Below are 57,671 nucleotides of genomic sequence, written 5' to 3' on the forward strand. Positions count from 1 at the left end.
GGTGGTAAAGCACAATTCGGTGGTCAGCGTTTCGGTGAGATGGAAGTATGGGCACTCGAAGCTTACGGTGCAGCATACACACTTCAAGAAATGCTTACTGTGAAGTCGGATGACGTTGAAGGTCGTACCCGTATCTATAAGAACATTGTAGATGGTAACCATTACATGGACCCAGGTATGCCTGAATCGTTCAACGTATTGACCAAAGAGATCCGTTCTTTAGGTATCAACATTGAACTGAAAAATGGTGACTAATTAGCTCCATTGAATCTCCCTTGCGAAGCAGTGCTTCTCACCTCTTTAATCAAGAGGGGCAAGGGGGATTTCTCAGTTAAAAAACAATATTTGTGACCCAGTTGTGAAGTGAAAATCTCCACAACACACGGAGAAAAAAATTGAAAGACTTGCTCGATATCATGCGCAAAAAGACGGATTCAGACGGTCATGCTCCTGTAGAGTTTGATCGCATCCGTATTGGTCTTGCGTCACCAGAAATGATTAAGTCGTGGTCTCATGGTGAAGTTAAAAAGCCTGAAACCATTAACTACCGTACGTTCAAACCTGAACGTGATGGTTTATTCTGTGCCAAAATCTTTGGTCCAGTAAAAGATTACGAATGCTTGTGTGGTAAATACAAGCGTATGAAATACAAGGGCGTCATTTGTGAAAAATGTGGCGTTGAAGTAACAACTGCAAAAGTACGTCGTGAGCGTATGGGTCATATTGACCTTGCTTCTCCAGTTGCGCATATTTGGTTCTTAAAATCACTTCCTAGCCGTATTGGTCTGCTTTTAGACATGACTTTACGTGATATCGAACGTGTATTGTATTTCGAATCATACGTTGTAACTGACCCAGGTATGACTCCACTTGAGAAATACCAACTTCTAAACGATGAAGAATACTTCACTGCTTTAGAAGAACACGGTGATGAATTCACTGCGAAAATGGGTGCAGAAGCAGTTCAAGATTTGTTGAAAGACATCGATCTTGAAGCTGAAATTTCACGTCTTCGTGAAGAGATTCCAAATACAACTTCAGAAACGAAGCTTAAAAAAGCTTCTAAACGTCTGAAATTGATGGAAGCGTTCAAAGAGTCGAACAACAAACCAGAATGGATGGTGATGAATGTACTTCCAGTACTTCCACCTGATCTTCGTCCGTTGGTTCCTCTAGAAGGTGGTCGTTTTGCGACTTCTGACTTGAACGATCTTTACCGTCGTGTAATCAACCGTAACAACCGTTTAAAACGTCTTTTAGACCTTGCAGCACCAGACATTATCGTACGTAACGAAAAACGTATGTTACAAGAGTCTGTAGATGCATTGCTTGATAACGGTCGTCGTGGTCGCGCAATTACCGGTTCGAACAAACGTCCTCTTAAATCTTTGGCAGACATGATCAAAGGTAAACAAGGTCGTTTCCGTCAAAACTTATTGGGTAAACGTGTCGATTACTCTGGTCGTTCGGTAATTACTGTAGGTCCAACTTTACGTCTGCACCAATGTGGTCTTCCGAAAAAAATGGCGCTTGAATTATTCAAACCATTCATTTTCGCGAAACTACAAGCGTCTGGCCAAGCGACAACCATTAAAGCTGCGAAGAAAATGGTTGAGCGTGAAACTCCAGAAGTTTGGGACGTACTTGCTCACGTAATTCGTCAACATCCAGTGATGTTGAACCGTGCGCCTACACTTCACCGTTTGGGTCTTCAAGCATTTGAACCAACCCTGATTGAAGGTAAAGCAATCCGTCTTCATCCGTTAGTTTGTGCGGCATTTAACGCCGACTTCGACGGTGACCAAATGGCGGTACACGTACCATTAACACTTGAAGCTCAGTTAGAAGCTCGTGCGTTAATGATGTCAACAAACAACATTCTTTCTCCTGCGAACGGTGAGCCAATCATCGTACCTTCTCAGGACGTTGTCTTAGGCTTGTACTACATCACTCGTGATGCGATCAATGCCAAAGGTGAAGGCATGGTGTTTGCGGATACTGACGAAGTAAACCGTGCACTTGCAACAGGTCAAGTTGATTTACACGCTCGCGTAAAAGCACGTGTACACCAAACTGTCATTGACGAAAATGGTAACCGTGAACAACAAACCATTGTTGTAGACACAACTCCAGGTCGTTGTTTACTTTGGGAAGTTGTACCTGAAGGTATGGATTTCCAACAAATCAACGTTGAGATGACTAAAAAGAACATCTCTAAATTGATCAACTCTTGCTACCGTAAATTAGGTCTAAAAGATACTGTTATCTTCGCTGACCAATTGATGTACTTGGGCTTCCGTCAAGCGACTCACTCAGGTGTGTCTGTTGGTATGGAAGACATGTTGATTCCGCCACAAAAACAAGCAATTATCGAAAAAGCTGAAGTTGAAGTTCGCGAAATTGAACAACAATTCGAGCAAGGTTTCGTAACTGCCGGCGAACGTTATAACAAAGTTGTCGATATTTGGGCACGTACAAACGACCAAGTAGCGAAAGCGATGATGGACAACTTGTCTTTCACAACTGTTAAAAACAAACAGGGTGAAGACGAGAAACAAAAATCATTCAACTCGATCTATATGATGTCTGACTCAGGTGCCCGTGGTTCGGCAGCTCAGATTCGTCAGTTAGCGGGTATGCGTGGTTTGATGGCGAAACCAGATGGTTCGATCATTGAAACACCAATTAAAGCGAACTTCCGTGAAGGTTTGACCGTACTTCAGTACTTCATTTCAACACACGGTGCACGTAAAGGTTTGGCCGATACTGCATTGAAAACTGCGAACTCAGGTTACTTGACTCGTCGTTTGGTTGACGTTGCACAAGACTTGGTAATTACTGAGCCAGATTGTGGTACTTTCGACGGTCTTGTAATGACTCCGTTCATTCAAGGTGGCGATGTCATCGAGAACTTAGGTACTCGAGTATTGGGTCGTGTACTTGCTGAAGATGCGAAGAAACCAGGTTCGGATGATGTGATTCTTCCACGTAATACTTTAATCGACGAAAAACTTGCAAACTACTTAGAAGAGCAAGGTGTCGATGAAGTGAAAGTACGTTCAGTTGTAAACTGTGAATCTACTTTCGGTGTATGTGCGAAATGTTACGGTCGTGACCTTGCTCGCGGTCACTTGGTGAATCCAGGTGAATCTGTGGGTGTAATGGCTGCTCAATCAATTGGCGAGCCAGGTACACAGTTAACAATGCGTACGTTCCACGTAGGTGGTGCTGCGAGCCGAACTTCTGCTGCTAACAGCGTACAAGTTCGTAACAAAGGTACAGTACGTTTCCACAATGTGAAAACAGTACAACACGCTAAAGGTCACTTGGTATCAACTTCACGTTCAGGTGAAATCGGTATCGCAGATGACATCGGTCGTGAACGCGAACGTTACAAAATTCCATACGGTGCTTCAATCATCATTAAAGATGGCGAAGCTGTGGAAGCTGGCGGTATCGTAGCGACTTGGGATCCGCATACACATCCACTTGTTACCGAAGTTGCAGGTAAAGTGCGTTTCAGCCAAATCGCTGATGGCGTAACTGTGACATCGAAAACTGATGATGCAACAGGTATGACGACTATTGAGGTACTTCCAGTAACTTCACGTCCAGCATCTGGTAAAGATATGCGTCCAGCTGTTGTATTGGATACAACAGATGGCGGCGAACAGTTCTACTTCCTACCACAAAACACGATTCTGACTGTGCGCGATGGCGAAACAATTGGTGTCGGTGATGTTATTGGTCGTGTGCCACAAGAATCTTCACGTACTCGTGATATTACCGGTGGTCTTCCACGCGTAGCTGACTTGTTCGAAGCACGTAAACCGAAAGAACACGCGATCCTTGCTGAAATTTCAGGTATCGTAAGCTTCGGTAAAGAGACCAAAGGTAAGAACCGTCTTGTGATTACTCCGGATGATGGCTCTGAAATTTACGAAGAGCTAATTCCGAAATGGCGTACGATTAACGTGTTCGAAGGCGAACATGTAAACCGTGGTGAAACCATTTCTGATGGTCCGCAAAATCCACACGACATCTTACGTTTGAAAGGCGAAGTTGCACTGACAAATTACATCGTGAACGAAGTTCAGGACGTATACCGTCTGCAAGGTGTAAAAATCAACGACAAGCACATTGAAGTGATCGTACGTCAAATGCTTCGTAAAGTTGAAATCACTGACGGTGGTGATACAAGCTTCATCAAAGGCGAGCAAGTGGAATACATCCGCGTTGTTCAAGAAAACCAAGCTGTGGCAGCTCAGAACAAGTTCCCAGCGAAGTTTGAACGTCAATTGATGGGTATTACCAAAGCGTCGCTTTCTACTGACTCGTTCATTTCTGCTGCATCGTTCCAGGAAACAACTCGTGTGTTAACTGAAGCTGCTGTAACAGGTAAAGAAGATGAATTACGTGGTCTGAAAGAAAACGTGGTTGTAGGCCGTCTGATCCCAGCGGGTACAGGTTTGGCATACCACTTAGAACGTCGTCGTCAAGAGTCTGAAGCTGCAGAGCTTGAGCTTCACAATGACTTCTCTGATGTAGATCAAGCGTTAAGCCAAGCATTTAGCGATGAATTTAACGGTCTTTAATTAGCCCTTAAATCATTCCAAAAAAGCCACCTTCGGGTGGCTTTTTTTATGTGGATGAATTGAAAATTAAAGCTTTCCTAATATTGAAATATTTCCTATAGTAAAAATAGAACATAACAAATCTCTTGATTTTTAAACTTAAACATAACGGGGTCTTTTGATGAAATTCACACAGCAATTATTCGCAGTTTCTGCATTATTCAGCTCATTGACAGCGATTGCTGCACCTATGCCCAATTCGATTGTGGTAGAAGATAAAGCTGTAGTTCCAGTACTAAAAACAGAAGTGATTCGCCGTGTTGCAGGTCAAGAACCTGTACGCCAAGTAACTGCAACAGTGTTAGAAATGACCAATAAAGGTCAGGATATCGTGGCACGTGAAATTGAACTTTCAGACCATCAAAGTGATTTTTCTGAAAAGAAATTATCGATTCCAGTACTTCAACGTGGTGGCGTCATCGTCCCGACCTCTAAAATTGAAACCAAGACTACGGTGAAGCAGGACGGTCAGATTATTCGTCAAAACACCAATATTGATGCAGAAGGTGTAGAGTTTAAGAAAGGGCAAGACCCGATTAAACGCACGCTAAAACTAGATCAGGCAACAGATCCAGAAAGCAAAGCCAAACTCTCTCATGCTGTGCTGACTGAAAATGGTGAAACCACAAAAGATTTGATGATTTTGGATGAAAACCCTGAGTGATTCGTGAGCGATTAGGCATGGTTTTTACAAAATGCAGCATTTATGCTCCAAGCCGTAACAAGCTATATTTAATTGTTTCATACAATGGTTTTAGAATCATAGGTATTGAAGAAGACAAGGAACATCACAATGAAAAAAGTAATGAGCGTATGCGCAGTCGCGATGATGTCGACCCTAATGCTTGCTGGTTGTGAAAGCATGTCGCCAAATGAACAACGTATTGGTGCTGCAGCTTTAGGTGGTGCTATAGGTGGTGGTGTGGGTAATAATGTCGGTGGTGGTGTAGGTGCAGCCGTTGGTGGTGGTGCTGGTGCAGCTGTCGGTAGTAAAACTCAAAACGGTTCAAACCGAAATGCCACATATAGTGGTGTAGGTGGTGCGATTGGTTCTGCAGTCGGTAAAAGTATCTTTGGTGGTAACACCGGTGCTGCGATTGGTGGTGCAATCGGTGGTGGTGCAGGTGCTGCAATTGAGCAAAATCGCTAATCCAATCCGATAAATTTGAATGAAAAGGCGCTTAAAGATAAGCGCCTTTTTTATTTGCGTGGACGGGGTTGCTTGCGACGAATGTATAGGGTTTTTTGAACTTCAGCGATACGTAAGCCTGCTTCATCAAAAATATTTAAGCTATAGTTCCGTAGTACAGGTGCGTGGTTATCTGCTAAGTTTTTAATATGATTGATTTCATTTGGGTCGAGCTGGATGTCAGCGTATACCGTTCCACGCCCGGGGGATAAAAATTGGATATTTGCAGCTTTGTCCCACACGATATAACGTGAGCCAAGGTGATGCATCAAAATCAACATATAAAATGGGTCAACCATTGAATAAAGACTACCGCCAAAATGTACACCGACGATATTTTGATTTTTACGAGTTAATGGCATTTTGACGCGAATGTGATAATTGGCGAGATCAATTTTATCAATCGAAATGCCAGCACCTTTATAAGGGGCATAATGATTGAGTAAGAATTTAGAGACAATAGGCATTGTCATTATTTTCTGGATTATGCTCATACTGGGTCAATTTTTTTTTATGCTGAACTTTGCATACTAAATGAGTTTCCAAACTGTGGCATTGATCACATTGCCCATGTTCACAAATAAAACGTCAATTCGATGGAATCGATAAAAGGACAAGAAGAATGCAACCACTAAATACGCAATGGGTGAATACCACAGATCAACAACGGCTCTATGTGAAGACATGGGGTGATGAAACAAAGCCAGCATTGGTTTTGGTTCATGGTTATCCTGATAATCAGGAAGTATGGGAACCGGTTATTGAACATCTTGGTTCTAAATTTTATATTGTGAGCTATGACGTGCGAGGTGCAGGGCAGTCATCTGTGCCCCGTAAAGTACGAGATTATCGTTTGGAGCAATTATCACTTGATTTGGATAGTGTAACGCAAGCGGTATTAGGCGAACGTAGTTTTCATTTGGCCGCGCATGATTGGGGCTCTATCCAATCTTGGGAATCGGTGACTGAGCCAAAATTTCGCTCACGTATTTTGTCTTATTCAACTATTTCTGGGCCATGTTTGGATCATGCGGCATTTTTGCTCAGAAATAGCTTCAAGCATCAGCAGAAAAAATTACTCAAATTATTAAGTAAGTCATGGTACATCGGGGTATTCCAATTACCATTTTTGGCACCGACCGCGTGGCATTTTTTGAATGCTGAACGTTGGGGAAAAATTGTGAATGATTTAGAACGTACTCAAGAATTGCCTTTGAATCATAATATTCAGCATGATGGTAAACACGGTATTGCGCTTTACCGTGCTAATTTTATTCCCCGCTTAACTCAGCCTAGACAACGTCATGCGGTCTGTCCTGTACAAGCGATTGTGTTGAAACATGATAATTTTGTCAGTCCAGATTACATTAAAGAATTACCTAATTGGGTTGAAGATTTATCTGTAGTTGAAGTCAATGCCAATCATTGGGCCGTGCTGAGCCAACCCGAAAAAATTGCAAGTTACATCGCTCAATTTGCGCAATCACAGCAGCTTTAAGTAAATCGTTCAACAGTGGCAGTTTCATCGATAGGGGGCTAAATAGCGAGCAAATTCTGATAAAATACGGTTTTTTGTCAGACTCCCTTTTTTCTTATGTTTGCTATTCTTGCCGCAATTACAGTCATGTTTGGACTGTCGCTGGCACGCGTGCCTGTTGTATTTGCGCTGATCATTGGTGCAGTAACAGGTGGCTTGTTAGCTGGTCTTGGTATTCATGGCACCATCGAAGCGTTTAATAGTGGCTTAGGCAACGGTGCTCAAATCGCACTTGCTTATGGCGTGTTGGGGGCATTTGCTTTGGCACTTGCGCGTTCAGGTTTGCCAGATTTACTGGCTTATCAACTCATTACTAAACTCAAAGGTAACAGTAATGTGAAAGCCCAGAATCGCGTGAAATACGTAATTTTCGCTACTATCGCTTTAGCCGCCGTATGTTCACAAAACGTGATTCCAGTGCACATTGCGTTTATTCCAGTATTAATTCCACCATTACTCAGCGTATTTAATCATTTAAAACTTGACCGTCGTTTGATTGCTTGTGTTCTGACTTTTGGTCTTGTGGCGACTTATATGCTGGTACCTTTTGGTTTTGGTGCTATTTTCCTTAATGATATTTTAGGTCAAAACATCAATACCTTTGGTAAGCCATACGGTTTCAACATCAGCTATGATCAAATTCCAACTGCTATGGCAATTCCAGTATTTGGGATGTTTGTTGGCTTATTAATTGCTGTTTTTTATAGCTACCGTAAACCACGAGAGTATGCTGACGTTCAGGTTAAGGAATCACAGCACACCATCTCCTCTGATGTAAAAGCAGATGAAAATGGTAAACCACAAGTCGCTAAATTTACTTTGATTATGGCTGCGGTTGCAGTGGTTGCTACGCTTTCTGTTCAAGTCATATCTGAGTCGATGATTTTGGCCGGTCTCGTTGGTGTTGCGATCTTAAGCTGTGCAGGTATTTTTAAGTGGAAAGAAGCCGACGATGTCATTATCAGTGGTATGCGCATGATGGCACTGGTGGGTTTCATTATGATTTCTGCGCAAGGCTTTGCATCTGTGATTGAGGCTACGAATCAAGTACCAACACTGGTACAAGCTTCAGTTGAATGGATTGGAAACAGCCAAGGTTTAGCGGCATTTTGGATGTTATTAATTGGGTTATTAATTACCTTAGGTATTGGTTCTTCATTCTCAACAATCCCAATTTTGGCCATTATTTATGTACCACTTTGTATTCAATTTGGTTTTAGCCCAGCGGCAACGATTGCAATTATTGGTACAGCAGCAGCTTTAGGAGATGCAGGTTCTCCGGCATCAGACTCAACTTTAGGGCCAACATCAGGTCTTAATATGGATGGTCAGCATGACCACATGAAAGACAGTGTGGTCCCGACCTTCATTCACTACAATATTCCATTAATGATCTTTGGTTGGATTGCCGCAATGGTACTCTAAAAAATTTTCAAAGATAAATAAAAAGGCGATTATATAATCGCCTTTTTTTTTATTTAATCCTGAGGATTTTGGTTGGATTAAAATAATTCATTTTATTAATTCTGATTAAAAAGGTTGGTATATTATGAATAATAAATTAATTATAACGGTGAAAATATAAAACCAAGCATTGCACTATGATTAAAATAAATATATATAATTAATAATGACTTATATAATAATGTAAAAATTTATAAAATAATAATGTTGCATAATTTTAATACTAATGTTTAATATTAATTATTCATTCTAGAAGGTTGCTTTAAAATGTTAAAACAAGCTGCTCTTATTGCATTATTGGGTATGTCTGCTTCAGCGATGGCTGGTCAATGGCAGGTTAAAGTTGGTGCTTCTGTAATTGCTCCAACTGCAGATACTGATATTGCTAATGGTGCTTTAAATGTAAAAGCGGATCATGAGTTTGCATTTACACCGTCTGTAGAATATTTCTTTAATGACAACATTTCAGCTGAATTACTATTAGCTACACCAATTAGTCATGATGTGGATGTAACAGCTGCGGGTTCAAAAGTTGCTGGTGTTAAATTGAAACATCTTCCACCAACAATTACTGCGAAATATAACTTTAAAAATTCAACTGGCTTTACACCTTACATTGGTGTGGGTGGTACAGCATTTGTTGCTTGGGATGAAGATGGTTCAGGTGTGCTAGAAGGCACAAAGGTTAAAGTGAAAGAGTCTTATGGTTTTGCAGGTCAAGTCGGTTTTAACTACCAGCCAGCTGATGCTAAAAACTGGGGCGTATTCTTTGATGCACGCTATGCTCAGATTAGCCCAGAAGTGGAAATTACAGGTGTACCTAAATTTGATTTAGATATCGATCCTATGGTGTATACAATTGGTTATAGCTACAAATTCTAAGCTGTAACTGATCTTAAAACCCTGCCATTAGGCAGGGTTTTTTATGCAGCATATTCCATTCATCAGTTGATCGAATTGAACAAATAGGCAATAGAAAATTTAGGTAGAAGTGTTAGAGTCGAGATAAATCAGCAAGTTGGATGAAGAGAAAAGACGATGAAAAAAATTATTCAGGGTATGCTGGTCTTGGGCAGTGCTTATTTTATTTCGACAAGTTATGCCGCAAGTTTTGATTGTAAAAAGGCGAAAACCATTACCGAACATGCGGTTTGTGATAACCGGAGTATTAATGATGCCGATGTCAAAATGGCCACGACCTATACGATTATTCGTCATTTAGTTCCCATGGGGACACGTGGTGCAATTCAAGATCAACAAATAAAATGGCTACAACTACGCGATCAGTGCCGTGACAATGTCAGTTGTTTAAGTGATGTATATAAAATGCGGCAGCAAAAACTGGATCTCTACATGGACCGCGTTTATAAACAAGGACCTTTTTAAACCTTAAAATTTAGTGCGATAGAATAAAAATTTTCCATTCACACTATTGAAAAATAGTGAAGTCCCTCCATTCATATAGGCAATTGATAATTTTACTCAGTATGAACGGAGAGACTGATGAGCGAACAACAATCTCAAAAACACAGCTTCCAAGCGGAAGTGGCTCAGTTACTGCATTTAGTAACACATTCTTTATATTCAAATCCTGAAATTTTCCTTCGTGAGTTAGTATCAAACGCATCTGATGCCTGTGATAAATTACGTTTTGAAGGGATTAACCATCCTGAATATTATGAAAATGATCCAGATTTACATGTGCGTATTCATTTAAATAAAGAGCAGAAGACAATTACCATTTCGGATAATGGTATTGGTATGACACAACAAGAAGCGATTGATCATTTGGGTACGATTGCTAAGTCTGGCACTAAAGATTTTATGTCGAAGCTTACGGGTGATCAAAAGTCAGATGCACAATTGATTGGTCAATTTGGTGTGGGCTTCTATTCAGGTTTTATTGTTGCTGAAAAAATTACAGTGGAATCACGTCGTGCTGGGGTAAATGCCGCTGAAGGGGTACGTTGGGTTAGTAATGGTACAGGTGAGTTTGATGTAGAGCCAATTGATAAGGCTTCACGTGGAACCGACATCATTTTGCATTTACGCGAGGATGCTTTAGATTATTTAGATCGTTACAAAGTTAAGCAGATTATTAATAAATACTCTGATCATATTAGTTTGCCAATTGAGATGCAGAAAGAAGTTTGGCAACAAGAGGAAGCTGCCGAAGGCGAAGAAGCAAAACCTGGTCAATATGTACTGACGGATGAGTGGGAAGCGATTAACTCAGCAAGTGCATTATGGACGCGTAATAAAAATGAGATCAGTGAAGAACAATATACTGAGTTTTATAAAAACCTGAGCCATGATTTTGAAGCCCCGCTTGCATGGACACACAACCGTGTAGAGGGAAGTACGGAATATACACAGTTACTTTATATTCCATCTCGCGCACCAAGCAATATTTTCACACGTGAAGCTAAAGCAGGAATTAAGCTCTATGTGAAACGTGTATTTATCATGGATGATGCGGATAATTTGATTCCAAATTATTTACGTTTTGTTCAAGGTGTGGTGGATAGCGCAGACTTACCACTTAATGTAAGCCGTGAATTATTACAAGAAAGTCGCGACGTGAAAACGATTCGTGAAGGTAACGCCCGCCGTATTTTAACGGTGCTAGATGGTTTGGCGAAATCTGAAGATGTTGCTGATCAAGAGAAGTTTGCAAAATTCTACGCTGAGTTTGGTTCAGTCTTAAAAGAAGGCTTAGGCGAAGACATGGCGAATCGTGAGCGTATTCTAAAATTATTACGCTTTGCTTCGTCAAATAATGATGAAGTGAAAACATCATTTGCAGACTATAAAGCCAATATGAAAGAAGGCCAAAAGGCAATTTACTATGTGACTGCTGATAGTTTAAATGCTGCGAAAAACTCACCACAACTTGAATTGTTCAAGAAAAAAGGTATCGAAGTGCTGCTCATGACTGAACGAGTGGATGAGTGGGCGATGGAATTTGTTTTTGAGTTTGATGGAACACCATTACAGAATGTATCAAAAGGTGCAGTTGATTTGGGTGATCTACAAGATGCTGAAGAGAAGAAAGCACTTGAGGAAGCTGCTGAGCAGTTTAAACCTGTTGTTGAAAAACTGTCGGATGCGTTAAAAGATAAGACCTCTGAAGTGCGTGTAACAACACGTTTAGTGGACTCTCCTGCGTGTTTGGTGGTGGCTGAGGGTGAGTTATCACCGCAACTGGTCCGTATGCTAAAACAAGCAGGACAAGCGGTTCCCGAGTCAAAACCAGTCTTGGAAATCAATCCATCCCATCCGTTGGTACAAAAATTAGAAGGTTCAGCGCAATTTGATGATTTGGCGAATGTGATCTTCGATCAAGCGTTGATTGCTGAAGGCGGTTTACCCGAAGATCCTGCCCAATACATCAAACGGATTAACAGCTTATTGCTGAAGTAACGGTAGATATGAAATGAACCTCCTTCGGGAGGTTTTTTATTTGGTTTTTCGATAGAGCACATGAATAAAAACGTCCATGTTTTAATCTTTAAAATAAATTAAAAATAAATAATTAATCTATAATAACGATCATTAAGTGTTGGGAATCTTAAGATGAAAATTTTAGTGATCGCTGCAATGGGCTCGCTGCTCTCTATGGGTCTCATGCAATCTGCTCAGGCAGATAGCGCTAAGCAAAAAATGGTGCGTAATGACCGTGTGCAGGTTTCAAAGCAGATCGCACAATACGATATCAATCCTTTTGTAGATAGTCGCCGTGTGATGCGAAATGATCGTGTTCAGTATAGTTTTCCTAAAGTGAAAAAAGTCGCTGAAAAACAGCCAAGTATTGTACGTAATGATCGTGTACGTGTGATTAAGAAAAATTGAAGCTGAGTTATTTAAAAAAAGCCCATCCTGTTGAGATGGGCTTTTTATTCGCTGTGAAATAGCGGGTTCTAGAACAAGGCTTCAAGGCGCACTAAGGCGCCCACAAAGTGGCTTTTATCGTCACGATGGTTGTTGAGGTAGTTGAGATCACCTTGGATATAAAACCATTCGCGCAGAAAGGGCTGTCGCCATGATACATAGGGTCCCCAACTGTTTAAACGCAGTTGATCGTTATTGTAAAAACCACCTGTATATAGGCCGTAGTTGAATCGGTTACCTTTAAAAAATTGGTGTTGGCGGTAACTGAAGTTATCCCATTTCAGATCATCATCCTGTGCATCTGCATAGGTCAGGTTGAATTGGTTTGAGATAAAGGGTTGGCCTGGACGAGCATGGGTTAATTCTAAATTGGTTCTTAGATAATTTTCACTATCGATACCATAACGATAAATTTGTTCGGCTAAAAAACTGTAATCATTGTCGAGTTGCCATTTTTTAGCTGCTTTTAAGCGGACATATAGGTCATCACCAGAACGTAAACCTAGATCAACGTCAGTTTCGAAGGGCAGTCGATCTGAAATTTCTGACCAACGTAACGCGAGCGAACTGTTATCTTCACGGGTTTGCTTATTGTCATAATGTTTATCGTTTCGTCCATCCGGATTTTCATTGGTAATCGCGGCATTATTTTCAAGCTCATTATCCAAAGAGTCATCACCAAACACGACGCTTAACTTTTTCTCCAAGGTCGGGAGTTTAATTTTTCCTCGTATACGTGGCTTAATTTCGTAACCGTCATGTTTATCCCAGCTGTTATCTAAAATGACCCGTAGGGTTGCATTGGCAGGCTTTTCTGGCTCACTTTTCCCAAACCAATGGTCCATTTTGACTGCAGTGCGATCTGCCCATTGACGAACTTTTTTTTGTTGCTTATCGGTCCAGCTATTACTTTCCGTTTGTTCTGTTGTCGGAACAATGGGGTGATCTGATTGTTCAGGTAAGAAGGTCGGTGTTGCATCAATCCAACGTGGAATTTGATCTAAAAAATCATAGGTCTTTGGCGTGATATACGGTGAATTTTGGTCAGTTACAGGCACATCCTGCGAATGTTCACCCTCAGTTTCATTGACGACAGCATCAGTTTCATTGGCCCAAGCAACTTGATACATCAAGCTCATTGATGCGGAAAAAAGCAAAGTCCGAATAAAGTACTGTTGTTTTTTATGCATATGTTTTGGCTCTATTTAATTATCATCTGAGTATCCTGCATCTGTAGTTTTGTTATTTTTGTCGGATAAATGCAAGCCAAACTACAAAATAAATGCAATTATTCTTCGGTCATTTGCTTAAGTGCTTGATAAAGCGAAATCACATCAATGGGTTGAGGCAATTGTTGGATCACATTTTGGATGCTCTGCCAATTTAAACCTTGTTGTCGATGGAGGATCAAATAGGGAAGGGCTTGTTCGGTACGCAAGAGTGCCATGCGTTTTTGACCGTGGATTAACCGTATTTTTTGACGTTCTTGTAATAATAACAACGGGGTATGTAGTGTCTGTTCAGGTTCATCAAAATGAATGAATTTTTGCGTATGAATTAACTGTGCCGGGATAAATGGATAATAGTCGTTTTGCGACCAAATCATTTCAGCATGCTGAGACTGTTGATAGAGCTGATCAGGTGCAGCACAGAGTTGCTCTAGATTGTCCCATGATAAGACTTTAATCGCAGCAAGTTCATGTTGATGTTGTTGGCAAAACAGCTGAGAGAGTCGAATGGCTTCCATTTGCGTTTGTGCACCAAACAACAAGAGATATTTGATGAAGCGACCTTCGGTATTGATTTGCTCTGCTAAATACAGTGGCTGGTTTTTCCAATCTGTACCATCTGTCGTATGTAATAGAACATCAAGTTGTGTTGTGAGTTCAGGCTGATCTATAAACTGCAATTCATACAAGGCCAATTGCGCATCGATGTTTTGCAGCGTTTGAACGCGAGCGGTGTATTGAGCGATTTGAACCTGTTCAGGAAGTTCAACGCCTGCCATTGTCGAGTTGAGATATTCCTCCGATGGCGCATGTGTTGGCTGCTCAATTAGAACAAGAGGAATGGTATCAGGTGCAGAAAGCTCTGGTTTATTTGTATTTGAGTTATCAAGCAACGTATCCGCTTCATTGATTTGCTTATCGCAATGATCTAGATCGACAGAACCGTCTTTATTTATCGCTTCAATTGGCAGTAGGTCGTCCACACTTGCGGCAACACAGCTTGGCGCTGTAATGATTTCATCCTTTAGGCGTAAGGTATGTAGACTTAGATCGGTATCACTGATTAAACATTTATATAGCTGTTGTTGTTCAATTAACCAATCATAGCATTCGTTAAAATTGCCCCATTCACTGAGTAAAGCCGTGCGCTGTTTGGCTGGAATCATCCACACTTGCCAACCTAATTCATGGTCATGCAGCAAGGCCCAACCCATCTCTGGATATTGATATAAAGCATTTTCAAGTGCAGCATCATGGTTAAAATAGCCACGAAATAACAATGAATATGGCGTTTGTTTGGAAAATTCAGTGGCAGCCATTTGTGGCTTAGTTAATGCACGATAACTTAATATTTGCTTTTGAAAAATCGGTTCATCGCATAAGGCAAAAATTTCATGAATCCGACGTTTAGAAAGCGCAGTTTCATAAAAACTCAAAGCACGATGTTCAAGTTGATGGGTCAGTACATGGATTTCTTTTATTAATTGTACTTTGTCTTGTAAATTCATTTGTCCACTTCCTAAAGGACTTTTTGTGCTTTTTCTAAATATTTAGCCAATACAATATTGGTTGCAAGTTCTACTAATTTATATTCAGCCGAATTCGGGTTTCGATATGTATTGGCCAATTCAATCAGGTGCTCAATATCTATGACCTGCGGTGAAATTTTTCCTTGTATCAGTGCCTGAAGTTCTTGCATAGGACAATGTAAATTTAAAAATAAAGAAGTCGATTAGTTCATTTGATTATAGAGATTTCATTAAAAAAAACATGGAAATAAATGTCAGCTTCTACAAATTAAGCGTTAAATATGACAATTAATGCGCATTTTGTTTAAAAATAATACCAAATCATTAGCTTAAAGATAGGTTTTGCAAAAGATATAGCGGTATGGTTTGATCAATTTTTTTGAAGTCATCATCAGCGATCGAGCGCTTTTAGATGTTCATTTTTAATGTTAAGTAAAGAATAAAGCCCAAAGTAAAGGCACATAAAATAAAAAACCGATGGTGGGAGCCATCGGTTTTTTATGGAAAAATCAGCTAAAAATTATGCTTTTTTTTCTGTGTTTGTTACAACTTTAGTTGTATCTGCAGCAGGTGCTTTGTTATCTGCATTGGCAGTTTCAGCAGTCACAGCTTTTTTTACTGGAAAATCTGGTACATAAACGATTTGTGCAGAAACAGTTGCAGAAAGCGCCATCACAGCAACAGCCATAGCATATTTGATTGCGTTCATTTGTGTATTCCTATCAATCATTAGTAACTCAAAAATTGAGTCAGGGAGAAAATTAATCACTTGAATTTATGTGAAAATAATATCAAAAAATAATCAATTAAAAATGATCGATTCGGCAACACAAGATAAATGGTAGGATTTAATATTTATATAAAACAGTCTATTAGAGTTATTGCTCTAGAGTTTTTAGTGGCTGAGTGACAGCGGCGTATCACTCAGATATAGATGAAAAATCTATGAATGTTTGGCACATTTCTTTTCATAGACTTTGCCTGCGATACCACCAATAATGGCACCACTAATCGTACCAAAAACAGGCAAAATACTGCCTGCAACAGCGCCGATCGCAGCACCTTTGACGGTCGGAGAAAAACGTGAGAGAAAGCTATTCTCCCCTGTTTGCGACTCGTTGGCGGTTGTTTGAGGGGTTGTATTGGTAGATAGTTCGGTTTCAGCAGAAGTTGCTTGAGGTTCAATAGTCATGACATTACTCCCGAGCATGATCGTTAGAAGAATGAAGCTTTTAGCCTAATCGGTAGTGGCCTTGGCTTAAACAGAAAGCATGTAATAAATGATGGTCAGTTTGTAATCCCTCGAAGTGGAATTCACTCCTGTGTAAGACATGTAATATTTTGCTGTTTTGATGTTTAAAAAATAACCAAAATAAGTGACTTAATCATATGATGAAGATTCAAAATCATAACAATGAGGATAAATACAATGTCTGTTGCTAAAGTCGTTGAAGTAAATGCAAGTAGCACAAAAAGTTTTGAAGATGCAATTCAAACGGGAATTAATAAAGTCACTGAAACTGTGAAAAACGTTCAGGGTGCATGGATTAATGAACAAAAAGTCGTGGTGAAAGACAATAAAATTGCAGAATATCGAGTGAACTTAAAAATCAGCTTCTTGGTGGAATAAGTTTCATTTTATTGATGTTAAAAACTGATCATAAAAAATCCCCGAAGTTCGGGGATTTTTGTTTGAACACGCTGAATTATTTTTCAGGCGTTTCACAGCTTTCATCATTACATACAGGTGTAGGAGCAAGTTCAGGAAGTTCCGCAGCTTTGTCCATCACTTGTTTAAACACGTCTTTCGGTTGAGCGCCAGCTAAAGCAATGCGTTGCTCAAATACAAAGAACGGTACACCCGTAACTTTAAGTTGATCGCGTGCTACTTCTTCGTCGTATTTGACGAAATCAGCAAATTCATCTGAGTCTAATAAGTCATCGACTTCAACAGGGTTTAGACCAATACGAGATGCAACGTCTTCTAAGGTTTCACGTTCACCAATGGCCAAGCCTTGCGTCATATAGCTATAGAAGAAAGCTTCTTTGGCTTCACTACCGAGACCTTTGCTTTGTGCAAGATGAATCAAGCGGTGCGCGTTGAAAGTATTGCCTGAATTGGCTTTTTGCCAGTTAAATTCAATACCTTCAGCTTTTGCCATTTCGGCAATATTGCGCTGCATTTCCTCTACTTCTTCAATACTACGGCCATATTTTTGAGCCAGACGTTCAGTATTGGAAATTTCTAGGCGAGCGGGCGCATCTGCATCAAGTTGATAGCTATGCCAAAACACTTCAAGTTCTACACCCGATTCTTCGGCAGCAGCTTCAAGGCGTTTTTTCGCAATATAACAAAATGGGCAAACCACGTCTGACCAGATATCTACACGCATGGGAAATCTCTTTTCTATATTCTGGGAAAATGATGGGGGCAAATCCTAAAATTTAAAGCCAAGCAATGCAATCCATTTTTGTTTCGATGGCGCAATGTCGAATTTTTTTGATGTTGATACAAGGCTTGACCGAAGATTTGTCGGACTATTAATCCGTGATTAAACGTTTACCCAAACAAATCACTTCAACCTCTTCATAGCCCAATTGTTCATAAAAATTTTGTACGTCAATGTTGTCTTGGCGAATCAGTAATTGAAGTTTTGGACAGCCTAAAGCAATTAAGCGTTTTTCTAATTGCTGAATGAGGGCAGTAGCGACACCATTTCGCTGAAAATGTGGATGTACGGCGAGATAATTGACCCAGCCTCGATGTCCATCATAGCCACCCATCACAGTTGCGATCAATTGATCATCTTTGACAGCCAATAAAAATAATTGATCACGTTGCGCTAGTTTTCGAAAAATATCAATTTCAGGGTTATTCCATGGACGGGTCAGATCACACAGTTCCCAAAGTGCAATCACATCATCTAAATCAGATTCGAGATAGGGGCGGATAATAAACATAATTTTTGTTTTAGCATGTATTTTGACCAATCTAGATTAGTCGAGTTTTGCAGACTTGATAAGTCATATTGAAAAATAAAAGCCATAAAAAAACGCTCCGAAGAGCGTTTTTTTATTCACTGTCAATTAAGCAGTTTTAACTTCTGGTTGAGCAGCTAACATGTGGCCGTTCTCTTCGAAGTTGATGTGCCAAGACAATGCTTCACGTAGAAGGTGAGGTGTTTGACCACCTTTCGCACATGCACGGTCGAAGTAATCATTTAGCGCATCACGGTACATAGGGTGAGCACAGTTGTCGATTACTGCACGAGCACGTTCACGTGGAGCAAGACCACGTAAGTCAGCAAGACCTTGTTCAGTAACTAAGATGTCAACGTCGTGTTCAGCATGGTCAATGTGAGAAGCAAATGGAACAACAGAAGAAATGTCGCCGCCTTTTGCAATTGATTTAGTCACGAAGATCGCCAAGTGTGCATTACGTGCGAAGTCACCTGAACCACCGATACCGTTCATCATTTTTGTACCGCAAACGTGAGTTGAGTTCACGTTACCGTAGATATCAAACTCAAGCGCAGTGTTGATACCGATGATACCTAAACGACGTACAAGTTCTGGATGGTTAGAAATTTCTTGTGGACGTAATACAAGTTTGTCTTTGTATTGTTCAAGGTTATTAAATACTTTTTCGCCATATTTAGCAGAAAGCGTAATAGAAGAACCTGAAGCAAATTTCATTTTGCCTGCGTCGATCAATTCAAATGTACAGTCTTGAAGTACTTCAGAGTACATGATCAAGTCTTCAAAGTTCGAATCTTTAAGACCAGTCAATACTGCGTTTGCAATTGAACCGATACCTGCTTGTAATGGACCAAGGTTTTTCGGTAAACGACCTTCTTCTACTTCTTTTTCAAAGAAAGCGATAAGGTGGTTTGCAATACCTTGAGTTTCATCATCAGGTGCAGTCACTGTAGATGGAGAGTCATGCAATTCGTTGTTAAATACGATACCTACGATTTTTGAAGGATCGATGTTGATTGCATGTGTACCAATACGTTCGTCAACTTGAGTCAATGGAATCGCTTGACGTGTTGGACGATATGTTGGGATATAAATATCGTGTAAGCCTTCGAATGCTGGGCTTAAGTTGGTGTTGATTTCAACAATCACTTTTTCAGCAAAAATTGCGAAGCTTGCAGAGTTACCTACAGACGTTGTAGGAATGATGCCACCATCTTCAGTGATCGCAACAGCTTCAATAATTGCCACATCAGGCTTTTTAAGCTGAAGGTTACGCATTTGTTCAACTGTTTCAGACAAATGCTGATCGATGAACATCACTTCGCCTTTATTGATGGCTTTACGTAATGTATTGTCTACTTGGAACGGTAAACGACGAGCAAGAACACCTGCTTCAGTCAATTTTTTGTCCAAATCGTTACCCAAGCTCGCGCCAGTAATTAGGGTAATTTTAAGAGGATTAGCATGAGCCTGTTGAACCAACGCTAAAGGTACAGCTTTCGCTTCACCTGCGCGTGTGAAACCACTCATACCTACCGTCATACCATCCTGAATGAATTCAGCAGCTTTTTCTGCGCTGATAACTTTGTCGTGAAGGGCAGCTAAACGGATGCGATCTAAAGACATCATATACTCTCGTGAAATTCTCAAAACTGATACGGATTGTACCGATCAAAAAAGCCATTTTGCATACCTGTTAGGCTAAGGTCTAATTTTTTGAAAAAATGTGGGTATAAGATTTTATTATGATTTTTAAACCACTGAATAATAAGGTTAAAAATATCAATGGTTAAAGCTTAAACAAAACTGTTCGTTGCTTTTTTGAACGCTTGTTAAAAGCGTTCAGTTAAACTTTGCTTAATTTTTTCCAATGGGCTGTTGTTTAATATTTCATCATTTTCGAGTTTTTGCAGTGGTAAAGAAATGATCGCTTCGAGTCCACCTTCTGCTCGATTGTGAATTGAAAGTTGACCTTCGTGAATATCCACAATACGTTTTACAATGGCTAAACCGAGTCCACTGCCTTGAATGGTACGTGCATCATTACCACGTACAAAAGGTTGCATCAGGTCTTCAATTTGGTCTTCAGGAATCCCTTCGCCATTATCGGCAACGCGAATTTGAATATGGTCACCTTCATATTCGGTAGACAGTTCAATCGGCTCGGCACCATAGCGTTTTGAGTTATTGATTAAGTTGCCTATTAATCGTTTTAAGGACAGGCTACGTGCTTGAATAATCGGTAAGTCTTGAGGTTCAAAGCGAATATCTAAAGGTTTAAATTGAATCACTAATTCCTGCAATAGCGCATTTAAATCAGTATCTTGCGGAACTTCATCTGAACCATCTCGCATATACGAAATGAACTGATTCAGAATCGCATCCATATCTTCAACATCGTAAATCAGACCTTCTTTTAGGAAGTCATCATCAGGCATCATTTCTGCGCTGAGTCGAATACGGGTCAGCGGAGTACGCAAATCGTGGGAAATACCGGCCAACATGATACGACGATCACGTTCAGTTTGTTCCAGCGTGTAGACCATGTGGTTAAAGGCTTGGTTTACTTCACGGATTTCTTGTGGCCCATGGTTGGTTTCTAAATAAGGTGCAGTGCCGTGTTTACTATAGTTGTTTGCCGCATCTTGTAAACGTTTTAGTGGACGGTTGAGCTGACGAACCAAGGTTAAGATAATGATGCCAGCAATCAGCGGAATACCCAATAACCAACCTAAAATCAGCTCTGCGCTATAGTTGGCATAGGTTTTTAAAGGCTCGCGAACCCAGTTTCCATTCATTTCTGGAGTTTGAATCCAGATGCGTGGGTCAGGTTTAAATTGGAAATACACGGTCGCATTATCAATGCGCATTTCTTTGGCCAGTTTCTTTTCAATTTGATTGGTAAAGAACTCTGCAATCACTTTGTCTTTGACATTGGGGAATTCTTTCGGATCGGTCACATATTCGATCCCGACACGGTTGCGCATCCAGTCGTCGACATCTACTTCGGCATTGTTATGAAAAATCCGTAAATCAGGATTGTTAATGATTTCAAGTTCGACCGCGAGGTAACGAGCATGTTGTTGAATTTCGGGTAAATAGAGTGTGCGCCAAAAGAACCATAAGGACATAAACAGGCTAAAAAACACCACAAATAAGACCAATACGGTGGTCCGCATGGCTGCAGAGCGGGGTTTGATTTTATCGAGGAAGCGTTCCCAAGGTGTCCGTTTTTTTTCGGAGTAGGTAACGTAGTCGGTAAATTCCTGTGGGTCGATGGGTTCGAGTTTCACGCAGAATCCTTTAAGCAAATTTTTTGAAAGGCAGTTTTTATTCTTTGCGATGGAATCTTACTGCTGGAACGTTCTTCGGGAGGAGTTCGTTATGTTACTTTTTAAAAAAGTAACCAAAATTTTTGCCATTCGCTGAACTCGCGCACATTACTTTTATTCATTCAATTTCAAGTGGCTCAGACAGCAGCGAATGGTATTTCCGGACATGAGGTACGGTGACTCGATTCTCAGGTCTTATTTTATGGCTTATTCAGCACCATCTGGAACAAAGACATAACCCACACCCCAAACAGTTTGGATATAACGTGCACGTGCCGGGTTTTCTTCAACCAAACGACGCAGGCGAGAAACTTGAACGTCAATTGAACGCTCCATAGCACCCCATTCACGACCACGAGCAAGATTCATTAACTTGTCGCGTGTCAGTGGTTCACGAGGGTGTTGAACTAATGCTTTGAGTACGGCAAATTCACCCGTTGTTAATGTGACGACTTGACCTTCACGGGTTAATGTACGAGTAGACAGGTCGAGTGACCACGGACCAAAAGACACCACTTCCATTTGTTGGCTTGGTGCGCCCGGAACTTCACGCACTTGGCGACGTAGGACTGCACGAATACGAGCTAATAGCTCATTCGGGTTAAATGGTTTTGGTAAATAGTCATCTGCACCGGCTTCAAGTCCTGCAATACGGTCTGAATCGCTACCACGAGCGGTCAGCATAATGATCGGGGTATCGATGCTAGATTGGCGCAGACGGCGGCAAATACTCAAGCCATCTTCAACAGGCAACATAAAGTCGAGCACAATCAGGGAAAAGAGTTCCCGCTGCAACAGACGATCCATCTGAGTCGCATCATGTGCGGTTTTGACCACAAAACCTTTATCTTCTAGGAAGCGTTGTAAGAGGGTGCGTAGACGCACATCATCATCGACAACCAGAATGCGTTCGACTCGGTCGGTTTCGGCTTGTACGGCATCTGTTTTTTCAGCAGGTACAACTAAACTCATGACGTGCTCCTTATTCTTTATTGTCATCGTAAACAAAAAGTCGATTTCACTTGAGTATACGATTCATTTATATAAATTTACTATGCTCTAAAGCAACAAATATTGCAGTTAAAATCAAGACATAGATACCAAATGTATACATGTTGTTCGAATCAGTTTGCTTGTCTAAGTCTCGCTAATTTGCTGTTTCATAGTCAGTTTCGTAAAAAAATGTGTATTTGAGATGAATTGGCATTAAAAACCACGAATAAATTTATAAAAACAATTGTGGATTTTATGGTCTTGGTCTTTATAATCATGGCTTTTAGAACTTATCCTTGCAGGGATCTAATACGATGACTGACTTAGTTCAGCAGTTGGCAAAAGAAATTGCCGTACGTCCAAATCAAATTGAAGCTGCCATCAAGCTCATTGATGAAGGTGCCAGTGTTCCATTTATCGCACGTTACCGTAAAGAAGTGACGCAAGGTCTGGACGATACTCAATTACGTCAGCTCGATACACGTCTGACTTACCTGCGTGATTTATTTGAGCGCCGTGAAAAGGTAATCGAATCTCTAAAAGAACAAAACAAGTTATCTGATGACTTACTTGCTCGCGTGAATGCAGCAGAAACTAAAAATGCTTTAGAAGAGATTTACGCGCCGTATCGTCCAAAACGTACCAGTAAATCATTTAAAGCAAAAGAAGCGGGTTTAGGCCCAATCGCTGAAAAAATCTTTAATGAAGCGGTAGACCCAACCGAAGCTTTAGTTGGTTTTAGTCATGAAGATTATGCTGATGTTGAAAGCCAATTAGATGCGATTCAACACATTTTAATTGATGACTGGGCACAAAATATTGCATTAACTACTGAGCTAAAAGCGACATTTGCGAAAACTGCAGTGTTGAAAAGTTTAGTTGCAAGCGATGAGAAAAAAGAAGTCGGTAAAAAATTCCGTGATTACTTTGATTTCTCTGAAAGCTTAAATAAAGTCCCTTCACACCGTTTATTGGCGATGCTCCGTGGCCGTCAAGAAAATGTCTTGGGCTTAAAAGTCGATGGTGAAGATGATGCACCATTGGCTCGTATTGATACTGAATACAATTTAGAAACAGCACAACCACAAGCACGTGCAGATTTCTTAAAACAAACTGCAAAATTATTCTGGCTCGGTAAAGTTCGTCCTGCGATTGAACATTCATTATTGACTGAAAAACGTTTGGCTGCTGAAGCTGAAGCGATGGATGTCTTTGCTGAAAACCTACGTCATTTATTACTTTCTGCTCCTGCAGGCGCACGTTGCACATTGGGTGTAGACCCTGGCATCCGTACGGGTGTGAAATTGGCTGTTGTCAATGCATCAGGTGATGTTCTTGCACACAGCACGATTTACCCATTTGCTCCGAAAGAAGACAAAGCTGGTTCAGTTGCTGAACTTGCGCGCCTTTGCCGCGAATTCAATGTTGAATTAATTGCGATTGGTAATGGTACTGCAAGCCGTGAAACTGAAGCTGTTGTGGCTGAAATGATGGCAGCAAATACAGACTTGAACTTGATTCGTGTGTCAGTATCTGAAGCAGGTGCGTCGGTTTACTCAGCATCTGAATTGGCGTCAAATGAATTGCCAGATTTAGATGTATCGATCCGCGGTGCTGTATCGATTGCACGTCGTTTACAAGATCCATTGGCTGAACTTGTGAAGATTGATCCTAAATCGATTGGTGTGGGTCAATACCAACATGATGTGAACCAAACCGGTTTGGCAAAAACGCTAGAAGCGGTTGTGGAAGACTGTGTGAACTCAGTAGGTGTTGATGTCAACACAGCATCATCTGCTATTTTGGGTTATATCGCGGGTCTAAATAAATCGATTGCACAGCAAATCGTTGAATTCCGCAAAGAAAATGGTCGTTTTGATAACCGTCAAAGTTTGAAGAAAGTACCTCGTTTAGGCGAACGTACCTTTGAACAAGCAGCAGGTTTCTTACGTATTCAAGATGGTTCTGAGCCACTTGATGCTTCTGCTGTTCACCCTGAATCTTATGGTTTAGTAGAAAAAATTGTGGCAGCGAAAGCAACCACAGTCAAAGATATTATTGGTAATACTGAAATTATTCGCCAAGTAAACGCCGAAGAATTTGTGAATGATCAATTTGGTTTGCCAACGATTCAGGACGTTTTATCTGAACTTGAGAAACCAGGTCGTGACCCGCGTCCAGAGTTCCGTACGGCGAAGTTCCGTGAAGACATCACTGAAGTGGCTCAGTTGACTGAAGGTTTACAGCTTGAAGGTGTGGTTACAAATGTGACGAACTTCGGTGCATTCGTGGATGTGGGTGTACACCAAGACGGTTTAGTGCATATTTCTGAACTTGCAAATGAATTTGTTGCAGATCCGCACAAAGTCGTGAAGCCAGGTCAAATTGTTCAAGTTCGTGTCTTGAATGTCGATGTTGAGCGTAACCGTGTTAACTTGTCTATGCGTGCAGAAGGTGCTGCTGCAGCGAAACCACAACGTCAACCACGTCGTGACAATGTACAGCAAGAACAACGAGGTGAGCGTAAGCCACATGCGAAACGTCCACAGCATGCCCGTCCGCAAGGCGACCGCCCACAAGGTCATAAAAAACCTCAAGCAGCGAAACCACAAGAAAATAAAATTGGTGGTTTAGGTGCGTTGTTATTACAAGCAGGGATTAAAGGTTCGAAGTAATCTTTAACTGTTAAAAAAACCTCCCATATGGGAGGTTTTTTTATATAAGATTAAAACAATCAAAGCTTAAATAAACTTAGAAGATCATGATGTTACGTAGTTATTATCAGGGTTCAGTTCAACAATTCATACATACAAATGAACAAGAAATTATGGGGGCTTTGGCACTACAGCATGAATTTGCATTGGAAGATTTACAAAAGAACGCTTGGTTAAAACAAATTGAGATTTTAAAACAACAGTTGGATTTTTTAGATGAGGGAGAAATCTTTTTTGAATTCTCTATTCCACGGATGGGTAAGCGCGTAGATAACATTCTTTTGATACGTAATTTAATTTTTGTTATTGAATTTAAAGTAGGTGAAAAGAGTTACCCACAATATGCTAAGACTCAGGTCATAGATTATTGTTTGGATTTGTTGAATTTTCATGAAGGTAGTCATCAGCAAAAGGTCATACCACTTTTAATTTCAACCCAAGCTCAAAGTTGTGAACAGTCATGGTCAGCGGTATCCACTTATCAAGATACTTTATGCTGTAACACCCATAATTTACGGATTGTAATCGAACAAGCGCTTTATCAATTTGCAGGTCTTACGCAACTTAATATCAAACAGTGGGTTGAGTCTCGATATAAACCAACACCCACAATTATTGAAGCAGCTCAGGCGTTATATCAAGGTCATACAGTGGATGAAATTTCTAGAAGTGATGCCGGTGCAAAAAATTTAGCGATCACTTCGAAAAAAATCGAACAAATTATTGAAGATGCAAAATTAACAAATAAAAAAACGATTTGTTTTTTAACGGGTGTACCTGGTGCAGGAAAGACATTGGCCGGTCTTAATATTGCGAACCAGCGTTTAAAAACAAATGAACAAGAACATTCTGTATTTTTATCTGGGAATGGTCCTTTAGTTGATGTTTTACGTGAAGCATTGGTTCGAAATACCGTGGAACTTGCTAAGCAACAAACAGAAAAAAAGACGCGATCTGAGGCAGAACGTGAAGCCAAAGCCTTTGTACAAAATATTCATCATTTTAGAGATCATTATTTGAAATCAAATGAGGTGCCAATCGAAAAAGTCGTTATTTTTGATGAAGCTCAAAGGGCCTGGCAAAAGGATCAGGTTTCAAACTTTATGAAACAGAAAAAAGGTATTGATAATTTTTCGATGTCTGAACCAGAGTTTATCATTAGTGTTATGGATCGCCACGCTGATTGGTGTGTCGTTGTTTGCCTGATTGGTGGTGGGCAGGAGATTAACACTGGAGAAGCAGGTGTTTCTGAATGGCTATCAGCATTAGAACATAAATACCCGAAATGGAAGATCTACTTTTCTAACAAAATTTTGCAGGATAAAGTCTATTTAACTGATCCTAAACAACAATTCTGGGTTCAAAAAAATGGAAAAAATGAGGAAGATTTACATCTTGCTGTTTCTGTCCGGTCATTTCGCAGCGAACAAGTTTCACATTTGATTCAACATGTATTAGATGGTGATGCAAAGTCCGCGAAAGAAACTTACCATATGATGTCCCAAGATTATCCTATTCTGCTTTGTCGTGATTTTAATGTTGCTAAACAGTGGTTAAAAAGAAAGGCTAAGGGTTCAGAGCGCTTTGGGGTTATTGCTAGTTCGGGTGCCAGACGTTTAAAAGCCGAAGGTATTGATGTAAAGAATAAAATAACACCTGCAGATTGGTTTTTGAATTCAAATACAGATGTACGTTCTGCGTATTATTTGGAAGATATTGCAACTGAGTTTGATGTGCAAGGCTTGGAAATAGATTACAGTTGCGTGGCATGGGATATTAATTTTTATTTTGATCAAGATTGGCAATTTCAAGCCTTTAAAGGTAGTCGATGGCAAAATATAAGGCAAACTGAAAAGCAGAAATACCTGTTAAATGCATATCGAGTGCTACTGACTCGGGCGCGACAAGGTATGGTGTTGTATATACCATCTGTAGATGACAGTGACTGGACTCGTCCCAAGAAATATTATGATTCGACGTATAATTTTTTGAAGCAATGTGGTTTCAATACGCTATAAAAAAACCTCCCATTTGGGAGGTTTTTTTATTTCTTTTAAGGCCTATCAAAGATAAATGAGCTGAATCTTAAACTTCGCAATAAAGTGTAAAAATCACACAAATTACGTATCAAAACACACTATAGAATCGTTCGATTGTCAGACAATATATAAGTCACGCCATAAAGTGGTCACAAACTTTAGGCTTTACATACTTACATCTAATTATTTGATATTTATTATAAACGGTAAAATGATGACATCTAAAATTGAACGATATCGATTTCATATTCACGACTTTTTATCTGGAACAGTGGTATTTCTCGTGGCTTTACCACTATGTCTCGGCATTGCATTGGCTTCTGGCGCACCGATTCTCTCTGGTATTATTGCCGGCATTGTCGGTGGTATTTTAGTTGGGGCACTGAGTGGCTCACATATCAGTGTTGCAGGGCCTGCAGCAGGTTTAACAGCAGTCATTTTGGTACAGCTTGAACTACTCGGCGGCAACTATGCCGCCTTTTTATTGTGTATTGTTTTTGCCGGTATTTTACAGATTGGATTTGGCATATTTCAGCTCGGTTTCTTTGCCAACTTTATTCCGAACAATGTCATATTGGGTTTGTTGGCAGCTATCGGGCTGATTTTGATTGGGAGTCAAATACCTTATTTGTTTGGCTTGAACCAATTTTCATGGTCTGTGCTGTGGCAGTCACAGCCGCTCGATTTGCAATGGGATATTGGTGCCGTTCTGATCGGTATCGGTAGCCTTGTGCTGATGTTGCTATGGGAGCAGAGCCCTTGCAAAAAGTGGGTTTTGCCTTCGGCCTTGGTTGCTGTCATTCTTGCTGCACTGTGTAATGCTGTGTTGGTGCTTAGTGGGTCACCTTTGGCAGTTCATCCATCGAACCTCATCCAACTTCCAAATCTTTGGGATCAGCCACAAAATGTGATGATTTTTCCAGATTGGACCGCTTTAAATAATCCTCTGATTTACACAGGGGCTATCACTTTGGCGGTTGTGGCGTCATTAGAAACTTTATTGAATTTGGAAGCAGCAGATAAATTAGATCCGCATAAGCGTTCGTCACCCCCCAACCGAGAGCTATGGGCGCAAGGTATCGGTAATGTTGTTTCGGGCGCTATAGGCGGGATGCCGCTGACGTCAGTAATTGTTCGTAGTTCGGTCAATGCCAGTGCTGGAGCTAAAAGTAAATGTTCTGCCATCTTTCATGGCGTGTTGCTCCTGTTTGCCGTGCTGTGTTTAGTGCCTTTGATGAACATGATTCCGCTTTCAGCATTAGCTGCAATTTTAATCCTCACAGGTTTTAAACTGACGCATCCTAAATTGTTTAAACAGTTGTATTTAAAAGGTTGGAAACAATTTATTCCTTTTATCATTACCTTGTTGGCGATTTTACTCACAGACTTATTGCTCGGAATCTTGATTGGTTTAGCCAGTAGTGCGGCCTTTATTTTATACGCCAATTTTAATAAGGGACTGAAGGTGTATAAAGAGCATCATTTACATGGGGTTATTACACGGATTGAATTGCCTTCACAAGTCAGTTTTCTCAACCGTTCGGCATTAATTTCGGCATTGGAGCATATCCATCGCGGCGAACAAGTGGTGATTGATGCCACACATGTGAGTGATATGGATGCTGATATTTTCCAACTCATTCAAGAGTACCAGCAGGAAAAGGCAGCACAGCGTAAAGTGCAAGTGCAGTTGATTGGTTTCAAGGCACACTATGCCGATGCGCAGGAGGCGGCATTAGATATAGATATTAGTACTGCAGCTTTACAGCAACGTTTGACGCCAGAGGCTGTGCTCGCTTTGCTTAAAGCAGGCAATGAACGTTTTGTACAAAATGAGCGTTTGCAACGAGATATCTATCGTCAACTGCGGGTGACCGCAGAAGAAGGGCAGCATCCGATTGCGGCAGTGTTAGGTTGTATGGATTCTCGTGCGCCGACTGAAATGATCTTTGATGTTGGAATTGGTGATTTATTTAGTTTGCGCATAGCGGGGAATGTCGCGGGGCAAAAAGTTTTGGGTTCATTAGAATTTGCCTGCGAAGCCAACGGCGCCAAAGTGATCGTAGTGCTTGGTCATACGGACTGTGGTGCGGTTAGCAGTGCTTGTCAGTTGCATTTAGCTGGTCAATCGATTCAGAGCCTGACGCGTATGCCACATATTCAATATGTGCTGGGGCCACTCAATGAGTCTGTATCGCGTGTTGCCGAATTGATGCAACCACAAACGCTGAGTCCGGCATTTTTAGAGCAAGTGACGCAAATGAATGTGCATTACAACATCCGCTATATTTTGCAAAATAGTGAAGTGCTACAGCAATTGGTGCAAGAAGGTAAAGTGGCGATTGTTGGTGCAGTGTATGATGTAAGAACTGGACGGGTTAATTTCTTCGGATAAATAAAATCCGATGACATAAAAAAGGATCATCATGAACACATGATGATCCTTTTTATTGAACTAAAATACATTAGCGAATCATCGGTACAATCCAACTGGTAATGATCAGCAAAATACCGAAGTGTCCCAATTTACGGGTGACATATACCAATTTTGACGGCTTTTGTTCCAATTGTTTCGCATAGTCTTCAATACTAATGCCTTGTTTTGCATTACTGGTAAATAAAAACACCGCCAAATCGATACAAATTAAAATCGTACCAACATCTGCCACCACTTCCATTAAATCGTATTGGCCGCTGATCAAGGCGGTTGACACTTGATAAACAAGGAAAAGTGCAAAAGCGATGCAGGCATACTGCAAAACAGTTAAAAATATCCGCATAAATCTATACTAAATAAGCTCAAAATTTTGAAATAGGATTATAGCGTCCCTCGCAAGAGATTACTGTAACGCTCAGAGTGCTTGCATGACTGCTGGGAAATGTTGCTTTTCAACCAACTCCAAAAACTCATCGCCCATACGCTGACTTTCAGCCACACATTGATTCCACATTTTAATGCGTTGTTGGTTGTCTAAGCCTTTGAGGGTAAAGTCTTTACGGTCAGGCAGTCGGCCAAGCGGCAAGCTTGCAAGGTATTCTTGTGAAGGTGACAGTAACAGGGTACGCGCCTGATTTTCAGGATTGGCTTGGCGTTTAAATAATTTATCAAACCAACCTGGGGTGATGCTATCCGTGAAATGTGGATACAGCACGATGCCCTGACTTTGGAAGGGTAGGTCAATATGATAGTCAATCAGGCCGCCATCGCGGTAACTGCCTTGTGGCGCATCAGGGATATCACGTATCGCGGCCATGACACCGGGAATAGATGCAGAAGCCATAAGCCACGGCATGACACTGTCTTGAGTCAATGCATGGTAATGCGTGGTAAAGCCATCATCCGCCACGGTAAATTGATGACCTGACACAGGCTGACTAATTACACGCTGCATGAAATAACGACTGTGTTTACGTGCGAGCGCTGTCGTGCCCACGATCCCTGCGACAGAGGCTAACAGAGGCAGGGCTTTATCACTTTGGAAAATATGCTGAGCTTTGACTGAAAGCACAGTGAGGTGATAATCCGGGTGATTAACCAGTGCCGCTTCTTGACCTTGAATCAAATCGATCAGCATGCCACGACACACATCGCTGACTTCTTGACGGCTCATCTTTTTATGAAAGCTCAGATTGGTATACAGCTCAGAGAGGCGTTTCGTCCCTTCAATGGCTCCCCAAGCAGCAATACTGGCAAAGCGCCAACTGCCAATCGATGAACCAATTAAAGTACGCTTTTGTTGCGCGCGTGGCAAAAAGTCAGCAAAAATCGCCTGATCTAAACCTTGAATACCAATGCCTTTCGGACCACCCGCAGCACCGGGCAGGATATCCACTTGAGCAGCGTTTAAACCCTCTTGTTCAATCAGTTGGCGGGCTAAATGGCCAGCACGGATATTGAGCGCAGGCGGTCTTTTTTGCAAAATTTGAGTCATGGTAGTCGCTTAAAATACAGTCGTAGAATTATTCTAGTGCGTTTTTGCACAGACCCAATGGCTGAAACTTCCGACAAATGACTTCTCAGTCATATCAGGGCGTCTCTCAGGAATGCTGTAATAGTTGTTCGTTATGCCGATGCAATTGAAACAAACTGAGGCAGACGATTGCCCATGTCGCCATTGGAAAGACCGCCCAAGCAAATAGGTTAATGATAAAAATCACGGCCCCAGCTAATAACCAATAATTTAACCCCGCCATCAGCTTTTGCTGTGGCAAACAAAGTAGGAATAAACAGGGAAGTGCATTAAAGAGAATGATCCACCAAAATGTAGCGCTATGCTGCATCCGATACAGGGTGGTGTTGGCTGTCGGTTGCCAGTTTAGGAAAGGCATGTGCATATTTAATTGAACTAGCACATCGAGCAGGGTCGAAAAACTATACAGCAAGGCCGTTGCACATGCTCGGAGTGGATTTCGACTATACAGTACCCCTAAATAACTGTATGACATGGCGTTCAGCCTTATTCAAATTTTTGAATTTTTTTGTTTTTATGGCTTTAAGCCTTTTATTGTCAAAAGGCTTAAAGGAGCTATGGATACATCAAGATCATTTAAACACAGATTATTTAAACACACGCCAAATGGAAAGTAAGCTTGAAAGTGCAATTAATACGATGGAAACATACCATGGCGCAATTATCGCGATGGAGAGGAAGATGGCCATAATACTGCCAAAAACCCAACTACGTTTTTGCTGATGTTCCATTTGCAAGCGCATGCTTTGCAGTTCATTCAGTTGTTTGGCATGCCAAGCCGACTGATTTTTTAAACCATTCAGACTGTCGATCATCAGCGTTGGTAAATCTTGCGCACCTAAAAGTAAGTCTGGAATTTTTTGTCCGAGTTCTTTTAAGTTTTTCTGCGGATTCATTTGCGCTTTAATCCAATCGGTGAGGATTGGTTTTGCCAAACTCCAAATATCCAATTCAGGATAGAGATCAGTTCCTAAACCTTCCACATGCACTAAAGTTTTTAGTAAAAGCATCAGTTGTGGCGGAATCTCTAAATGGAAACGACGCGCAATATCCATCACTTGAATCAGGATGCCGGCGAAGTCCAATTCATGCATTGGTTTAGAGACCATTGGGCCCACAGTGCGACGCATTTCACGTGCTAAGGCATCTTGATCTGTACCCGGTGGAATCCAACCCGCTTGATGCACGATTTGAATCAGCTGCATAAAATCGCTGTTCATAACCGCAAGCAGCATGCGTGCTACGGTCATTTGGTCGTGCTTTGAAAGCTCACCCATAATCGCGCAGTCCAGTGCAATAAAGCGTGGATTGCTTGGATTGATGGTTTCGACGAAGACATTCCCCGGATGCATGTCTGCATGAAAGAAGTTGTCGCGGAACACTTGGGTAAAGAAAATGGTGAGCCCTTTTTCGGCTAAATCTTTACGATCCATGCGCAAGCGATCAAAGGTCGCAATATCAGAAATCGGCACACCGGTAATACGTTCTTCGACCATGACATCACGGCTGTCCATATAGACCTCAGGCACGTACATCATGCTTGAACCGGTGAAGTAATGACGCATACGACGTGTGTTATCCGCTTCTAAAGTCAAATCCAATTCATTGAGAATAATTTGACGGTAGTCCTGAATAATTTCGGACAGATGCAGGGCACGAGCGGCTTCTAGGCGTTTTTCAAGGAACTGACCAAGCCACTCTAATATTTCAAAATCATGCAGAATTTGATTGCGAATATTCGGGCGAGTCACTTTCACCACGACTTCGCGACCATCATGCAGGGCAGCAGTATGCACTTGTGCAATAGATGCTGCGGCTAATGGTTGCTCGTCAAAGCGTGCAAATAAGGTATTAACATCGGCTTTAAGTGATTCCTGAATGCGCATTTTGGCAACGTCATTCGAAAAAGGTTTTACACGGTCTTGTAGAAGCACCAATTGCTGTAAAACTTCAGGTGGAATCAAATCACGACGGGTAGACAGTAATTGCCCCATTTTAATGGCCAGCGGGCCCATCTCTTCTAAAGCTTGTTTGAGCTTGAGCGGATTTTTTCGCTCGCGGCTTGACCATGCCGCAGGGTGCATGCGAATGAGAGAAAGAATATGACGGGCTTTTTCCGGTAATTCTTCCGCAGGAAACAACGTGTCGAGTCTATAGTGCGCAGCAATGCGCCAAAGGTCGAGTAAACGTGAAACGTGCGGAATCATATATGCAATTACCTAGTCTTAAGTGTTGTCTTGTAATGAGTCAATTTGGCTGTGCAGCTGCTGAATTTTTGCTTCTGCACGGTCCAGATTTTGATTCAAAATTCGGGTGTCTTGATTCAGGTCATCCATTTGCCAGCGTGGGGCAAGCAAGCCTGAATCTTCTTTTAACGCGTCTTCAGCAAAGAACAAATGGCTTTGTAAAGTACGTTTGAGATGTTTGGGTGCAAGTTGTAACTTAGCAATTTCATGCGCAAGGCTTGGACCAATCCAAGGGCTTAGATGCGAAGCTAAATCAGGCTCAGCTTGCTGCATAATGCGCTGGATATCCTGCAATAAGTGATAATCACCTTGCAATGGAATATTGCCGACATCTTCAGCCAACAGCAGTTTGAGGAGCTCGACGACCGTTTTGATATGTAAGGTCGCCGTTGCTTCAGTTATGTTTGACTGCTGCTCGAAAGGGCGTTGCTCAAAGATGGATGCAGTTTCAGTATGTCCTGTTGGCGTCGGTTCTAAGCGAACTTTATGATCATCAAAAAACACATCCACCGACAGCTGTGGTGAGTCGATCACCACACGAAGCATTTTGCCTTGCAATTCATTCAGTTGGATGCGAGTAATAGCATCCAAATCAATGACATGATGAATTAAGCGTTCAACTGCACCAAGTGCGAGAATCGACCACATAGTTCAGCCTGCAGTATTAAAGTTTGAAACCACGGTGTACAGCCACGATACCACCCGTTAAGTTGTGGTAATCACAGTTTTGGAAGCCCGCATTTTCCATCATACCTTTAAGCGTACGTTGGTCTGGGTGCATACGAATTGATTCTGCAAGGTATTTATAACTTTCAGAGTCATTTGCTACGATTTTTCCCATAATTGGTAATGCAGTGAATGAGTACAAATCATACAGTTTTGAGAATGGTTCAAATACCGGTTTAGAGAATTCTAAAATCAGTAAACGACCACCTGGCTTAAGAACGCGGTACATTGCAGCAAGAGCAGCATCTTTGTCAGTCACATTACGTAGACCAAATGAAATGGTTAATAGGTCAAAACTGTTGTCTGCAAAAGGTTCTAAAGTTTCAGCATTGGCCAAAACGAAATCGACATTGGTACAACCAGCATCAATGAGGCGGTCACGACCGACATTGAGCATCGATTCGTTAATGTCTGAAAGCACCACATGACCTGTCGGACCAACTTCACGACTGAACACTTTGGCAAGGTCGCCTGTACCGCCTGCAATATCCAGTACGTGCTGACCGCGACGAACACCTGACATGTTAATGGCAAAACGTTTCCATAGACGGTGAATACCAAATGACATTAAATCATTCATGATGTCGTATTTTGCAGCCACTGAGTGGAAAACTTCCGCGACTTTTTGCGCTTTGTCTTCGCTGCTCACGGTCTGATAACCAAAGTGTGTGGTTGGCCCAACATTACCTGTGTTCGCGCCACGTGGCAGATTATATTTGGGTACTGAACCTGTCACAGGTGTGTCGGTCAGACGTTGTTCTAAAGATTGTTGCTGACCTTGCGCTGTCCCTTGTGGTAAAGGTTCAGTTAAGAATGGACTCGCTTTGTCTGTATTTTGTGCCGACTCAGGTGTAGGGGCAGGCGTTTGATTCTCGTTAGACATTAGAGTCACTCCTAACTTATAAATAGGGTTAATGTTGCTTTGTAAGCATGATGACAGATTCTCTGTTGTTATACAGCAGTCATTTGCATTTGTTGTGAATAATATACAGAAAAAATAAGGGGCTGCTGTAATTGCTTTGCAAAACCCCTATAAAAAATCTGAATTCAGCCTTGAACGCCCTGTTTGTTTTATATCAAATGTGGGCTGAATGGGGATGATAATTTTGTTAGGTCGCAGGCTGAAACGGGTTCGGGTCTCCAGCATGTACACGGTCAATGATTTGACGTTCTACAGTGGTAAATTCACGCACAAATTTTTCTGCTGACTTAAGTGGTTTCATTGCGAGAAAGCCATCTTGCATAAAGTCATACATCACTTCGAAGTTATATTTTATTGCTGCACCTTTGCACATCTTAAAGGCGGTATAGACCATAAATGAGCGCATATATTTATCTAAATTACGACCTAAATCGTCCAATAGTTGCAGCTGTAACATACGGTCCTTGCCCTGATCGAGCTTAAGATAAGTCTGGCGCATCATTTCATCGGTTAAGGGCAGATTGGATGGATAATCTTCTAATAATTGCATGGCCACTTGTTCATCAAGCTGTACGGCTAAAATGGCAAGTTGAACGCCCGAAGTACCAGTCTTTATGGCATTGTCTGGAATCAATTTTTCAGCTTTGTGTGCATAGCGCGTGAGACGAGCAATTTGTGCTGCTAATGCATCAAAATCAGGACCGCCATATAAACGATTAATAAAATATTCAGACATCAGCACATTGTGTTTTTCAGCAAATTGTACGGCATGTGTGCGTTGCATACGTTGTTTTTGCCACTGCTGGACATCTTGTAAACGCTGTAAAATTTCTGGCTTTTTGTGGTAGTTCAACTGGTAATACAGTTCAAGTAAATCATCTAATACTGCAAGTTTGGACATTGAGTGTCTCAATTATTTTTTAGATGTTTGAATCTTAGTGGGTGTTGGAGCTTAGGGCTATGACAAAGTGACGAAATTACAGGTCAATCTGAGTCAGTTTGTTGCAGAAACGGTCATATTTTCCATTTCAGCATATACATGAAAGCATTGTTGTGGGGTGAAGGGCATGGTTATACTCAAAACAGAATAAAACCAAGGGTCCGCCATGAGCTTAAAAGAAACAGAATTTCAATTGATGGATGAAGAACAACTCTCGGTTGAGCTGATTGAAGCGCAGTATCAACTGAAAAATACCAGCCGTCAGCCCAATGCCAAAAGCATGTTGATTTTAGTGAGTGGAATCGAGCTTGCGGGTAAGGGAGAGGCTGTCAAACAGCTCCGCGAATGGGTCGATCCACGCTACTTAAGGGTGAAAGCGGATGCCCCGATCATGTTTAATCAAAAACAAACCTTTTGGCAGTCTTATGCACGGTTTATTCCTGCCGAAGGGCAAATTATGGTGATGTTTGGAAACTGGTACAGTGATTTGCTCAGTACCGCTATGCATGTGTCGAAGCCTTTGGATGAAACCTTATTTGATGAATATGTCGAGAACATGCGAGCCTATGAACAAGACCTAAAAAATAATCATGTCGATGTGATTAAAGTCTGGTTCGATTTATCGTGGAAATCCTTACAAAAACGTTTGGATGAAATGGACCCGAGTGAAGCGCGTTGGCATAAATTGCATGGTTTAGATTGGCGCAATAAAAAGCAATATGACAACCTACAACGTTTACGTCAGCGTTTTAGCCATGACTGGGTCATCATCGACTGTGAAGATGAGCAAGTCCGTGATCAACAATTTGCACAGCATATTTTACGGACCTTAAAACATTGTCCAACACATGAAACCACGGCGGTGGGGCGCTGGAAACAAGCCAAAACCCCACAGGCGTTATTGGAACCCAGCACTGCCGTCGCTGATGAAGCTGATTATAAAAAAGAATTAAAAAAATTAAGCCGCAAGGTGGCTGAAGCTTTACGTTTTGATTCACGCAATGTGGTGATCGTGTTTGAAGGGATGGATGCCGCAGGGAAAGGCGGGGCAATTAAACGCATCGTCAAAAAGTTGGACCCACGCGAATATGAAATTCATACCATTGCAGCACCCGAAAAATATGAGCTGCGCCGTCCGTATTTATGGCGCTTTTGGAATAAAATTCTCCCTGAAGAAAAGATCACGATTTTTGACCGCAGTTGGTATGGTCGCGTTTTGGTAGAGCGGATTGAAGGCTTTGCCAATACGGTTGAATGGCAGAGGGCCTATGATGAAATCAACCGTTTTGAAAAGGATCTATATGACAGTCAAACGGTTGTCATCAAGTTCTGGTTAGCCATTGGAAAGGATGAGCAAGCTGCACGGTTTAAAGCTCGAGAAGTAACCGCGCATAAGCGTTTTAAAATTACTCCAGATGACTGGCGGAATCGCGACCGTTGGGATGATTATCTCAAAGCTGCGGCAGATATGTTGCAACGTACGGATACAGAATATGCGCCGTGGCATGTGATCGCGACCAATGACAAACATAGTGCGCGCTTACAGGTATTAGAGACGATCTTAGCGCAATTGAAAGCAGATTGAATGCATGAAAAAAGCCACGATATTCGTGGCTTTTTTCATTTTCAAAACTCGCTCATTTTCAGATCTACTTAATCTTTAGATCTATGGTTTAGATCACTTTGATTCTTAAATCTTATAGATTTGCTAGACATCGCTCCGTTAAACATTGTTCGGCGTTGGGACAGGTTGGTTCGGAAATTTCTGTTGAATACGCTTCGCCAATTGGTAGCTTTCTTCTACATGGGTTTCAGCGACTTTTTTCATCACAATATAACCCAAACTGGCTGCTACCAATTGTCCACCTAATGGAATAAATTTAGTCACTTGTTTGGTAATATATTTTGCTGCAATGTTATTTAGCGATTTTTTCATCGCGGTTCGTGCAACCACTAAACCAGAAAATTCGACACCACGTTTACGCAGTTCTGTCCAATGAATTTGTTTGGTTTTCGGATCATACACACTAATTTGATCTGGCGCTAAACCAAAACGCGCATTAATTTCTGGAATGAGCTGTGACAAAATTCCGACGTCAATCACCACATCCAAAAATGGCACAGGAATAATAGCTGCACCTGCTGAAAAATAAGCACGTTTTTTGACGAGCTCTAAGCATTCAGCGCGAATAATGTCCAGATTTAAGTTAGGGTCGATGGAATCAGGAATGTTATCAATTTTCATAAGCAGATACCCTTGATACTGGATTGGTTTTTTTCTCATAAAGTATCATTAAGATACTTGTTTAAAAGCATTTTTTGCAATCTATTCTCTTGTCAAAGTCGCATAGACAGCCCAAGATGTATAGTAAATAATCATTGTTGTTTTGTAGTAGTTGGTCACTCAGGCTGTAAAGGTAATCCATGGCAATACATGTAATTCAAAGTCAACGAATCGAAGTTTTGGTGGATTGTCTAATCGAAAAATTGAAATCGAATCAATCGACCAATGCTTTGTCCGTCTTGCAAGAACGACATATCGTGGTGCCCGATCAAGCCATTGCTGCATGGTTAGAAAAACAAATTGCTGAAAAAATCAGTATTAGTGCCAATATTAAGCATCATCGTAAAATTTTAGGGTTGCAGTGGAAAGCCTACGATTGGGCCTTGCCGAATAAACAAGACCGAGAGCGGATTAAAGGTATCAACATGCCGCCGTTGATTATGCAATGGCGTATTTATAATGCTTTAGCGGTTTTTATTGCAGCTGATCAGTTTGATGCAGCACAGATTCCGACAGATGTTCAGCCCTTAGTTCAGCGTATTTTTGACAGCACAGCACAGCTCTCAGATCGAAAAAAACGTGAGCAAAAGCGGCAAGAAATGTTGTACTGGATCGCTGCTCAAGTCACTCGGCTTTTTACCAACTACATGGCCTTTCGTGGCAGTTGTATTCATACCCCAGATGAAGGTGTTGAGCACTGGGTTTGTCCACATTGCGATACTGACTGGCTAAAAGCGTGGAGTTATAACCAGCCGTTAAATATTATGCAACTTACAGGTCTGAAACCTGAACAAGCTGATGAATATCTACCGACTCAGGCTCGACAACTGGAGCATTGGCAGCGTTGGCTGTGGCATCAAGTATTCCAAAAAGACTTTAATGACCGTCAGGAAATAGACAATAAATTTTGGTTTGCCTTGGCGCATGCTGAGCAAAATCGGCAGCAGCAATTTGATTTGGATGCTGAGGATGATGATGAGCGTCACCAAACCTATAACGGTTTGCCTGAACAGATTTTCGTCTTTACGACCTTAGAATTACCCCCTGCACAACTGAAATTTTTATATCGCTTGGCAGCGTATACCGAAGTGCATCTGTTGTATTTCAACCCATCGCGTGAGTATTGGGCAGACATGGTCGATCCCGTATGGAAAGATCGTTATAACTTGAAATTACAACAGCGTTATATTGAGCGAAATCCCAATGTCAGCACGGCACAAATTCAGGCCTATCTGAGTACGACCAATGCCGAATTTCGTGAATCTCAGCATTCATTACTGACGCGTTTAGGTAAACGTGCGCGGGATAACTTTGCATTATTGGTGAATATGTCTGGTGGCGAAGGTTGGGAAGATATTTTTCCAGACACCGAGCCGACAACGCTGCTCGCTCAAATTCAATATGACATCATGACCCTAGAAGAACCCAAGCAGCATCAATATGCACTCGCGGGTTCAGATGAATCGATTCAATTTCATGTCTGTCATTCTAGCCTGCGTCAATTAGAGGTTTTACGTGAGCAGTTGGTACATTGGTTGGCCGAGGGCACGGAACAGGAGCCACGCCATCCGAGTGATATCTTGGTCTTGGTGCCAAATTTAAAAGAGCTTGAACCGCATATTCGGACGGTCTTTTCGACGACTCGTGGCATGGGACGCAGTGCGGTGGATTTACCTTATATCCCAGTCAAAATTGCAGGGGTGGTCAGCCAAGATATTCAAAATGCATGGCAAGCTTTCGTTGGACGCATTGAAATTAGCCAAGGTCGTTTTACCGCAGAAGATTTTCATGATTGGCTGAATTTGAATGCGGTGCAAGAACTGTATCAGCTCGACCATGTGCAAATGGAACGTATGATGGAACTGCTGATTCAAGCTGGTTTCCGTCGTGGTTTAGACGAACAGCACATGTTGGCTTATTTGTCCGAGCAAGACCGAGATTATCGTTATACCTTTAAATTTGCATTAGACCGTTTAGCTTTAGGAATTGCGATACCACAACATGCCGTATTTGAGGACACCTTAAGTTTTGCAGGGGTGTCGAGTAGTGATTTTGAGTTGGTTCAAACTTTAATTCAGATCTACCGAGATATCAGTGCGCGTCGAGATTGGCTCAATCCGAATCTCAGCACACAGACTGTCAAAGTGTGGTTGCAACAATTAGATGCAGATTTAAAGCCTTTTGTGGAAGCCTGTGGTCGAGCATTTGAAACCATTCGCAGTGTGATGCGTGCGATGACGCAACGTCTGCATAATGCCCAAAGTGATAAAGTTGAGTCGCTCCCAAACAGCTTTAATTTGCCATTATCTTTGCTGCTCAAAGAAATACAACAAGGCATCGATAGCTCTGCCGATCAGATCGAACCGACAGGATCAGTGACCTTTGCGGACATGGGGAAAATCCGCCAAGTCCCATTTTCATTGGTGGTGTTAATGAACATGGATAGCGGCAAATTTCCGCGTCGTGATCAGCAAGTGCCTTTTGATTTGATGGATGTGTTTAAACCGGTTTTGGGTGATCGCTCTCGTTTGGAAGATGATAAAGGTGCATTTTTAGATGCCTTGTTATTTGCCCGACAGTCCTTGTGGATTTTCTATAATGGCTTTGATGTCAATGATGGTGAAAGTCGGGAGCCATCATCCGTGATATATGAATTTAGCCAGTTCCTCGCACGGATGATTCAGCCGCAGCAATTGAACCAACCCCATGATGTCATGCTGGATTTGGATGGCTTACGCATTCCACAGCAGCTCGAGCCGCTATACCATATTTATCCTTTGCAGCCTTTTGACCCGATGGGTTTTCAGCAGTCGAAAAACTTACGATATAAAGATCAATGGTTTGCTGTGGCGGAACATATTTTAGATCAGTCTGGACAACGCCAATCGTGGATTAACCGTGATTATCCTGTGCATGATGAGCAAGAAGTACGGGTTTTAGATGGTCAAGAATGGATTAAAGATGTGGTGTTTCCTGCCCGTGCATATTTGAAAACGCTTGGCGTGGCCAGTGTCTATACTGGTGACCAATTGCCGCAGCAAGAGCCTTTATTGCTCGACCGTTTACAGCAATATCATGTCCGTGACTTATTGCAAAAGCATTATGTGCAACCTGCCTCTCGTGTCCATCAAGCTGAGGATCAGAACTCTACGACTCCAACTGAACCGGATATGGCCTTGTTCCAAGATGTACTGCCTGTGGGACATAGTCAAATAGCGACTTGGAAGCTCAGTTTGCAAGAGCAGGCACAGTTATTAGAGCGTTTGGATGGACGCCGTGTAACCGCGACCACCTTACAAAACTTACAGCTTGAACCGCATTTGATACTGAGTATCACCGTGCCTGAAGACTCTCAGAGTATGCATTGGTTAAGCTGTATGGCGTCTGGGGCAAAGCCTAAGCGTCAGACGCAAACCTGGCTCGAATATCTATTGTGGTTGAGCTATTTAGACTTAGGCGATGAGGGCGCGACGTATCGTCGTGAAGTGATTTGTAATGATAAAAGCATAGTCTGTTGTGGATTAAGCTCTGCACAAGCCAAGCTGCAGCTCAGTGAATGGGTGGCGATGTGGAAACATGCACAAAAACGTCCTGTGGTGCTGCCTGCTGCCTTAATTCGCCAAGAAAAATGCACTTGGGTGGAAAATGAAACAGGCCAACTCATGCCTGATAATTTTGCAAAGCTTCAAGAGGAATGGCTGAAAAATCATAGTTTTGGTGGAGTGGAGTTGGAGTCGAATGAAGCCAATAGCCACCATCGTGATTGGAGCTTTATTTTACAGCAACAAGCGGCAGATGAACTTCTGGCATTGTCCTGTCGTTATTATGCAGAACGTTTATATCATGTGATGGATACCGAGGCGGATGACGGCCTAAAAAAACTTAATGTCATCAAGCCTGAGGTGAAAAAATGAATATGCCACAGCAAGCGATGAAAATGTCCACCAACCCGATTGCAGACATGAGCTTTACCGGACTGCACTGGATTGAAGCCTCTGCGGGTACTGGTAAAACCTATACGCTTTCCAGTCTGATGGTGCGGATTTTTCTCGATCGTTATATGCCGAATCAGGTCATTGCCACTACCTTTACACGTAAGGCTACAGCGGAACTCAAAGCGCGGGTTCGGCTGCGGATTGAAGAAACCCGTGACTTTATTTATGGCCTGCTCGCGGCATCTCAAGGTGAGTTGGCCGAACTTCAGCAAAGTTTGAGTGACCCCTTGTATCAGCAAGTGCTGAAAGATCATGGGCATCACTTAGATTATGCCTACAATCGTCTGAACGTGGTCTTACAACAATATGAAGAACTCTTTGTCGGAACTTTAGACAGCTTTAGTCAAAAGTTATTACGTGAATTTGCCTTTGAAAGTGGTCGTATCGAACAGGTGCAAATCAGTGATGATGAAGACCTGCATATTGAACGGATCATTCATGATTTATTAAGAGATTGGATCCAGCAGCAGCCTGCACATTTGATTGAATATTTGATGTTGAATCATCAGTTGAAAGGTCCTGAATATTATCTGGGCGTGGTAAAGGAAAGTCTAAATTTCCCATCGGTGGATTTACGCGTCCCTGAATTACCCGAAAATGCCTTGGCGCATTTTGAAGCGATGTGTCATCAGCTTGCACAAATGCTGCCTGCCGCTCGTGTAGAGCTTGCAGCGTGTTTTGATGCCGCAAGTCATTATAAAAACCTGGTGGACGCTCGACGTTTTAATAAAGGGGCATTTTTTGTCACCTTTAACACACGCATTCCCGAGTTTTTACAGCACTTTGAAGCTGCGGGTAGCCAAGGGGTTTTGACCCAGTCCGACGTGTTACAACCGACGATGAAAGCCATTCGCTCATTGTTTTATGATCCGAATAAAACTGAATTTAAGCCACGTGTCTTTAAAGACAAAGTCGTTGAAGAACAGCCGGATATCTCAAAAGAATTTTATCAACATGCTTTTGTTCAACAACTCCGAGCGGTGCTCAATGCTTATGAACATATCAATCAAGCAGAACAATTTCTAAACTTTTATTTGGCACAGGAAGTTAAAAAGCGTTTGCCTCAAGTGTTGTCCCACGCTGGGGAAACCACCTTTTCACAACAAATTCGGACCTTGTCGGAAGCCTTACAGCAAAGCTCAGCAGCAGGGAAAGACAGTTTTGCCGCTCATGTTTTGGCACGATATCCGCTGATTTTAGTCGATGAATTTCAAGACACCAACCAAGATCAAGATGACATGCTATCCAGTATTTGGCGGGTCAAGGAGCGCTTACATCAGGGCTGTATGATTATGGTTGGCGACCCCAAACAGGCGATTTATGGATTCCGTGGCGGTGACATGCTGACCTATCGTAAAGCGCGTCATGATATTCAAACCAAGGGTGGACGTTGTTATACCTTGAACAAAAACCATCGTTCAGTCAAAAACTTGGTTGAAGTGGTGGATGCCTTGTTTCATCGGCAAACGGACTTTGGTGAGCAAGTTGAATACACCCCGATTCAAGCAGGTGAGCGTGAGCATCCGCCGTTGATTGATCATGATCAAGTCAATCCACAACCTCTGCGTTGGTTGGCTTTGGATGAAACGCTGAATGAAGCTGAGCAAGTGGCTTGGCAGATTCAGTCATTGCTCAACCAAGCGCAGCAAGGACATTTATATTTTCAAGACAACAATACCCAGCGAGCACTGACAGCAAACGATATTGCGGTCTTGGGGCAAAACCATTTCGACTTAGAGCAAGTGCAACAATGTTTATTGCAGCTCGGCGTTCCTTGTTATAAAGCATCTCGGGACAGTGTCTATAAAAGTTCCGTCGCACAAGATGTAGCCGCTTTGCTGACCGCGATTTTGAATCCCTATCAAGAAGCCAAGGTGAAACGTGCGCTGCTGAGCCGTTTATTGGGTTTTGATCTGAAACAACTGGTCGCACTCGAACAGCAGGCAGATGAACTGAGCGACATCATCGAAAAACTCGAACAGATTCGACAAATTTGGAATGAGCAAGGATTCCGCAGCGCGTGGAATAGCTGCATGACGGTCTTTCAGGTGTGGACGCGTTTGGTGGCTGGGCAAAGTCGAGATAATGAACGCACAGTGGTGAATTTACGCCATATCGCAGAATTATTAAGTCAGCAAAGTGAACATTACACAGGTGCACATAAGCTTTATCAATGGTTTATTCGCCAAATCAATTTAGGCATCAATAATGAAAGTACCCAGGAGCGAAAATTGACTGGGCAATTGGGGGTGCAACTGATGACGATTCATGCATCCAAAGGCTTAGAGTTTGGTTGTGTATTTTTATTGGGAGCAAATGCAGGCTTAAGTGAAAAAGGCAATTTGAATTTTTCCCTTAAAGACAATCAGCAAAAAAGCCTTGGGTTAGAACGTGTGATTGCCGTGAAGTCTTCGGACTTACCCGAAGATGATATTCAACAAAATGATGCGCGCAATGAAGCAGAGCATCATCGCTTGTGGTACGTGGCGTTGACCCGTGCCAGTTATCGTGTCTATGCCGTGCTACGTCATCATGAAGTAGAAAAGAAACAAATGGCAGAAGCGCGTTCAGGACTGACTTTTTGGCGTGGAAGCGAACCTGATCTGTTCCAACATACAGAAAGTGTGGATGCTGATGTTTTGCGTGCAGCACCACCAATTTTGACTCAGACTCAGGTTGAAACTGTTGTATTAGACGCGGAAGAAATTCCCAACAGCCATTTTTATCCACGGGAAACCACCAGTTTTACCGCGCTCACGCGTACGGCACATAAGACACATATACAACGTGACCAATTGGCAGCGGTTGTGACCGAGCCAGAAGACAGTGCTGCCGATGAAGTGGAACAGCTTGAAATTATTGAAGCAGAAACTGCAGAGAAAATTAGTTGGATTAAACGGCACTTTCCAAAGGGAACCAAGCCCGGAAGTTTCTTGCACAAGTTGATGGAAAAAGTTCGATTTAGCACCCCAGAAGATAAGTTGGCCAAAGCCATCGCAACGCGTTTTCATAGTGATGTTGAGTTTGATTCGCCGCAAATATTGCAAAATTTGATTAAACAGTTTGGGCAAACGGCGAACCCTGAACAAGACGAAGCTGAACTGATTGAAGAAATGCAGGAATGGTACAGTCAAATCATTCATACACCGTTGCATGATGGTTTTAGCCTGCATCAGTTAAACGATGGTGAATATCGTTCAGAAATGGACTTTCATTTAAGTATGGCAGATCGTGCATTGGCAATACGTAAAATACGCATGCTATTTGAAAGCCTAAATGAGCCAGATTTACGGATACAAGATTTGAATGATGTGTTTACAGCACGCTATCTGACGGGGTCGATTGACTTGGTATATTATGATGGTCAGCGTTATCACATTGCCGATTATAAAAGTAATTTCTTAGGCGATCAGACCGCACATTATAATCATGCCTATATTCGAGAAAGTATGAGTCATTCTAGTTACTGGTTGCAGGCGGCTTTATATTTGGTGGCCCTACATCGTTATTTGAAAGCCGTGATGAAAGACTATGACATGAAGCAGCATTTGGGTGGGGCGAGTTATTTGTATCTTCGCGGTATGGATGGACAGTCCGATCGTGGGGTATATCACTGGAAGCCGGCGGATACATTCATTCAAAACCTCGATGCAATATTGAGCGAAAAGGTTGTGGCTAAAACGTGAATAAGCACGAAAAAGATAAAAATATTCACGCTGAAACAATAAGTTGCATTGTGGATAAGTTTGAGGATAACTGTGTGGAAAATGATCAAAAAGCCTTATCAGCACAGCCTTTGCACGCGGGACAAGAAAATACTGTAGAAACGCAGGTTTTAGTTCCCCAAAATACCCAAGAAAAAGCTGATTTAGATGCGGTTTTGCCGGATTGGATTGACTATTTAATCCAACATTATTTACCCGATCAGGCCAGTCATCCTGCTGCAAATCAGTTAATTCAACAATTGATGCAAGCCGTGGAAAAAGGCGACAGTTGTATTTTGGCCGAAGATGCGCAGATTCAATGTTTGGCTCAGATGGTTCAGCACGAGCAAGCTGAAAAAACACCTGTTGCGCCTTTTATTTTTGATTCACAGCGACTTTATCTTTATCGCTATTGGGCACTAGAAAATGCTTTAGCCAAGCAAGTTGCACGTTTAAAACAGCAAACAGAGCAAAATCTCAATCAAACGCAGATGCTTAATATTGAAAAGGATTTACTGACCGATCCCCATCAGATCCAAGCACTGTACATGGTGTGTCAGCACAATTTTAATATCATTACCGGTGGGCCTGGGACAGGTAAAACCTATACCTTGGCTCGGATTATTGCCGTGTTGAATGAGCAAAATCCAAATTTAAGAATTGCGATGGCAGCGCCGACAGGAAAAGCGGCGCAGCGAATGGAAGAAGCCTTACAAGCAGCGTTTAAAGATCCTGCATTGCAGCATTATTCGATTATTCACAAACATTTGAAACCCGTAACTTTGCATCGTCTATTGGGTTTAGGGACGCGCGCTATCCCGCGGTTTAATGAGCGCCAACGCTTACCCTATGACGTCATTGTGGTCGATGAAGCCTCCATGTTGGATTTAAGTTTGGCGCAGATGCTATTCGCGGCAATCCCTCAACACAGCAAGCTGATTCTCTTAGGGGATGCAGAACAGTTGGCTTCGGTCGATGTTGGCGCTGTTTTGGCTAATCTTCAGGATGTGGATGCCTTACAAGCCAACCGTACCCATTTACAGACCAGCCGCCGTTTTGTACAGGGTGCAGCCATTGGTGAGTTTGCTCGTTTTATTCAACAACAAGAACAACAGCAAACAACCACTGAAGTTCTGGCGAAATTCGAACATCAGGTGGTATCTGCATCCGAACTTCAGCCGATTCAACTGACACCGAATATGAGCGATGTGATTCAGTTGCAATATCTCCCCGACGCTACGAACAGTGCTGCACATTGGGCAAAATATTATGATCAACTGATGTATGGTTTTCAGCCCTATGTGGCATGGTTAAAACAATGGCCAGAGCAACCCGCTGAATATGCAAATTGGTCAGCCCAATTGATTCGCTATTTTGATGATTATCGGATTCTATCGGCCATTCGACATGGAAAATTAGGCTTACACGAACTCAATCAGCAGATTGAACTTCGGGTCTTAAATACCTTGGGTGTGTTGAAACAAGGGGATTGGTATGTCGGTCGTCCAGTCATGATGACCTATAACGATTATCAACTTGGACTATCAAATGGTGATATCGGGATTTGCTTAAAACGACCGATGACGGAAAAGTCGCAGTTTGAGGTTTATTTTCCAAGTTTGGATAAATGGGTGGTGGCAACACGGTTACCTAAAAGTATAGAAACCGCCTATGCCTTGACCATACATAAGTCTCAAGGTTCTGAATTTACCCATACGGCGGTAGTTTTGGAAAATCATGCTACCGAAATGATGAGTAAAGAGCTGATTTATACCGCCATCACTCGTGCCAAAAAAGTGGTGAGTTTGCTTGTTGCAAAAGATGCATTGGCAAAAGCGCTTATAAAAAGAACAGCGCGAGTTAGTGGTCTGTTAGAAAAAATTAACAATCACCTACCTTTGTAAAGCCTAGGCAAAATGTACCGTATTTTGTAAGAAATGGCTTACATCGATTCAGGAGATTTGCGCATAGAGCTTTTTAGAGCTTTTTGAGAAGATGACTTCACAGAAAAAGAACTCAACACGGATGGTTGAGTAAAATCGCAAAAGTATAAGAATAACGTCAAAAGACAGCGAACTTACAGTGAAGTAAGGAAATAGGAAACTTACAGCCGCTAAGCCTTGTAGTTTTGGGAGAGACTACAGGGCTTTTTTATGTCTGGAAAATAAGAAATGCCTATACGCTGTAACAGAAAAGAAATAGAGCTTAACTGATGTACGAAAAAGCTTACATATAGATACGAAAAATACGACTTTTATCTAATAGCCGTTGTGGCAAAATCTACCACATAAGGAAGTGCAAGTTAAAACATGGAATGTTTGACATAAGGACGCGGAAAAGCGCCACATAAAACAATAAATAATAAAACAATAACTAAAAAAGAAGAAACTACAGCGCAAAAAAGCCCGAGCCTAGCTCGGGCTTTTTTTTAATCATTCCACTTTGAGTTTTGCATGCTAAACATCGAGTGGCAAAATATATCAAAAAATCAGTTTAAAATTCATTCAATGACATCGCATTCAACATGTTAGAAATATGCGGTTTTGTGTCGCATAAAGTATCGAAACATATAAAAAATTTATAATGGAATCGATGTGAAAAAAAAGGCGCTATTATCGTCATGAAAACCTGACGAAGTCGGCCATCTCTTTTTGCAATTGGGACGATTTTCCCTTAATATAATGCACTTGCTGTAGTGATGCACGGCAGTCAGCTGATTTATCAGTTGATTCGTATCAAAAGTTAACTTTATAAGCATCTCGGAGAAATCGAATGGCTTTAACAAACGCAGATCGCGCAGAGATCGTTGCAAAATTCGCTCGCGCTGAAAACGACACTGGTTCACCAGAAGTTCAAGTAGCTCTTTTAACTGCTCAAATCAATGATTTACAAGGTCACTTCAAAGAGCACAAACACGACCACCATAGCCGTCGCGGTCTTATCCGTATGGTTAACCAACGTCGTAAGCTTCTTGACTACCTTAAAGGTAAAGACGCTACTCGTTACAGCGCATTGATTGCTGCTTTAGGTTTACGTCGTTAATTCGATTTAAACTTTTATTTTCGGACTATTGCATGCTTAGTGCTGTATTACTGAAAACTAAAGTCTATCCAACCTTGGTTGGATAATGGGGAAGGGGCGATGATTCGCTCCTTCTTTGTGTCTCAAATTAGCATTTTTAATTAATGTTTTTAATATCTAGTGAGGTCGGCTTCTAAGCTTTGTCATTTATGTTGCAGCGTTTGGGGCGTTGAGTGAATGCCAAACCTTAGGGGTCTCCACTAGAATAAAATCAGGAAAAAATAAAACATGTCGATGTTTAATATTATTCGTAAAGAATTCCAATACGGTCAGCATCAAGTTGTCCTAGAAACAGGTCGTGTTGCGCGTCAAGCGAACACTGTAATCATCACTATGGGTGGTGTACAAGTTCTTGTTGCCGTTGTTGCTCAACCAACAGCTAAAGCAGGTCAAGACTTCTTCCCATTGACTGTTAACTACCAAGAAAAACAATATGCTGCAGGTCGTATCCCGGGCGGTTACGGTAAACGTGAAGGCCGCGCGTCTGAAGCTGAAACGCTTATTTCACGCTTAATCGACCGTCCAATCCGTCCGTTGTTCCCAGAAGGTTACTACAACGAAATCCAAGTGACTGCGACTGTGATTTCTTCTGACAAAACGATGGATGCTGACATTGCTGCAATGTTAGGTACATCTGCTGCACTTGCAATTGCGGGTACGCCTTTCCGTGGTCCAATCGGTGGTGCGCGCGTTGGTTTAATCAACGGTGAATACATCCTTAACCCGAACCACGAACAGCTTAAAGAATCTGACCTTGACCTTGTGGTTGCAGGTACAGAATCTGCAGTATTGATGGTTGAATCAGAAGCGAAAGAACTTTCTGAAGACCAAATGCTTGGCGCTGTATTGTTCGGTCATGACGAAATGCAAATCGCGATCCAAGCGATTAAAGAATTTGCTGCGGCTGCTGGTGCAACAGAGTCTACTTGGACTGCACCTGCGAAAAACGAAGACCTTCGTGCAAAATTAAAAGAAGCGTTTGAAGCGAAAATCTCTGAAGCATACACAATCGCTGTTAAACACGATCGTTATGCAGCACTTGATGCGCTTCAAGCTGAAGCTGTTGCTCAATTCGTTCCAGAAGAAGACGTTGACGGTATCGCTGACGACTTAGCTGAATTATTCGAAGACCTGAAATACCGTACAGTACGTGACAACATCTTGTCAGGTAAACCACGTATTGATGGCCGTGATACTAAAACAGTTCGTGCGCTTGACGTACAAGTTGGCGTGTTAGACCGTGCTCACGGTTCTGCATTATTCACACGTGGTGAAACTCAGGCGTTGGTAACAACAACTTTGGGTAATACACGTGATGCGTTAATGGTAGATACATTAGCGGGTACGAAAACTGACAACTTCATGTTGCACTACAACTTCCCTGCATACTCTGTAGGTGAAACTGGTCGTGAATCTGGTCCTAAACGTCGTGAAATCGGTCACGGTCGTTTAGCGCGTCGTGGTGTTCAAGCTGTACTTCCTGCAGCTGACCGCTTCCCGTACGTGATCCGTATCGTATCGGACATCACTGAATCTAACGGTTCATCTTCAATGGCTTCTGTATGTGGTGCTTCTCTATCACTTATGGACGCAGGTGTTCCACTTAAAGCGCCAGTTGCGGGTATCGCAATGGGTCTAGTCAAAGAAGGCGAGCGTTTCGCAGTTCTTTCTGACATCTTGGGTGACGAAGACCACCTTGGCGACATGGACTTTAAAGTAGCAGGTTCTGCAAACGGTATTACTGCACTTCAAATGGACATCAAGATCGAAGGTATTACTGAAGAGATCATGGAAGTTGCATTGAACCAAGCGTATGCAGGTCGTATGCACATCTTAAATGCAATGAACCAAGTAATTTCACGCGCTCGTCCTGAAATCTCTATGCACGCGCCTACATTCCAAGTGATCAACATCAACCCTGATAAGATCCGTGATGTGATTGGTAAAGGTGGCGCAACGATTCGTGCGATCACTGAAGAAACTAAAGCAGCAATCGATATCGAAGATAACGGTACAGTTCGCGTATTTGGTGAAACTAAAGCGGCTGCTTCTGCTGCTGTTGCGAAAATCCAAGCGCTTACTGCTGAAATCGAACCAGGTACAATCTACACTGGTAAAGTGATTCGTATCGTTGAATTTGGTGCGTTTGTAAACATCCTTCCAGGTACTGATGGCTTACTTCACATCTCTCAAATTTCTAACGAACGCATTGCGAACGTTTCAGACGTATTATCTGAAGGTCAAGAGATCAAAGTACAAGTTGCTGATGTCGACAACCGCGGTCGTATCAAATTAACCATGAAAGACATCGAACAAGCTTAATGGTTTGTTGATTCACAGGGTTTCGGCTCTGTGAATGGATTCTAAAAAGCCTTGAGTGCAGTCAGAGTATGAACTTTGACTTGCTCAAGGCTTTTTTTATGGCATCATGCAAAAAGTAAACACAATAATAAATGAGATATGCAAACCTATTATTTTTTTCAGCATCCAACAGCCGCGCATATCTATGTGCAAGACCAAGTGCAATGTGAGCATCATCCTGAACTTGAGCCTGAGTTTATTTGGATTGATTGTACCCGTGAAGATGTCGTTAACCGCCCTGAGCAATGGCAGCGTGAGATTATTCAGGCGTGTGATCTACGGGTCAATGAATATCATCTGTGGGATATTTTAAATCTAGAGCATCCGTGTGCCTTTGACACACTCGATGATTACGATTTATTAATTTTTAGAAAAATGGTCACCCCCGATGACCAAATTGTTGCAGGCGCCGACGCGCTTGAAAAGCATGAGCGGGTCTTTGGTTTGGCGACTACCCCGATCAGTTTTTTGCTCACGCCCCAAGTGCTGATTACGGTTCGTGAAAAGGGCAACAAAGCCATTGAAAGTTATATCCAGCGGATTGAAACCTTAATTTCTCGTCCGATTGATGAACAAAATAAACCACGAAAATTAGCCATGACGCCCTTAGATTTGGCATTGCGCTTACTGAATAATATGGTGGATGGATACTTGGATTTACGTGTTCCTTTGACGCGCCGTGTCGAGTTTTGGCAGCAAGAGTTATTACAAGGGCATCGACGGTTTACCAAGTGGCATCAACTGTTGCAGGAAAATATGGCCTTTCAGCAAGTGGAAAACTTGTGTGAAGAGCAAATTGAAGCCTTGCAAGAACTGCGTGATGAAGTTGTGGATAATTACCCGCATTTGAAAGGCAAAAAGCGCAGTGAAAAGCAGGATATCATGCTGGTTCGCGTAGATGATTTAACTAGCCATATCGAACGCATTCAAAAACACACCACACGATTACGCAGTGCCGTGCAGGCCGCCATTGATCTGCATTTTTCAGCCGTTGCCAACCAAACCAATGAAAATATGCGTATTTTAGCGATTATTACGGCGATTTTCGCACCATTAACCTTATTAACTGGTATATACGGTATGAACTTTGAGTTTATTCCCGGACTCAAATCGCCAACCGGTTTTTGGATCATGCTTGGTATCATGTTGATTACCACGATTTTACTGCTGTATTATTTTTATCGACGGCATTTGGTGGGGCGTGGCGAAAAAAGTGTGATTGATATGCTGGCACAGCAACATGGCGATCAACACATGAATTTGTTTTGGTTTATGGATTATGAACCAATTAAACAAACGGTGAAGGGCACAGTCAAAGGTACGGTTAAAACTATGAAAGAAATTGAGAAGCTGACGAAACTCAAATAGTTCGCGTTAGCTTCTCTGATGGATGGGTCTGCTTTAAATCCTTTGATAACTTCGAGACTCACCAAGGGTGCATATTTGAGTTTGCCTTTGCGTTTTAAGCACACTTCGACCAAGGGCTTGTACGGCATTGGGCGTATTGCAGTAAGTGTTCCACTATACGTCCCGTCGGCATTTTTGACGATGGTCACATCACCGCGTGAATATCCTGTTTGGTCATCCATGGTTTTTCAAATACTCGTTTATCACTGGCATGTAATAGACTACTGAAACTGAGTAATGCCACCCAATAGGACATGATGCATGTGCATGATGAATCCTTTGTCATGATTTTATTGTTTTTACATTTTGTTTTTTAAAGAATCTGCAGTACAACGCGATTTGACCGATCCTTATGGTCTTAGCAATTCAATTGCTTAGCCTCGTGGGTTGTACTGCGAACGACATGCATCATGAAAATTCCCCTATACGAGTCGATATCTCAAGATATATCATCATTTTCATTACTTTTCAGTAAGCGATAAATTTCATCTTTTAGCTTTAATTTCTTACGCTTAATGGTCTCAATATCCGTGTTGTAGTGATTAACAGGATCTAATTCCAATTGAATGATTTCGCGATCCAACTCATCATGTTCTTCAAAGATCCGCGCAAAATGCGGATTTTCATCACGTAACTGAGTGACCAAATCACGGTACTCAGGAAACATGTTTTTGACTTTTTTATTGCAATCTCGTGTTTTCATGGTTGTCGATCATTTCCTCTACAAGAAAAAAGAAAAACGCCCTGCAGGACAGAGCGTTCACGAATACATTTAGTGCGAATGAAGCTGTTGGTGTTTCACTTGGCGACGTAGTTGTTGGACTTCATCAATCAGGTCGAGCATCATGGCGACCGCAGTAAAACTGGCATCGAAATCTCGTTGAAGCCGATAGGCACGCCGTGCGCGAGATATATCATCGCCAAAAAATTGATGAATCCTGTCTTCTGAACGGCTAGGCAGAATATCGTATTCGAGTAGTTGCAGAACCCATTCTGGACTTTGCCCACAGGCAGAGGCAAAGTGTTGTAGATCAAAACTACTTTTTTCGTCTACGATTTCAGTCTGTTTACATCCGTCACAGACAATTTCACGATAATGAATTGTTGTCATGGTGCTCTCCTTAAGACTGTCGTGGATTAAATGACGGAAAAGCTTGAGCAAAAGCCGCATAAGCTTGTTGCTCTTGTTCTGTTTGTGCAGCTGGTATCACTATATTTAAAACCAGGTAAAGCTGTCCGGGTGTTTTGTTTGGTATCCCTTTGTCCTTTAATCGTAGCTGCTGTCCAGTACGCGCATTTTTAGGAATCTGTAGCTCTAATGTTTTGCCATCAGGACTGGTAAATGCAATTTTTTGACCCAATGCTGCTTCCCAAGGACTGATATTCAGTTGTTGGAAAATATCAGCACCTTCTACACGGGTTTGCTCGGTTTGTTTATACAAAATTTCAATGTATAAATTACCAGCAGCTCCACCGTTATAGCCAGCTTGCCCTTGGCCCGAGAGTCGAATTTGTTGACCTGATTTCATGCCTGCAGGAATTTTGACTTGTAGGGTTTTACGTTGAACTTCAGGCTCACCATGGGCATTTAAGCTCGGAATCTGCAAGGTGATATTCTGCGTTGCACCATGAAATGCGATTTCTAAATCCACTTCTAAACTGGCGTGTTGGTCTTCACCACGGAAGCTCTTGGTTTGGCGGTTTGCACGTTGATACTGATAGTCACCGCCACCAAAGCCTTGCCCAAAACGACCAAACAAGTCTTCAAATCCACTAAAGTCCGCATGCTGACCATCACTCGTCGATTGGCGATAAAACTGAGATTGGTCAAAACCACCTTGGTTGCCAGCATTAAACCCAGCAAATCCTTGAGGATGATCGAGTTCAAAATCGTATTGTTTTTTCTTTTCGGCATCACTTAAAGTGTCGTATGCAACATTAATCGCTTGCATACGCGTTTCGGCATCAGCTTCTTTGCTGACGTCAGGGTGATATTTACGCGCCAATTTTCGATAGGCTTTTTTAATTTGATCTGCCGAAGCATCTCGGGCGATCCCTAAAGTTTGATAGTGATTGTCTGGCATACTCTCTGTATAAATATTAATCATGTTTTAATCAATATAGAAGGGTTCATCAAACTGTCATAGGGGCAAACTGCAGCATATTGTTTCAAAACATGACAATAAAAAAGCCTCACGAGGAGGCTTTTAAAAACACATTTAAAATTAATATTTTATCCAAGTGACACTACGACCAATCACAGATACACCAACATACCCACGTATAGTTAAATGTTTTCCTGAAGCACTAAGTCTTGCTTTGCCTTTATAGATTTTTCCACCAATCGGGTCCAGAACTTTACCGTTTTGGAATTCACGTGGATTTTTTGGATCTTGTTTAAAGTCCCAAATAAATGGCAAGCCGATAAAAGGTTTATTTTTCAATTCACCTGGGCAGTTCGAGCAGACGCCCATTTTTTCAGTGCCAGGGACATTGCGTGTGGTGACAATGATGCCTTCATAGCTTCCATCGGCTTTTTTGCGAATTTCAACGTCTGCACGTGAATATCCGGTGCGGTCATCGACAGTTTTCCACTTACCCACTAGCGGATCGGTTTCCGCAGCGATTGACAATCCTGACAAAGTGCTAAGTACTATTCCGGCAAATAATTGTTGATATATTTTTTTCATTTCATCCCCTGAAAATTCAGAATTGTGTTTTTAGAGTAAGTTGCCTAATTTATATATAAAGCCCTACAAAATCAATGTGATGGTTTGTGATGTATTTGGCAGATTTTTTTAAAACACTGCTTTAATATGGAGTTTTTACTCTAATTTTTAAGTTAAAAAAGGCCTTTAATGATTTAAAGGCCTCGTGCTTAGTTTTTGACCCAAGTGACATTGCGTCCAATTGCAGAGCCTTCAGTACGACCATTGATGATCAAATGCTTGCCATTATTCATCAAACGAGCGCGTGCATTGTAGTGCTTGCCTGATTTGGGATCGAGCATCACTCCACCCACAAATTCATTGGGCTTTTCTGGATCAGCGCTTAGGCCGCTTAAAGTGGTTAAACCGACCATGGGTTTATTTTTCTGAGCACCGGTGCATTGCGTGCATGTCGAAACATTTGCTGTTCCGGGTACGCTTCGGCTTTGGATAATGGTGGCCGAATACAGGTCATGCTTATCTTTACGAATCACCACATCGGCAAGGGAATATCCTGTTCGATCATCAATGGTTTTCCATGTCCCCACTAAGGGGTCAATCGCTGCAAAAGCAGAGGATAAACTGCAGATGGAGAACATGCCGAACAGGATAGAAGGGAGGAATTTAACAGCCATACAATTACCCACATTACACAAAAAGCGGATGCCTAAAACTTAAAGGCATAAAAATATTATGGTTTTAATGTAGCCTGAAATAATATGAATATTCTAGTGATTTTTTAAGAATTGGTATTTATATTTTGAGCCAAAACATGAACGAGTTGGCGCTAAATGAGGTTTATGCTGAACGTCTACGCACTAGTAAAATAGTCGGAATTCATCTCAAAGTAGATTATTATCGGCATGATGAACTCGTCTGGAGTTGAGTTCATCATGCCAATGAAAGCCAAATGGCGACTTTAGTTGACGCGGATCCAAGATACCGTCCGGCCGAGAAGCGTGGTTCCAACATAACCTCGAAGTGTCAGGACATTGCCGCGCGCATTCAATTGCCCTTTACCTTGATAAGTATTGCCTGAAAGTGGGTCGATCACCTTGCCATCGGTGTACGCATTCTCTTTTGCATTATGTTTAAAGCCAGAGAATATCGGTAAACCAATTAAGGGTGCATTTTTGAGTTTACCTTCGCATTTTTCACAAATCGTGGTGACAGGGCGGTTGGGGATGGCATGCACTTTGGTGATTTTACCGCTATAGCTGCCGTCTTTTAATTTAGTGATTTGGACTTCAGCACGAGCATAGCCTGTTTTATCATCTATGGTTTTCCATGTCCCGACGAGGTCTGCTGCATGTGCTGTCATTGGGCCAAAGTAGAACATGGCTAAAGCAATAGCGAGTGTTTTGAGTTTCATAATTTATCCAGTTTTTTTTACATTATTTTTCAATTAAAAATAAAGCTTTGTTGGTTTTTTTGACTTTATTTCTGGCGCGATATTTCTGGCGCGATTCTACTCGAAAAAAAATTGATCGCAAATACAGCTGATCATGTTGATGCTTTATAGTTCGAACCCATTCGACTAAGCGCAAGAAAGTAGTAGGTCTAAATTTTATCGGGACAATAAAAAAGCACCCCGAAGGATGCTTAGATTTAGGCTTTTAATCATGCAATGATTTAGCTAAGGTGTTGACCAAAAAGGGATAAAGCTTCTTCTGCCGTAAAGGTATATTTTGTATTACAGAATTGGCAGTCCATTTCAATTGGGTTTTGAAACTCTAAGGTTTCACGAACTGCAGCAACACCAATTTGTTCAAGTGCTGTCGCACAGCGTTCTTTTG

The 57,671-nt window shown here is 41.8% G+C and carries 47 protein-coding genes (2 of these 47 cut by a window edge); 21 read left to right on the plus strand and 26 right to left on the minus strand.

Features of this window, described 5'->3' with window-relative positions; genetic code table 11:
* From rpoB to FTT98_RS02640, 4 genes are all read left to right on the plus strand, one after another.
* Positions 1-255 carry the end of a DNA-directed RNA polymerase subunit beta gene (gene rpoB / locus FTT98_RS02625; protein WP_180002850.1) on the plus strand. It extends 3,834 nt beyond the left edge of the window, so the window shows 255 of its 4,089 coding nt (coding positions 3,835-4,089); the start codon falls outside the window, past its left edge; its stop codon occupies positions 253-255.
* Between the two features lie 140 nt (positions 256-395).
* On the plus strand, positions 396-4,595 hold the full coding sequence (gene rpoC / locus FTT98_RS02630; protein ID WP_078192842.1) for a DNA-directed RNA polymerase subunit beta': 4,200 nt from the start codon (positions 396-398) through the stop codon (positions 4,593-4,595).
* Positions 4,596-4,755: 160 nt separating this feature from the next.
* Positions 4,756-5,298 (plus strand): hypothetical protein, encoded by a 543-nt coding sequence (locus FTT98_RS02635; protein WP_180026780.1) that lies wholly within the window; start codon positions 4,756-4,758, stop codon positions 5,296-5,298.
* Between the two features lie 129 nt (positions 5,299-5,427).
* A complete protein-coding gene (locus FTT98_RS02640; protein ID WP_078192840.1) occupies positions 5,428-5,784 on the plus strand; it encodes a DNA transfer protein p32 in 357 nt (118 codons plus the stop codon).
* A 50-nt stretch (positions 5,785-5,834) separates the two neighbouring features.
* On the opposite strand, the gene FTT98_RS02645 is transcribed toward FTT98_RS02640, so the two are convergent.
* Positions 5,835-6,317 (minus strand): DUF4442 domain-containing protein, encoded by a 483-nt coding sequence (locus tag FTT98_RS02645; RefSeq protein WP_078189823.1) that lies wholly within the window; start codon positions 6,315-6,317, stop codon positions 5,835-5,837.
* 128 nt (positions 6,318-6,445) lie between these two features.
* Here FTT98_RS02645 and FTT98_RS02650 point away from each other — a divergent pair, with 128 nt between their 5' ends.
* The 6 genes from FTT98_RS02650 to FTT98_RS02675 all read left to right on the plus strand — a co-directional run bounded on the left by FTT98_RS02650 (position 6,446) and on the right by FTT98_RS02675 (position 12,676).
* The gene (locus FTT98_RS02650; protein WP_180041291.1) at positions 6,446-7,321 is read left to right on the plus strand and encodes an alpha/beta fold hydrolase; all 876 of its coding nucleotides are present in this window, start codon (positions 6,446-6,448) and stop codon (positions 7,319-7,321) included.
* 96 nt (positions 7,322-7,417) lie between these two features.
* A complete protein-coding gene (locus FTT98_RS02655; protein ID WP_078192837.1) occupies positions 7,418-8,785 on the plus strand; it encodes a Na+/H+ antiporter family protein in 1,368 nt (455 codons plus the stop codon).
* Between the two features lie 306 nt (positions 8,786-9,091).
* Positions 9,092-9,706 (plus strand): OmpW family protein, encoded by a 615-nt coding sequence (locus FTT98_RS02660; protein ID WP_180041289.1) that lies wholly within the window; start codon positions 9,092-9,094, stop codon positions 9,704-9,706.
* 156 nt (positions 9,707-9,862) lie between these two features.
* Positions 9,863-10,210 (plus strand): lysozyme inhibitor LprI family protein, encoded by a 348-nt coding sequence (locus tag FTT98_RS02665; RefSeq protein WP_078189819.1) that lies wholly within the window; start codon positions 9,863-9,865, stop codon positions 10,208-10,210.
* Positions 10,211-10,327: 117 nt separating this feature from the next.
* Positions 10,328-12,247, plus strand: a complete 1,920-nt coding sequence (gene htpG, locus FTT98_RS02670) for a molecular chaperone HtpG (protein WP_111885837.1) — start codon at positions 10,328-10,330, stop codon at positions 12,245-12,247.
* A gap of 153 nt (positions 12,248-12,400) precedes the next feature.
* Positions 12,401-12,676, plus strand: a complete 276-nt coding sequence (locus FTT98_RS02675) for a hypothetical protein (protein ID WP_180041285.1) — start codon at positions 12,401-12,403, stop codon at positions 12,674-12,676.
* 68 nt (positions 12,677-12,744) lie between these two features.
* On the opposite strand, the gene FTT98_RS02680 is transcribed toward FTT98_RS02675, so the two are convergent.
* From FTT98_RS02680 to FTT98_RS02700, 5 genes are all read right to left on the minus strand, one after another.
* Positions 12,745-13,905 (minus strand): hypothetical protein, encoded by a 1,161-nt coding sequence (locus FTT98_RS02680; RefSeq protein ID WP_180041283.1) that lies wholly within the window; start codon positions 13,903-13,905, stop codon positions 12,745-12,747.
* Between the two features lie 98 nt (positions 13,906-14,003).
* A complete protein-coding gene (locus FTT98_RS02685; protein ID WP_180176949.1) occupies positions 14,004-15,452 on the minus strand; it encodes a hypothetical protein in 1,449 nt (482 codons plus the stop codon).
* 11 nt (positions 15,453-15,463) lie between these two features.
* On the minus strand, positions 15,464-15,643 hold the full coding sequence (locus FTT98_RS02690) for a hypothetical protein (RefSeq protein WP_180007056.1): 180 nt from the start codon (positions 15,641-15,643) through the stop codon (positions 15,464-15,466).
* Between the two features lie 350 nt (positions 15,644-15,993).
* A complete protein-coding gene (locus tag FTT98_RS02695) occupies positions 15,994-16,182 on the minus strand; it encodes a hypothetical protein (RefSeq protein ID WP_180010237.1) in 189 nt (62 codons plus the stop codon).
* Positions 16,183-16,416: 234 nt separating this feature from the next.
* The gene (locus FTT98_RS02700; RefSeq protein ID WP_218950681.1) at positions 16,417-16,665 is read right to left on the minus strand and encodes a glycine zipper domain-containing protein; all 249 of its coding nucleotides are present in this window, start codon (positions 16,663-16,665) and stop codon (positions 16,417-16,419) included.
* 237 nt (positions 16,666-16,902) lie between these two features.
* On the opposite strand from FTT98_RS02700, the gene FTT98_RS02705 reads away from it, so the two are divergent.
* The gene (locus FTT98_RS02705) at positions 16,903-17,103 is read left to right on the plus strand and encodes a dodecin family protein (protein ID WP_067761311.1); all 201 of its coding nucleotides are present in this window, start codon (positions 16,903-16,905) and stop codon (positions 17,101-17,103) included.
* Positions 17,104-17,179: 76 nt separating this feature from the next.
* Here FTT98_RS02705 and FTT98_RS02710 read toward each other — a convergent pair whose 3' ends face one another.
* The 5 genes from FTT98_RS02710 to ompR form a co-directional block, all read right to left on the minus strand.
* Entirely contained in the window at positions 17,180-17,866 is a 687-nt protein-coding gene (locus FTT98_RS02710) for a DsbA family protein (RefSeq protein ID WP_180022688.1), read from the minus strand.
* Between the two features lie 148 nt (positions 17,867-18,014).
* Positions 18,015-18,434: a GNAT family acetyltransferase gene (locus FTT98_RS02715; protein ID WP_078189811.1), complete on the minus strand. Its 420-nt coding sequence runs from the start codon at positions 18,432-18,434 to the stop codon at positions 18,015-18,017.
* Positions 18,435-18,560: 126 nt separating this feature from the next.
* The gene (locus FTT98_RS02720) at positions 18,561-20,078 is read right to left on the minus strand and encodes an acetyl-CoA hydrolase/transferase family protein (protein WP_180007250.1); all 1,518 of its coding nucleotides are present in this window, start codon (positions 20,076-20,078) and stop codon (positions 18,561-18,563) included.
* A 206-nt stretch (positions 20,079-20,284) separates the two neighbouring features.
* Entirely contained in the window at positions 20,285-21,745 is a 1,461-nt protein-coding gene (locus tag FTT98_RS02725; protein ID WP_111885830.1) for an ATP-binding protein, read from the minus strand.
* Between the two features lie 246 nt (positions 21,746-21,991).
* The gene (gene ompR / locus FTT98_RS02730; RefSeq protein ID WP_078189809.1) at positions 21,992-22,756 is read right to left on the minus strand and encodes a two-component system response regulator OmpR; all 765 of its coding nucleotides are present in this window, start codon (positions 22,754-22,756) and stop codon (positions 21,992-21,994) included.
* 335 nt (positions 22,757-23,091) lie between these two features.
* On the opposite strand from ompR, the gene FTT98_RS02735 reads away from it, so the two are divergent.
* The 3 genes from FTT98_RS02735 to FTT98_RS02745 all read left to right on the plus strand — a co-directional run bounded on the left by FTT98_RS02735 (position 23,092) and on the right by FTT98_RS02745 (position 29,925).
* On the plus strand, positions 23,092-25,452 hold the full coding sequence (locus tag FTT98_RS02735) for a Tex family protein (protein ID WP_180041024.1): 2,361 nt from the start codon (positions 23,092-23,094) through the stop codon (positions 25,450-25,452).
* A gap of 89 nt (positions 25,453-25,541) precedes the next feature.
* On the plus strand, positions 25,542-27,509 hold the full coding sequence (locus FTT98_RS02740) for a DUF2075 domain-containing protein (RefSeq protein WP_180176955.1): 1,968 nt from the start codon (positions 25,542-25,544) through the stop codon (positions 27,507-27,509).
* A 235-nt stretch (positions 27,510-27,744) separates the two neighbouring features.
* Complete coding sequence (locus FTT98_RS02745; protein WP_180041026.1) at positions 27,745-29,925, plus strand: SulP family inorganic anion transporter; 2,181 nt, start codon at positions 27,745-27,747, stop codon at positions 29,923-29,925.
* A 70-nt stretch (positions 29,926-29,995) separates the two neighbouring features.
* On the opposite strand, the gene FTT98_RS02750 is transcribed toward FTT98_RS02745, so the two are convergent.
* The 7 genes from FTT98_RS02750 to FTT98_RS02780 all read right to left on the minus strand — a co-directional run bounded on the left by FTT98_RS02750 (position 29,996) and on the right by FTT98_RS02780 (position 36,296).
* The gene (locus FTT98_RS02750) at positions 29,996-30,310 is read right to left on the minus strand and encodes a hypothetical protein (protein ID WP_078189807.1); all 315 of its coding nucleotides are present in this window, start codon (positions 30,308-30,310) and stop codon (positions 29,996-29,998) included.
* A 72-nt stretch (positions 30,311-30,382) separates the two neighbouring features.
* A complete protein-coding gene (locus FTT98_RS02755; RefSeq protein WP_180002876.1) occupies positions 30,383-31,462 on the minus strand; it encodes a patatin-like phospholipase family protein in 1,080 nt (359 codons plus the stop codon).
* 106 nt (positions 31,463-31,568) lie between these two features.
* The gene (locus FTT98_RS02760) at positions 31,569-31,976 is read right to left on the minus strand and encodes a hypothetical protein (RefSeq protein ID WP_180002878.1); all 408 of its coding nucleotides are present in this window, start codon (positions 31,974-31,976) and stop codon (positions 31,569-31,571) included.
* A 112-nt stretch (positions 31,977-32,088) separates the two neighbouring features.
* Positions 32,089-33,708, minus strand: a complete 1,620-nt coding sequence (locus FTT98_RS02765; RefSeq protein ID WP_180041028.1) for an AarF/ABC1/UbiB kinase family protein — start codon at positions 33,706-33,708, stop codon at positions 32,089-32,091.
* A gap of 18 nt (positions 33,709-33,726) precedes the next feature.
* Complete coding sequence (locus FTT98_RS02770) at positions 33,727-34,395, minus strand: SCP2 domain-containing protein (protein ID WP_180176950.1); 669 nt, start codon at positions 34,393-34,395, stop codon at positions 33,727-33,729.
* Positions 34,396-34,411: 16 nt separating this feature from the next.
* The gene (ubiE, locus tag FTT98_RS02775) at positions 34,412-35,356 is read right to left on the minus strand and encodes a bifunctional demethylmenaquinone methyltransferase/2-methoxy-6-polyprenyl-1,4-benzoquinol methylase UbiE (RefSeq protein ID WP_111885631.1); all 945 of its coding nucleotides are present in this window, start codon (positions 35,354-35,356) and stop codon (positions 34,412-34,414) included.
* 226 nt (positions 35,357-35,582) lie between these two features.
* The gene (locus tag FTT98_RS02780; protein WP_180002883.1) at positions 35,583-36,296 is read right to left on the minus strand and encodes a hypothetical protein; all 714 of its coding nucleotides are present in this window, start codon (positions 36,294-36,296) and stop codon (positions 35,583-35,585) included.
* Between the two features lie 205 nt (positions 36,297-36,501).
* Here FTT98_RS02780 and FTT98_RS02785 point away from each other — a divergent pair, with 205 nt between their 5' ends.
* Positions 36,502-37,920 carry a phosphate--AMP phosphotransferase gene (locus tag FTT98_RS02785; RefSeq protein WP_180041031.1) on the plus strand — a complete coding sequence of 473 codons (1,419 nt, stop codon included), beginning with the start codon at positions 36,502-36,504 and terminating at the stop codon, positions 37,918-37,920.
* A 138-nt stretch (positions 37,921-38,058) separates the two neighbouring features.
* On the opposite strand, the gene FTT98_RS02790 is transcribed toward FTT98_RS02785, so the two are convergent.
* A complete protein-coding gene (locus tag FTT98_RS02790) occupies positions 38,059-38,580 on the minus strand; it encodes a hypothetical protein (protein WP_168377972.1) in 522 nt (173 codons plus the stop codon).
* 179 nt (positions 38,581-38,759) lie between these two features.
* Between FTT98_RS02790 and FTT98_RS02795 the strand changes: the two genes are divergently transcribed.
* The 6 genes from FTT98_RS02795 (at position 38,760) to FTT98_RS02820 (ending at position 53,128) form a co-directional block, all read left to right on the plus strand.
* Positions 38,760-42,533, plus strand: a complete 3,774-nt coding sequence (locus FTT98_RS02795) for an exodeoxyribonuclease V subunit gamma (protein ID WP_180041033.1) — start codon at positions 38,760-38,762, stop codon at positions 42,531-42,533.
* Entirely contained in the window at positions 42,530-46,300 is a 3,771-nt protein-coding gene (locus FTT98_RS02800; RefSeq protein WP_180176951.1) for a UvrD-helicase domain-containing protein, read from the plus strand. The genes FTT98_RS02795 and FTT98_RS02800 overlap by 4 nt, the downstream gene beginning before the upstream one ends.
* Before the next feature lie 194 nt (positions 46,301-46,494).
* Positions 46,495-48,222, plus strand: coding sequence for an exodeoxyribonuclease V subunit alpha (recD, locus tag FTT98_RS02805; protein ID WP_257220725.1), 1,728 nt, complete (start codon positions 46,495-46,497; stop codon positions 48,220-48,222).
* Between the two features lie 868 nt (positions 48,223-49,090).
* Entirely contained in the window at positions 49,091-49,360 is a 270-nt protein-coding gene (gene rpsO / locus FTT98_RS02810) for a 30S ribosomal protein S15 (RefSeq protein WP_005007057.1), read from the plus strand.
* 273 nt (positions 49,361-49,633) lie between these two features.
* Positions 49,634-51,721: a polyribonucleotide nucleotidyltransferase gene (pnp, locus tag FTT98_RS02815; protein WP_171262611.1), complete on the plus strand. Its 2,088-nt coding sequence runs from the start codon at positions 49,634-49,636 to the stop codon at positions 51,719-51,721.
* Positions 51,722-51,859: 138 nt separating this feature from the next.
* Complete coding sequence (locus FTT98_RS02820) at positions 51,860-53,128, plus strand: magnesium transporter CorA family protein (RefSeq protein WP_180041037.1); 1,269 nt, start codon at positions 51,860-51,862, stop codon at positions 53,126-53,128.
* A 478-nt stretch (positions 53,129-53,606) separates the two neighbouring features.
* On the opposite strand, the gene FTT98_RS02825 is transcribed toward FTT98_RS02820, so the two are convergent.
* The 7 genes from FTT98_RS02825 to hslO all read right to left on the minus strand — a co-directional run.
* On the minus strand, positions 53,607-53,870 hold the full coding sequence (locus tag FTT98_RS02825; protein ID WP_180002890.1) for a YdcH family protein: 264 nt from the start codon (positions 53,868-53,870) through the stop codon (positions 53,607-53,609).
* A gap of 69 nt (positions 53,871-53,939) precedes the next feature.
* A complete protein-coding gene (locus FTT98_RS02830; protein WP_078189792.1) occupies positions 53,940-54,278 on the minus strand; it encodes a chaperone modulator CbpM in 339 nt (112 codons plus the stop codon).
* A 10-nt stretch (positions 54,279-54,288) separates the two neighbouring features.
* Positions 54,289-55,251 (minus strand): DnaJ C-terminal domain-containing protein, encoded by a 963-nt coding sequence (locus tag FTT98_RS02835; protein ID WP_180041045.1) that lies wholly within the window; start codon positions 55,249-55,251, stop codon positions 54,289-54,291.
* A 141-nt stretch (positions 55,252-55,392) separates the two neighbouring features.
* Positions 55,393-55,857: a DUF2147 domain-containing protein gene (locus FTT98_RS02840; RefSeq protein ID WP_168377965.1), complete on the minus strand. Its 465-nt coding sequence runs from the start codon at positions 55,855-55,857 to the stop codon at positions 55,393-55,395.
* A 188-nt stretch (positions 55,858-56,045) separates the two neighbouring features.
* Positions 56,046-56,510 (minus strand): DUF2147 domain-containing protein, encoded by a 465-nt coding sequence (locus FTT98_RS02845; RefSeq protein ID WP_168377964.1) that lies wholly within the window; start codon positions 56,508-56,510, stop codon positions 56,046-56,048.
* 284 nt (positions 56,511-56,794) lie between these two features.
* On the minus strand, positions 56,795-57,247 hold the full coding sequence (locus FTT98_RS02850; RefSeq protein ID WP_180041039.1) for a DUF2147 domain-containing protein: 453 nt from the start codon (positions 57,245-57,247) through the stop codon (positions 56,795-56,797).
* A 260-nt stretch (positions 57,248-57,507) separates the two neighbouring features.
* A protein-coding gene (gene hslO / locus FTT98_RS02855) for an Hsp33 family molecular chaperone HslO (protein ID WP_078189788.1) crosses the window boundary here: on the minus strand, positions 57,508-57,671 show its end. The gene runs 712 nt beyond the window's last position; the window shows 164 of its 876 coding nt (coding positions 713-876); its start codon lies beyond the right edge, outside the window; it ends in the stop codon at positions 57,508-57,510.

Source organism: Acinetobacter sp. YH12039 (genome assembly GCF_013420015.1).
In the GTDB taxonomy this organism is placed as follows: Bacteria; Pseudomonadota; Gammaproteobacteria; order Pseudomonadales; family Moraxellaceae; genus Acinetobacter; species Acinetobacter amyesii.

What these genes read in the sequence shown, in the direction of transcription:
- FTT98_RS02635 (WP_180026780.1), top strand. Translation starts at nt 4,756, where the DNA reads ATGAAATTCACACAGCAATTATTCGCAGTTTCTGCATTATTCAGCTCA.
- FTT98_RS02640 (WP_078192840.1), top strand. Translation starts at nt 5,428, where the DNA reads ATGAAAAAAGTAATGAGCGTATGCGCAGTCGCGATGATGTCGACCCTA.
- FTT98_RS02645 (WP_078189823.1), bottom strand. Translation starts at nt 6,317, where the DNA reads ATGAGCATAATCCAGAAAATAATGACAATGCCTATTGTCTCTAAATTC.
- FTT98_RS02650 (WP_180041291.1), top strand. Translation starts at nt 6,446, where the DNA reads ATGCAACCACTAAATACGCAATGGGTGAATACCACAGATCAACAACGG.
- FTT98_RS02655 (WP_078192837.1), top strand. Translation starts at nt 7,418, where the DNA reads ATGTTTGCTATTCTTGCCGCAATTACAGTCATGTTTGGACTGTCGCTG.
- FTT98_RS02660 (WP_180041289.1), top strand. Translation starts at nt 9,092, where the DNA reads ATGTTAAAACAAGCTGCTCTTATTGCATTATTGGGTATGTCTGCTTCA.
- FTT98_RS02665 (WP_078189819.1), top strand. Translation starts at nt 9,863, where the DNA reads ATGAAAAAAATTATTCAGGGTATGCTGGTCTTGGGCAGTGCTTATTTT.
- htpG (WP_111885837.1), top strand. Translation starts at nt 10,328, where the DNA reads ATGAGCGAACAACAATCTCAAAAACACAGCTTCCAAGCGGAAGTGGCT.
- FTT98_RS02675 (WP_180041285.1), top strand. Translation starts at nt 12,401, where the DNA reads ATGAAAATTTTAGTGATCGCTGCAATGGGCTCGCTGCTCTCTATGGGT.
- FTT98_RS02680 (WP_180041283.1), bottom strand. Translation starts at nt 13,905, where the DNA reads ATGCATAAAAAACAACAGTACTTTATTCGGACTTTGCTTTTTTCCGCA.
- FTT98_RS02685 (WP_180176949.1), bottom strand. Translation starts at nt 15,452, where the DNA reads ATGAATTTACAAGACAAAGTACAATTAATAAAAGAAATCCATGTACTG.
- FTT98_RS02690 (WP_180007056.1), bottom strand. Translation starts at nt 15,643, where the DNA reads ATGCAAGAACTTCAGGCACTGATACAAGGAAAAATTTCACCGCAGGTC.
- FTT98_RS02695 (WP_180010237.1), bottom strand. Translation starts at nt 16,182, where the DNA reads ATGAACGCAATCAAATATGCTATGGCTGTTGCTGTGATGGCGCTTTCT.
- FTT98_RS02700 (WP_218950681.1), bottom strand. Translation starts at nt 16,665, where the DNA reads ATGACTATTGAACCTCAAGCAACTTCTGCTGAAACCGAACTATCTACC.
- FTT98_RS02705 (WP_067761311.1), top strand. Translation starts at nt 16,903, where the DNA reads ATGTCTGTTGCTAAAGTCGTTGAAGTAAATGCAAGTAGCACAAAAAGT.
- FTT98_RS02710 (WP_180022688.1), bottom strand. Translation starts at nt 17,866, where the DNA reads ATGCGTGTAGATATCTGGTCAGACGTGGTTTGCCCATTTTGTTATATT.
- FTT98_RS02715 (WP_078189811.1), bottom strand. Translation starts at nt 18,434, where the DNA reads ATGTTTATTATCCGCCCCTATCTCGAATCTGATTTAGATGATGTGATT.
- FTT98_RS02720 (WP_180007250.1), bottom strand. Translation starts at nt 20,078, where the DNA reads ATGTCTTTAGATCGCATCCGTTTAGCTGCCCTTCACGACAAAGTTATC.
- ompR (WP_078189809.1), bottom strand. Translation starts at nt 22,756, where the DNA reads ATGAGTTTAGTTGTACCTGCTGAAAAAACAGATGCCGTACAAGCCGAA.
- FTT98_RS02735 (WP_180041024.1), top strand. Translation starts at nt 23,092, where the DNA reads ATGACTGACTTAGTTCAGCAGTTGGCAAAAGAAATTGCCGTACGTCCA.
- FTT98_RS02740 (WP_180176955.1), top strand. Translation starts at nt 25,542, where the DNA reads ATGTTACGTAGTTATTATCAGGGTTCAGTTCAACAATTCATACATACA.
- FTT98_RS02745 (WP_180041026.1), top strand. Translation starts at nt 27,745, where the DNA reads ATGACATCTAAAATTGAACGATATCGATTTCATATTCACGACTTTTTA.
- FTT98_RS02750 (WP_078189807.1), bottom strand. Translation starts at nt 30,310, where the DNA reads ATGCGGATATTTTTAACTGTTTTGCAGTATGCCTGCATCGCTTTTGCA.
- FTT98_RS02755 (WP_180002876.1), bottom strand. Translation starts at nt 31,462, where the DNA reads ATGACTCAAATTTTGCAAAAAAGACCGCCTGCGCTCAATATCCGTGCT.
- FTT98_RS02760 (WP_180002878.1), bottom strand. Translation starts at nt 31,976, where the DNA reads ATGTCATACAGTTATTTAGGGGTACTGTATAGTCGAAATCCACTCCGA.
- FTT98_RS02765 (WP_180041028.1), bottom strand. Translation starts at nt 33,708, where the DNA reads ATGATTCCGCACGTTTCACGTTTACTCGACCTTTGGCGCATTGCTGCG.
- FTT98_RS02770 (WP_180176950.1), bottom strand. Translation starts at nt 34,395, where the DNA reads ATGTGGTCGATTCTCGCACTTGGTGCAGTTGAACGCTTAATTCATCAT.
- ubiE (WP_111885631.1), bottom strand. Translation starts at nt 35,356, where the DNA reads ATGTCTAACGAGAATCAAACGCCTGCCCCTACACCTGAGTCGGCACAA.
- FTT98_RS02780 (WP_180002883.1), bottom strand. Translation starts at nt 36,296, where the DNA reads ATGTCCAAACTTGCAGTATTAGATGATTTACTTGAACTGTATTACCAG.
- FTT98_RS02785 (WP_180041031.1), top strand. Translation starts at nt 36,502, where the DNA reads ATGAGCTTAAAAGAAACAGAATTTCAATTGATGGATGAAGAACAACTC.
- FTT98_RS02790 (WP_168377972.1), bottom strand. Translation starts at nt 38,580, where the DNA reads ATGAAAATTGATAACATTCCTGATTCCATCGACCCTAACTTAAATCTG.
- FTT98_RS02795 (WP_180041033.1), top strand. Translation starts at nt 38,760, where the DNA reads ATGGCAATACATGTAATTCAAAGTCAACGAATCGAAGTTTTGGTGGAT.
- FTT98_RS02800 (WP_180176951.1), top strand. Translation starts at nt 42,530, where the DNA reads ATGAATATGCCACAGCAAGCGATGAAAATGTCCACCAACCCGATTGCA.
- rpsO (WP_005007057.1), top strand. Translation starts at nt 49,091, where the DNA reads ATGGCTTTAACAAACGCAGATCGCGCAGAGATCGTTGCAAAATTCGCT.
- pnp (WP_171262611.1), top strand. Translation starts at nt 49,634, where the DNA reads ATGTTTAATATTATTCGTAAAGAATTCCAATACGGTCAGCATCAAGTT.
- FTT98_RS02820 (WP_180041037.1), top strand. Translation starts at nt 51,860, where the DNA reads ATGCAAACCTATTATTTTTTTCAGCATCCAACAGCCGCGCATATCTAT.
- FTT98_RS02825 (WP_180002890.1), bottom strand. Translation starts at nt 53,870, where the DNA reads ATGAAAACACGAGATTGCAATAAAAAAGTCAAAAACATGTTTCCTGAG.
- FTT98_RS02830 (WP_078189792.1), bottom strand. Translation starts at nt 54,278, where the DNA reads ATGACAACAATTCATTATCGTGAAATTGTCTGTGACGGATGTAAACAG.
- FTT98_RS02835 (WP_180041045.1), bottom strand. Translation starts at nt 55,251, where the DNA reads ATGCCAGACAATCACTATCAAACTTTAGGGATCGCCCGAGATGCTTCG.
- FTT98_RS02840 (WP_168377965.1), bottom strand. Translation starts at nt 55,857, where the DNA reads ATGAAAAAAATATATCAACAATTATTTGCCGGAATAGTACTTAGCACT.
- FTT98_RS02845 (WP_168377964.1), bottom strand. Translation starts at nt 56,510, where the DNA reads ATGGCTGTTAAATTCCTCCCTTCTATCCTGTTCGGCATGTTCTCCATC.
- FTT98_RS02850 (WP_180041039.1), bottom strand. Translation starts at nt 57,247, where the DNA reads ATGAAACTCAAAACACTCGCTATTGCTTTAGCCATGTTCTACTTTGGC.